Source organism: Sphingomonas pruni NBRC 15498 (assembly GCF_001598455.1).
Taxonomy (GTDB): Bacteria; Pseudomonadota; Alphaproteobacteria; order Sphingomonadales; family Sphingomonadaceae; genus Sphingomonas; species Sphingomonas pruni.
The window spans coordinates 1-56849 of record NZ_BCYZ01000012.1 but is presented as its reverse complement, the minus strand read 5'-3'; the positions used below and the strand labels follow the sequence as shown (position 1 = coordinate 56849).

The 56849-nt window shown below is 63.7% G+C and carries 54 protein-coding genes and 2 tRNA genes (1 of these 56 running past the window's edge); 24 read left to right on the top strand and 32 right to left on the bottom strand.

Features of this window, described 5'->3' with window-relative positions; genetic code table 11:
* The 10 genes from rfaE1 to SPR01S_RS05515 form a co-directional block, all read right to left on the bottom strand.
* A protein-coding gene (gene rfaE1, locus SPR01S_RS05560) for a D-glycero-beta-D-manno-heptose-7-phosphate kinase (protein ID WP_066586099.1) crosses the window boundary here: on the bottom strand, window positions 1–1139 show its 5' portion. 370 nt of this gene lie to the left of the window's left edge; the window shows 1139 of its 1509 coding nt (coding positions 1–1139); its start codon is at window positions 1137–1139; its stop codon lies off the left edge, out of view.
* 43 nt (window positions 1140–1182) lie between these two features.
* On the bottom strand, window positions 1183–2400 hold the full coding sequence (locus SPR01S_RS05555; RefSeq protein ID WP_084250966.1) for an AGE family epimerase/isomerase: 1218 nt from the start codon (window positions 2398–2400) through the stop codon (window positions 1183–1185).
* Between the two features lie 27 nt (window positions 2401–2427).
* Complete coding sequence (locus SPR01S_RS21140; protein ID WP_084250965.1) at window positions 2428–3171, bottom strand: class I SAM-dependent methyltransferase; 744 nt, start codon at window positions 3169–3171, stop codon at window positions 2428–2430.
* A gap of 51 nt (window positions 3172–3222) precedes the next feature.
* Window positions 3223–3879 carry a D-glycero-alpha-D-manno-heptose-1,7-bisphosphate 7-phosphatase gene (locus SPR01S_RS05545; protein ID WP_066586090.1) on the bottom strand — a complete coding sequence of 219 codons (657 nt, stop codon included), beginning with the start codon at window positions 3877–3879 and terminating at the stop codon, window positions 3223–3225.
* Window positions 3876–5618, bottom strand: a complete 1743-nt coding sequence (locus tag SPR01S_RS05540; RefSeq protein WP_066586084.1) for a glycosyltransferase family 9 protein — start codon at window positions 5616–5618, stop codon at window positions 3876–3878. Before SPR01S_RS05540 ends, SPR01S_RS05545 begins: the two co-directional genes overlap by 4 nt.
* A 309-nt stretch (window positions 5619–5927) precedes the next feature.
* Window positions 5928–6002 (bottom strand) — tRNA-Glu (locus SPR01S_RS05535).
* A gap of 72 nt (window positions 6003–6074) precedes the next feature.
* Window positions 6075–7829 carry a single-stranded-DNA-specific exonuclease RecJ gene (gene recJ, locus SPR01S_RS05530; protein WP_066586081.1) on the bottom strand — a complete coding sequence of 585 codons (1755 nt, stop codon included), beginning with the start codon at window positions 7827–7829 and terminating at the stop codon, window positions 6075–6077.
* 463 nt (window positions 7830–8292) lie between these two features.
* Window positions 8293–8976, bottom strand: coding sequence for a prolyl hydroxylase family protein (locus tag SPR01S_RS05525; protein ID WP_066586079.1), 684 nt, complete (start codon window positions 8974–8976; stop codon window positions 8293–8295).
* Between the two features lie 84 nt (window positions 8977–9060).
* Window positions 9061–10062 (bottom strand): RcnB family protein, encoded by a 1002-nt coding sequence (locus SPR01S_RS05520; protein WP_066586076.1) that lies wholly within the window; start codon window positions 10060–10062, stop codon window positions 9061–9063.
* Between the two features lie 110 nt (window positions 10063–10172).
* Complete coding sequence (locus SPR01S_RS05515; protein ID WP_066586073.1) at window positions 10173–10712, bottom strand: (2Fe-2S)-binding protein; 540 nt, start codon at window positions 10710–10712, stop codon at window positions 10173–10175.
* Between the two features lie 77 nt (window positions 10713–10789).
* On the opposite strand from SPR01S_RS05515, the gene SPR01S_RS05510 reads away from it, so the two are divergent.
* From SPR01S_RS05510 to SPR01S_RS22015, 3 genes are all read left to right on the top strand, one after another.
* Window positions 10790–11590 (top strand): DODA-type extradiol aromatic ring-opening family dioxygenase, encoded by an 801-nt coding sequence (locus SPR01S_RS05510; RefSeq protein ID WP_066586070.1) that lies wholly within the window; start codon window positions 10790–10792, stop codon window positions 11588–11590.
* A 107-nt stretch (window positions 11591–11697) separates the two neighbouring features.
* Window positions 11698–13005, top strand: coding sequence for a sugar MFS transporter (locus SPR01S_RS05505; protein ID WP_066586067.1), 1308 nt, complete (start codon window positions 11698–11700; stop codon window positions 13003–13005).
* Window positions 13006–13069: 64 nt separating this feature from the next.
* Window positions 13070–13432 (top strand): protease inhibitor I42 family protein, encoded by a 363-nt coding sequence (locus SPR01S_RS22015; RefSeq protein ID WP_084250964.1) that lies wholly within the window; start codon window positions 13070–13072, stop codon window positions 13430–13432.
* A gap of 17 nt (window positions 13433–13449) precedes the next feature.
* On the opposite strand, the gene SPR01S_RS05495 is transcribed toward SPR01S_RS22015, so the two are convergent.
* Window positions 13450–13641 carry a hypothetical protein gene (locus SPR01S_RS05495; protein WP_174531872.1) on the bottom strand — a complete coding sequence of 64 codons (192 nt, stop codon included), beginning with the start codon at window positions 13639–13641 and terminating at the stop codon, window positions 13450–13452.
* 99 nt (window positions 13642–13740) lie between these two features.
* A complete protein-coding gene (locus SPR01S_RS05490) occupies window positions 13741–14925 on the bottom strand; it encodes an acyl-CoA dehydrogenase (protein ID WP_066586058.1) in 1185 nt (394 codons plus the stop codon).
* Between the two features lie 59 nt (window positions 14926–14984).
* Here SPR01S_RS05490 and SPR01S_RS05485 point away from each other — a divergent pair, with 59 nt between their 5' ends.
* The 5 genes from SPR01S_RS05485 to SPR01S_RS05465 all read left to right on the top strand — a co-directional run bounded on the left by SPR01S_RS05485 (window position 14985) and on the right by SPR01S_RS05465 (window position 21029).
* Window positions 14985–15797: an HpcH/HpaI aldolase/citrate lyase family protein gene (locus SPR01S_RS05485; protein ID WP_066586055.1), complete on the top strand. Its 813-nt coding sequence runs from the start codon at window positions 14985–14987 to the stop codon at window positions 15795–15797.
* Window positions 15794–16669, top strand: a complete 876-nt coding sequence (locus tag SPR01S_RS05480) for an ROK family protein (RefSeq protein WP_066586048.1) — start codon at window positions 15794–15796, stop codon at window positions 16667–16669. The genes SPR01S_RS05485 and SPR01S_RS05480 overlap by 4 nt, the downstream gene beginning before the upstream one ends.
* A gap of 152 nt (window positions 16670–16821) precedes the next feature.
* A complete protein-coding gene (locus SPR01S_RS05475) occupies window positions 16822–18702 on the top strand; it encodes a GGDEF/EAL domain-containing response regulator (RefSeq protein WP_066586223.1) in 1881 nt (626 codons plus the stop codon).
* Window positions 18702–20570, top strand: a complete 1869-nt coding sequence (locus tag SPR01S_RS05470; protein ID WP_066586046.1) for a sensor histidine kinase — start codon at window positions 18702–18704, stop codon at window positions 20568–20570. The genes SPR01S_RS05475 and SPR01S_RS05470 overlap by 1 nt, the downstream gene beginning before the upstream one ends.
* 78 nt (window positions 20571–20648) lie before the next feature.
* Complete coding sequence (locus tag SPR01S_RS05465) at window positions 20649–21029, top strand: hypothetical protein (protein WP_066586044.1); 381 nt, start codon at window positions 20649–20651, stop codon at window positions 21027–21029.
* A gap of 120 nt (window positions 21030–21149) precedes the next feature.
* On the opposite strand, the gene SPR01S_RS22105 is transcribed toward SPR01S_RS05465, so the two are convergent.
* From SPR01S_RS22105 to SPR01S_RS05455, 3 genes are all read right to left on the bottom strand, one after another.
* Window positions 21150–21284, bottom strand: a complete 135-nt coding sequence (locus tag SPR01S_RS22105) for a hypothetical protein (RefSeq protein WP_281178767.1) — start codon at window positions 21282–21284, stop codon at window positions 21150–21152.
* Window positions 21285–21385: 101 nt separating this feature from the next.
* A complete protein-coding gene (locus tag SPR01S_RS05460) occupies window positions 21386–22744 on the bottom strand; it encodes an aminotransferase-like domain-containing protein (RefSeq protein WP_066586041.1) in 1359 nt (452 codons plus the stop codon).
* Window positions 22737–23168: a DUF983 domain-containing protein gene (locus SPR01S_RS05455; RefSeq protein WP_066586038.1), complete on the bottom strand. Its 432-nt coding sequence runs from the start codon at window positions 23166–23168 to the stop codon at window positions 22737–22739. The genes SPR01S_RS05460 and SPR01S_RS05455 overlap by 8 nt, the downstream gene beginning before the upstream one ends.
* A gap of 279 nt (window positions 23169–23447) precedes the next feature.
* Here SPR01S_RS05455 and SPR01S_RS05450 point away from each other — a divergent pair, with 279 nt between their 5' ends.
* Window positions 23448–23918: a hypothetical protein gene (locus SPR01S_RS05450; RefSeq protein WP_066586029.1), complete on the top strand. Its 471-nt coding sequence runs from the start codon at window positions 23448–23450 to the stop codon at window positions 23916–23918.
* 51 nt (window positions 23919–23969) lie between these two features.
* Here the strand turns inward: SPR01S_RS05450 and SPR01S_RS05445 are convergent, their stop codons facing one another.
* The 7 genes from SPR01S_RS05445 to SPR01S_RS05415 form a co-directional block, all read right to left on the bottom strand.
* Entirely contained in the window at window positions 23970–26000 is a 2031-nt protein-coding gene (locus SPR01S_RS05445; RefSeq protein ID WP_174531871.1) for an SPFH domain-containing protein, read from the bottom strand.
* 73 nt (window positions 26001–26073) lie between these two features.
* Window positions 26074–26745 (bottom strand): hypothetical protein, encoded by a 672-nt coding sequence (locus SPR01S_RS05440; RefSeq protein ID WP_066586017.1) that lies wholly within the window; start codon window positions 26743–26745, stop codon window positions 26074–26076.
* An 81-nt stretch (window positions 26746–26826) separates the two neighbouring features.
* On the bottom strand, window positions 26827–27513 hold the full coding sequence (locus SPR01S_RS05435; protein WP_218016710.1) for a PA4824 family protein: 687 nt from the start codon (window positions 27511–27513) through the stop codon (window positions 26827–26829).
* The gene (locus SPR01S_RS05430) at window positions 27510–28808 is read right to left on the bottom strand and encodes an ABC transporter ATP-binding protein (protein WP_066586014.1); all 1299 of its coding nucleotides are present in this window, start codon (window positions 28806–28808) and stop codon (window positions 27510–27512) included. The genes SPR01S_RS05435 and SPR01S_RS05430 overlap by 4 nt, the downstream gene beginning before the upstream one ends.
* 12 nt (window positions 28809–28820) lie before the next feature.
* Window positions 28821–30560 carry an ABC transporter permease gene (locus SPR01S_RS05425; RefSeq protein WP_084250962.1) on the bottom strand — a complete coding sequence of 580 codons (1740 nt, stop codon included), beginning with the start codon at window positions 30558–30560 and terminating at the stop codon, window positions 28821–28823.
* Between the two features lie 306 nt (window positions 30561–30866).
* Window positions 30867–32006 carry an SET domain-containing protein gene (locus tag SPR01S_RS05420; protein ID WP_066586011.1) on the bottom strand — a complete coding sequence of 380 codons (1140 nt, stop codon included), beginning with the start codon at window positions 32004–32006 and terminating at the stop codon, window positions 30867–30869.
* 192 nt (window positions 32007–32198) lie between these two features.
* Entirely contained in the window at window positions 32199–32585 is a 387-nt protein-coding gene (locus tag SPR01S_RS05415) for a winged helix-turn-helix transcriptional regulator (protein WP_245661884.1), read from the bottom strand.
* A 136-nt stretch (window positions 32586–32721) separates the two neighbouring features.
* Between SPR01S_RS05415 and SPR01S_RS05410 the strand changes: the two genes are divergently transcribed.
* Window positions 32722–33276 carry an FMN-dependent NADH-azoreductase gene (locus tag SPR01S_RS05410; protein WP_066586007.1) on the top strand — a complete coding sequence of 185 codons (555 nt, stop codon included), beginning with the start codon at window positions 32722–32724 and terminating at the stop codon, window positions 33274–33276.
* Window positions 33277–33352: 76 nt separating this feature from the next.
* Here SPR01S_RS05410 and SPR01S_RS05405 read toward each other — a convergent pair whose 3' ends face one another.
* From SPR01S_RS05405 to SPR01S_RS05380, 6 genes are all read right to left on the bottom strand, one after another.
* On the bottom strand, window positions 33353–36781 hold the full coding sequence (locus SPR01S_RS05405; protein ID WP_066586004.1) for an autotransporter domain-containing protein: 3429 nt from the start codon (window positions 36779–36781) through the stop codon (window positions 33353–33355).
* A 168-nt stretch (window positions 36782–36949) separates the two neighbouring features.
* Window positions 36950–37186, bottom strand: coding sequence for a hypothetical protein (locus SPR01S_RS05400; protein WP_066586002.1), 237 nt, complete (start codon window positions 37184–37186; stop codon window positions 36950–36952).
* 1 nt (window position 37187) lies between these two features.
* Window positions 37188–37646, bottom strand: a complete 459-nt coding sequence (locus tag SPR01S_RS05395; protein WP_066585998.1) for a hypothetical protein — start codon at window positions 37644–37646, stop codon at window positions 37188–37190.
* Window positions 37646–37972, bottom strand: coding sequence for a hypothetical protein (locus SPR01S_RS05390; RefSeq protein WP_066585991.1), 327 nt, complete (start codon window positions 37970–37972; stop codon window positions 37646–37648). The genes SPR01S_RS05395 and SPR01S_RS05390 overlap by 1 nt, the downstream gene beginning before the upstream one ends.
* Window positions 37969–38445: a hypothetical protein gene (locus SPR01S_RS05385; RefSeq protein WP_066585988.1), complete on the bottom strand. Its 477-nt coding sequence runs from the start codon at window positions 38443–38445 to the stop codon at window positions 37969–37971. Before SPR01S_RS05385 ends, SPR01S_RS05390 begins: the two co-directional genes overlap by 4 nt.
* 251 nt (window positions 38446–38696) lie before the next feature.
* A complete protein-coding gene (locus SPR01S_RS05380) occupies window positions 38697–39365 on the bottom strand; it encodes a hypothetical protein (RefSeq protein WP_169803381.1) in 669 nt (222 codons plus the stop codon).
* Between the two features lie 330 nt (window positions 39366–39695).
* On the opposite strand from SPR01S_RS05380, the gene SPR01S_RS05375 reads away from it, so the two are divergent.
* Both SPR01S_RS05375 and SPR01S_RS05370 read left to right on the top strand, forming a co-directional pair.
* Window positions 39696–40031, top strand: a complete 336-nt coding sequence (locus SPR01S_RS05375; protein WP_066585984.1) for a helix-turn-helix domain-containing protein — start codon at window positions 39696–39698, stop codon at window positions 40029–40031.
* A 216-nt stretch (window positions 40032–40247) separates the two neighbouring features.
* Entirely contained in the window at window positions 40248–40616 is a 369-nt protein-coding gene (locus tag SPR01S_RS05370; protein ID WP_157081968.1) for a hypothetical protein, read from the top strand.
* 102 nt (window positions 40617–40718) lie between these two features.
* Here SPR01S_RS05370 and SPR01S_RS05365 read toward each other — a convergent pair.
* Window positions 40719–40794: transfer RNA gene (locus tag SPR01S_RS05365), tRNA-Ala, on the bottom strand.
* Between the two features lie 252 nt (window positions 40795–41046).
* Here SPR01S_RS05365 and SPR01S_RS05360 point away from each other — a divergent pair.
* Window positions 41047–42045: a DUF2171 domain-containing protein gene (locus SPR01S_RS05360; protein WP_066585979.1), complete on the top strand. Its 999-nt coding sequence runs from the start codon at window positions 41047–41049 to the stop codon at window positions 42043–42045.
* A gap of 5 nt (window positions 42046–42050) precedes the next feature.
* Here SPR01S_RS05360 and SPR01S_RS05355 read toward each other — a convergent pair whose 3' ends face one another.
* On the bottom strand, window positions 42051–43229 hold the full coding sequence (locus tag SPR01S_RS05355) for a citrate synthase (RefSeq protein ID WP_084250961.1): 1179 nt from the start codon (window positions 43227–43229) through the stop codon (window positions 42051–42053).
* Between the two features lie 79 nt (window positions 43230–43308).
* Between SPR01S_RS05355 and SPR01S_RS05350 the strand changes: the two genes are divergently transcribed.
* Window positions 43309–44376, top strand: a complete 1068-nt coding sequence (locus SPR01S_RS05350) for a citrate synthase/methylcitrate synthase (protein WP_066585975.1) — start codon at window positions 43309–43311, stop codon at window positions 44374–44376.
* On the opposite strand, the gene SPR01S_RS05345 is transcribed toward SPR01S_RS05350, so the two are convergent.
* Entirely contained in the window at window positions 44373–45395 is a 1023-nt protein-coding gene (locus tag SPR01S_RS05345) for an oxidoreductase (RefSeq protein ID WP_066585972.1), read from the bottom strand. The two genes, SPR01S_RS05350 and SPR01S_RS05345, sit on opposite strands and share 4 nt — an antisense overlap.
* Window positions 45396–45515: 120 nt before the next feature.
* Entirely contained in the window at window positions 45516–46298 is a 783-nt protein-coding gene (locus SPR01S_RS05340) for a M15 family metallopeptidase (protein ID WP_084250960.1), read from the bottom strand.
* 71 nt (window positions 46299–46369) lie between these two features.
* Here SPR01S_RS05340 and SPR01S_RS05335 point away from each other — a divergent pair, with 71 nt between their 5' ends.
* The 10 genes from SPR01S_RS05335 to SPR01S_RS05290 all read left to right on the top strand — a co-directional run bounded on the left by SPR01S_RS05335 (window position 46370) and on the right by SPR01S_RS05290 (window position 56802).
* Window positions 46370–47023, top strand: a complete 654-nt coding sequence (locus tag SPR01S_RS05335) for an RluA family pseudouridine synthase (protein ID WP_066585969.1) — start codon at window positions 46370–46372, stop codon at window positions 47021–47023.
* Window positions 47016–47435, top strand: coding sequence for an alternative ribosome rescue aminoacyl-tRNA hydrolase ArfB (gene arfB / locus SPR01S_RS05330; RefSeq protein ID WP_066585966.1), 420 nt, complete (start codon window positions 47016–47018; stop codon window positions 47433–47435). Before SPR01S_RS05335 ends, arfB begins: the two co-directional genes overlap by 8 nt.
* A gap of 11 nt (window positions 47436–47446) precedes the next feature.
* Window positions 47447–48124, top strand: coding sequence for a hypothetical protein (locus SPR01S_RS05325; RefSeq protein WP_066585963.1), 678 nt, complete (start codon window positions 47447–47449; stop codon window positions 48122–48124).
* A gap of 82 nt (window positions 48125–48206) precedes the next feature.
* Complete coding sequence (locus tag SPR01S_RS05320; protein WP_066585960.1) at window positions 48207–48692, top strand: free L-methionine (R)-S-oxide reductase MsrC; 486 nt, start codon at window positions 48207–48209, stop codon at window positions 48690–48692.
* Between the two features lie 133 nt (window positions 48693–48825).
* Window positions 48826–49761 (top strand): RcnB family protein, encoded by a 936-nt coding sequence (locus tag SPR01S_RS05315; RefSeq protein WP_084250959.1) that lies wholly within the window; start codon window positions 48826–48828, stop codon window positions 49759–49761.
* 445 nt (window positions 49762–50206) lie between these two features.
* On the top strand, window positions 50207–52465 hold the full coding sequence (locus tag SPR01S_RS05310; protein WP_066585952.1) for a TonB-dependent receptor: 2259 nt from the start codon (window positions 50207–50209) through the stop codon (window positions 52463–52465).
* A 13-nt stretch (window positions 52466–52478) separates the two neighbouring features.
* Complete coding sequence (locus SPR01S_RS05305; RefSeq protein WP_066585949.1) at window positions 52479–53663, top strand: MFS transporter; 1185 nt, start codon at window positions 52479–52481, stop codon at window positions 53661–53663.
* The gene (locus SPR01S_RS05300) at window positions 53660–54346 is read left to right on the top strand and encodes a TetR/AcrR family transcriptional regulator (RefSeq protein ID WP_084250958.1); all 687 of its coding nucleotides are present in this window, start codon (window positions 53660–53662) and stop codon (window positions 54344–54346) included. The genes SPR01S_RS05305 and SPR01S_RS05300 overlap by 4 nt, the downstream gene beginning before the upstream one ends.
* Window positions 54347–54370: 24 nt before the next feature.
* Window positions 54371–55651 carry a D-arabinono-1,4-lactone oxidase gene (locus tag SPR01S_RS05295; RefSeq protein WP_066585948.1) on the top strand — a complete coding sequence of 427 codons (1281 nt, stop codon included), beginning with the start codon at window positions 54371–54373 and terminating at the stop codon, window positions 55649–55651.
* Between the two features lie 5 nt (window positions 55652–55656).
* A complete protein-coding gene (locus SPR01S_RS05290) occupies window positions 55657–56802 on the top strand; it encodes a DSD1 family PLP-dependent enzyme (protein ID WP_066585945.1) in 1146 nt (381 codons plus the stop codon).
* The last annotated feature ends 47 nt before the right edge of the window (window positions 56803–56849 follow it).

Here is a 56849-nt window from a genome sequence, read left to right as displayed (position 1 = left end):
CGGTCGCAACAGGCGCGGGCTTGGCGGAGAATCTGGACGTGGCCGGCATGGACGATATCGAAGCAACCGTTGGTAAAGCCGACGCGGAGGCCTTCACGCTTCCATGCCTGTACCATCTGGGCGGCGTCCTCCGCAGTGCAGATCGCGCTGGGAGCAGACCGCGTACGATCCAGTTCCCCGACCGCATGGGCGAGTTCAGCGCTGGATAGCGTCGCTGTACCCAGCTTGCGAACCACTGTTCCGGCGCCCGCGTTAGCCACGAGGGCGGCATCTTCCATTGTCAGCCCGCTCGCGATCCCGGCACAGAATATTGCCAATGCCGTATCGCCGGCGCCGGACACATCGAATACCTCGGTTGCCGTGGCATGCAGATGGCTCATTTCATGGCCGGGGCGGAACAGGGCCATTCCATCTTCGGAAAGGGTGAGCAGTATGGCGCCGCCAGTCACTTCCATCGCCAGCGCGGCGGCGGTCGCGCTGCTGGTAAGATCTCGGCAGGGTAGGCCGCTAAAGGCGGCAAGCTCGCTGCGGTTCGGCTTAATGACGCTAGCCCCGGCATAGATCGCGAAGTCGCGCCGCTTTGGGTCAACAATTACCGGCTTGCCCAGTTCGCGGCATCGCGAGATCGCATGACGCAACACACGATCGGTGAGCAAGCCTTTTGCGTAATCCGAAAGCGCCACCACGTCGTAGTCGCCGATGGCGCGATCGAAATTGGCGACTACCCGGTCCTCGATCGCTTCGGGCAATTGGGAGAAGTCTTCCTCATCGCAGCGCAACAATTGCTGGCTGCCGCTGATAAAACGGGTTTTAAGCGTCGTTGGCCGGGCTGGGTCAGACACGAGGAGGGTGGAATCGCAAGCTTTGTCGAAGATCATTTCGGAGCAAAGGCGCCCCGCTTCATCGGTGCCAATCACTGCGATCAGTCCCGCCTGGCCTCCCAGGGAGGCGATGTTCGCCAGCACATTGCCGGCCCCTCCCAGCATCTTCTGTTCTCGGTTGACGTGAAGCACCGGCACCGGCGCTTCGGGCGAAATGCGCGAGACCGACCCATAGCGAAAACGGTCGAGCATGAGATCGCCGACTACAAGAACGCGCGCGTTCGTTAGTAGCGCTGGGTCAGGAAAAAAGCTGTTCACGAAAGCTCCGCGTCAGATAGTTTTATTAGGCTTCGTCCGCGGCTTACCATGGCTTGCCGCTGAAGGGACCGTGGCCGTTGACATGACGCAGCACCTCGGAAAACCCGAACATGATATGATACAGGGTCGATGCGGGAATATGATCGCACTTGGGCTGTAGGGAGGGCGATGCCAAATAGTCAATCCACAGCCCTGGAGGCAGGGTGGAAGCGGGGCCGGTGCATCGCGGGGTTAAGAAATGGTCAAAAATCCGCGTCAAATTGTCCGCAATTGCCATATCGTCGAACCCGGGACCTTGCCCGTGGCGCTCGCGCATAGCGACCTGGGCTTTTAGATATTCAGTGTTCGGCCAGATCCTAAGGTCACCAGCAAGCACTAGTCCGGCGGGATCCACGGCGTCTACGATCAGGCCGGTAACGGGATCGTGCCCATGAGCTTGGGCGAACGTGTACAGAAGATCGGCGATAGCGAACGCTTCGGGGCACCGGGCGAGATCGCCATAGCGGCACAAAAGCCAGACCCATTCATAATGGTGGCCGGGTTCGATCCGGATCGTGCCAGAATTGTCACCGGCGCGCCAATCTTCGTCAAAGAACTCCGGCAGCGTGCCGGTCACCGGGTCGAACAGAGTGTTCGAAGCAAGGTCGAACAATTCGTCGGCGAGCTGGCGCGCTGCCTCACTCCCCGTGAAGGAGGCTAGAAAGATTGCGGCCTCGAAGAGATGCATGTGCGGGTTTTGCTGGTGCTGACCGCAATCGTCTTGACGGGCGAGATAGCCTCGCCCCGAAGGAGAGCGCATCGTTTCGCGAAGATGCGCCAACGCGGTATCGGCCATTTCGACAGCCTCGGCGTCGCCGGAAAGCTTGTACCACCAAGCGAGTGCGAATAGGCCAAAGGCGATGTCATAAAGGTCGGAAGTCGGATCGAGTAAAGTGCCGTCACTGCCGAGGCGAGAGGCAAATTGCCGATCCTGCCGCAGGCACCTGCTTTTGAGGAATGCGGCGCCACGCTCAGCCACTTCGCGGGCGCCTCCCACATCGCCCAGGGCGGCATGGGTGAAAACATAGAGCTGCCGGCCGGTGACGCGCACGCGCTTGAAACCCGGATCAATTGGTGTCCCTACCCAATCGAACCGTTCGGCGAAACCGCCGCATTGTTCATCGCACGCCAAATCCAGCAGCGCGGGAAGGGCAAATTCAGCCCATTCTCGCGTACGCTTTAGGCATTCCGGCAAGCTTAATTTCGGCGATATCGCCTTCATTCTTTGACTCACGCCGCTGTCGCCGCCTTAGTCCATGAAAAGCCAAGCCTGGACGCCGGCGTAGTCATTCCACAGCCGGCGGCCAACTCCGCCCATGTCATTAAAAACATGAGTTAGGCCATCGGCACTATAGAGCGAGATGTGCCCGTTGTTGGGCCCGAGATACCACCACTCGCGATCGAGGCCGTTTGGATCCCACTGGGCCGTCTGAAAGGCAAAAACTCCCCTGGGTTTCAGGTGCGCCCGAACGATGTTAAAAATTTTACGAGGGTCGGGCAGATGCTCGATGACTTCACAGGATGTGATGATATCGAATTTGCGGTCACCAAGATCGGGTAGATACCATTCCTTGCCAACCTTTGGGGGAATGATATCTGTCCCCCACACGTTGAGGTTAAGTGATTTGCGCCCCATCTCGACAAATCCGCCGATGCCGCAGCCGAAATCAAGTATTTCGGCCTTGTCGAGACGAATGTTTAGTAATTCATTCGACAGGGCGACAAGGCGAAAAGTCTCGGTAACACGTCCATACCAGTCGGGATCTTGGTTTTCCCAGTATGTTTCATCGTATATCGTCGAATGATCTTGATTATCAATGGCATCTGTAAATAAAAAACTGCAATTGTCGCATTGATAATACCAGCAATCGTCTGGTTCGTTCGGTATAGGATGACCAGTTTTCTTGCTATAGGGAAGACCAAATTGAACGGTTGCCTTAGATCCGCATAGTTTGCACGTAGTGTTATCGCGTTTAATTGGAAGTTGAAGCATGGTCTTTTCTTCCTGAAGAAAATAAATTCGGATAATTTTCCAAGTTTTTTCTTATCGGGGATTGTAAAGTTTAAGGCGGCAATGTTCCCGGTCGGCAATATCCCTCGTAACGGGATTAGCGAAAGGGAAAAGGTTGAGGAGAGCATCCGCGAACCGCACGGTCAGGCGTCCTTTAGCCCACGCTTCCACAGCTGCTCTTTCCTCCGCACCATGTCCCGTCCTAACATGAAAGAGAGCGCCAACTCTCGCCTCCGCTCCGGCGATCATATCGGCCAGCGTGTCCCCGGTCATGATCGACTCAGCCAGGATGAGCCCATGATCTCGCGCGGCCGCAAGCAACATGCCCGGCTCCGGTTTGCGCCATGGGTGGTTGGGATGGAAAGGGCAGGCGTAGGTGGCGTCAACGAGGTTCGAGCCCAAGCCTTCGATTACCGCCGATTCCACCGCTCGATATTGATCGGGCGAAACCAGGCCGCGCGCGAAACCGGACTGGTTGGTAACGATAATCACAGCATAACCGTTATCCCGAAAAGCCGCGATCGTCTCGCGCGCGCCCAGAATAAGCGAAACCTCGGCGGGGTCCGCAAGATACGGCACGTTTTCTATAACCGTGCCGTCGCGATCCAAGAACAGCGCCGGCTTCCCGGTGAGATCGCGTTGAGTGTGGCGAGTGGTCCAGCCGCGTTCAGGCAGATCGGTGGCGCTCATGCCTCGATCATCTCGGCAACGGCGGCAAGCACCTCGTCAGTTCGGATAGCCGCGACGCAAGGGCTGATGGAACGAAGGCCCGAAACGCTGCAAGCGAGATCCTCGTTGCGCCAGCAAGGAGCGCATCCGAAGCTTTCTTGATGCCATAGTATTTTCACTCGCTTGTGATGACGGGTAAAGGTGCGGCCATCGGTCGGACCGAATAGCGCTACCACCGGTACATCGAACGCGGCCGCGGCATGCAAGAAAGCACTATCGACGCTAACCATCGCCGCGACTCTGGAAACGAGTGCCAATGAGCGCCCGAGAGGCAGGCCGGCGGTAGTCGTTATGCCTTCCGCTTGTGGCAGGCCATTTGCGACGTGATGGAAGATCAGGACGTCGTAATCTTTAGCGATTGCGCGGATGATATTGGCTATCTCGGGATGGTCTTTATAGCTGTCGCGGGAGAAAGGCTGAACGCCGACCAGTGGTCGCTTGGCGCCGCTTTCCCTGCCGATGCCGTGTTGCTTCAGGAAATCGTCGCAAAATTCCTCTTCTTGAGTGGAGAGGAAGTGATTGATGTGCCACCCCTGCCTCTGAAGTCGCTTCAGGTCCACGCGCATCGCCTGAGCGAAGATTTCCACCCGCCCTTTCCTGATTTCTGGCCTAGTCCGGCTCTCGTAGCGGCTGGCCGGGCACTGGCTGAGATTGAAGAAATGACGATACGTGGAAATATCGATCGGCGGGCCGTCGATGTCGATTAAGTTGACATGGGGATTGTGCTCGAAGATCGGAAAGAACTTCCGAGGAATGGCGAAATCCACCGCTTGCCCGTAACGGGTCGCGTTGGCTTCGAGCCCCGGCTCCATCATCAGCAGATCGCCGATCCCCCCCATTGCTCGTGTAACCAGCACCCGGCCCTGTTTGTTGCGCGTCAAGGAGAACGGGTCGCCGGTCTTGCCGCTGCTTTTTAGCGAGCGGTAGCAAAGGCCCAGAACCAATAGGCAGCACAGGGCGCGGATCTTGATCGATACGAAGCTGAGCGGCTGACGGCGCCCGCGCAGGCAGTCCAGATAGGCTTGCGAAGCCCGGCGGATCAGAGCGGAACGCAGCGGCGCTGTCGGTTCGTTGCGTCCCATCGCGACGAATGGCGCCATCCGGATGCCGGCCCGGCGCGGCGACAGGCGACGGACATTGGCGGCGAGCCAGCGTCCCAAAGCGATGAAGGACATGTTGGTGTCCGCCAATGTGCCCTGCAGCAAATGGGCTTGCGCGTACAATTCGATGAGCTGGAGGAAATGCCCAGGATTGTCTTCCAACGCATAGGGCCGTCGTGCATGGTGGGAAACAAGCTCGAGCACGCCCTTCGCGTCGCCCATGAACAGGCGGATGCGAGCGCGCAACAGTCGCGCGCCCATCGCTTCGCCGGGATAGATGCGCTGGCAGTAATCGTGGAATTCGCCGATCAATTCCTCGAACCGCCCGGTCAATTTCTGATCATGCGTACGAAAATGGGGCCGGCTGGTTTCGAAGATGCCGGAAAGGACGCTCGTGATTCGTCCGCAATCGGCGGGACGAACGATAGGATAGCCGGCGACCGTCAGCCCCTGGCTCTTCAGCGACGCGACAAGACGTTCGGCCTGCCGGAAATCGGCAAAGGCTGCCTCATCCAGGAACTCCGAGAAGAACTCGCCCAGCAGGTTTTGATCCGGCGGGATAGGCCGAGTATCCGCCTTCTCGGCGGCAAGCTGGTTCATGGGAATTGCGAGCCATTATAAAATGATAGCGGTCCAGTCTCTATTGGCAGCAGATTCACCCTGAGGCAAGGCTGTGCGCCAACTGAGTTCAACGCCCGTCGCTACCCAAAACGGTCACGTTTCAGTGGGGCACGTCACCGACGGCATGTCTCACAAACCTGCGGATCCCCCAGATGTTAGCCGAAGGCCGAAAAGCGTCTCGGAAACGCGCGAACCATGCATGCCCTATGCAAAGGTGCGAACACCCGCGGTTTGGATTGGAGCAGCTTTAGATTTTATTGCGTAGGATGAATGCGATAAATGCTTCGCTGGTGACCCCTACGGGAATCGAACCCGTGTTTCAGCCGTGAAAGGGCCGCGTCCTAACCGCTAGACGAAGGGGCCGAGCGTGTCGGCGCGGATGAGCGGTTAGGGAAAGCGAGGCGTTCGGTCAAGCGTTGTGCGCGTTTGCCGTGATCAATCCGCCCAAGCGGCGTCATCGAGATGCAATTCGGCCGCGGGACGCGATCCCCAATCGTCGATCTTGGGTCGGCCGGCGAGCCATAATTTGCGATCCCGCGGCGCCTGTAACAGCGTCTGGCCGAGCAACGTATCGGCCGAGCGGAACGCCATGGCCTTGAGGCTACGGCCATCGTCGCCGGCGACGATGGCACGGACATGGCCATTGCCGACGACATCGACGCGGACGATTCGGAACGGCCCCGCCGCAACGCGCGGCGCCGGCCAGCCCATACCATAAGGGCCACCCGCCTCCATCGTCTCGCACAGGCCCGGAGTCACCCCGCCCGGCGCGAGCAGGGCGTCGACCAGCAAGGCGCGATCTTCGCGCGCATTGGCAACCGCCACAGCAAGGCGCTCTTCCAGGAATGCGGCGAATTCGGGAATACGATCGACGTCGATCGTCAGCCCGGCCGCCATGGCATGACCGCCGCCAGCGACGAGAACACCCATCTCCTTCGCGGCCAGGACCACCGCGCCGAGATCTACACCGGTAATCGACCGGCCAGATCCCTTACCCGTGCCGCTATCATCGATGGCGATGACGATCGCCGGAATGCCAAGCTTCTCCTTGAGCCGCCCAGCGACAATGCCGATCACGCCGGGATGCCAGCCCCGGCCGGCGACCACCGCGACGGCGCTGCCATGGGGCAGCAGCTCCGCTTGTTCCTGAACCATGGCCTCGATCGCGCGACGCTCTTCATTGAGCCGGTCGAGTTCGGCGGCGATGCTGCGCGCTTCGTTCACGTCCTCGGTAGTGAGCAGCCGCACGCCGAGATCGGCGCGGCCGACGCGGCCACCCGCGTTGATCCTCGGCCCCAGCGCGAAGCCCAGGTCGCTGCAGGTCGGCGCGCGCGTCAGCCGCGATGCCTCGACCAACGCGGCGAGGCCGACATTGCCACGCTGCGCCATCACCTTCAGCCCTTGCGCAACGAACGCGCGATTGAGGCCCTTCAGCTGCGCGACATCGGCAACCGTGCCGAGCGCGACCAGATCGAGCAGATCGAGCAATTTGGGCTCGGCCCGGTCAGCGAAATAGCCGCGGCTGCGTAACTCGCGCAGCAACGCCGCGCCGAGCAGAAAGGCTACGCCGACTGCCGCGAGGTGGCCGTGGGCGGCACCGTCGCCCTCATCGAGCCGGTTGGGGTTCACCAAAGCATGTGCGTGGGGAAGGGCGGCGGCGCATTTGTGATGATCGACGACGACGACGTCGACCCCGGCATTGCGTGCCATGTCGAGTGCGTCGAACGCCTGGGCGCCGCAATCGACGGTGACGATCAAGGTCGCGCCGCCGCTGGCGATCCGCACCAATGCCTCGCCTGACGGGCCGTATCCCTCCATTAGCCGGTCCGGGATATAAGCTGCCGGCGTTAGGCCCAGGTCGCGCAGCAACCGGATCATCAGCGCCGCCGAGGTCGCGCCATCGACATCGTAATCGCCGAATATCGTGACCTGTTCGTTCGCCTGGACGGCGTCTGCCAGACGGCGAGCGGCCTTGTCCATGTCGTTGAAGATCGAGGGGTCCGGCATGAAACCGCGAATGCTCGGCGACCGATTGGCCTCGATCGCGTCGCGCCCGACGCCGCGGGCGAGCAGCAATTGCGTAACCAGGTCGTCGGGCTGGAACCCCGGATCGCGTGCGTCGGCCGCCAAAGCTCGCCAGCGCCACGCCTGGCCAAGAAAGGAACGGGTGATGCCGGCGACGTTGTCCATCGCCCGCGGTTTAGCTGCGCAGAGTCTGATGCGCTAGGCGGCTTGCCGCGTGCTTGGTTGCAATGCGTCAGGGTTGGGTGATGTGCGAGTCGTCCCGGTGGCGGTCCAGCTTCCAACCCGACAGGGTCCATACCATTGGTCGGCCGCAACCGGCGCATTCGCCGATGTACCGGCCGTCCGCAGGCCGGGAACTAGCCGGGTCGCGACGGTGCATCCCGACGGCGCACCCCAATAATTGCCACGACATTCCGCGTACACCTTGTCCCGCACGATCCGCTCAACGAGCCCGAACCGGCCGAGTTCCCGCGCTGCAGCAAAATCCTTCCGCCTCGTGACACAAACAGGGCAGTTGGTCGTGGAAAGAGTTCGGCGTCAGGCCATTGTGCCTCTTATCCACGCTCGCGTCATGCTCCAGCGCACGGATCGACGACTACAACCGAGGGCGCGCGTCCGCGCGTCTGCCTTAATAAACGGCCCAATCGTTCTCGCGGAACCATTTGGTGATGATGTACTTGACGCCCTTCACCACCGGCATGCCTTCGTGCAACGTCAGCGTATTGGGGCTGCCGTCGGGGTTCATGTTGTTCCAGGCGAGCAACAGGCCGCGGCGTGGCGCGACGCGCAGGCCGGCTTGCGGGAACCAGGTCGCGCCGCCTTCCTCGACATCGTTCAGATAGATCATCGCGGTCCAGGTGCGCTGGCCGCCGGTTCGCTTCATTTCGGCCCAATATTTCTGATTTTCGTGGAAGAAATCGTGATGGGCGCGGAAATGCTGGCCGGGCGCATAACGCTGCCCCTGCATCGTCTCGCCTTTCGCCGGCGGAATGCCGAGCAGATTGGCGATCGAGGTGTCGATTGGCGCGACATCGGGCGAGTAGCGGTCCATGTCGCAGCTTTCGCTGGTGCGGAATCCGTAATCCTCTCGATCGGCCAGCAAGGTCGACGGACGGCGGTTGCCGTCGATCATCCTGATCAGCATGTCGCACTGCGCAGGCGTCAGGAAGTTCATGTAATAATAAGCTTGCGCCGCGCCGACCATCGCCGCCTGGACGTTGGGATTGGCGTCCAACCGCGCCGCCACTTCGCTACCGACGCGGGCGCGCTCCTTGGATGTGCCGCCCGAGGGGTTCTTCTTCCTGCCGAACATGGCGCGGTTTCTTCTCGCCTCGGGCGAAAAAGGCAAGGGCCCGGGAATAAATCCCCGAGCCCTCGTCCCCACGTGACGACCGTCTTACCAAAAGATGTCGTAAACCGTGTCGACCACTTCGCCCGTGTAGATGTCCACGAGCAGGGCATCGTTGTAATAGCGCACCCAGCGATACGGCCCGTATACTTCCGGCAGACGGTAGTCGTACGGATCGTCGATCCAATAGCTCTGATTGAACAGGATCGAGTCGAGGATCACGCCGACCGAGAAGCGGCGATAGCCGTAGCTCCAGCCATAAGGCGCGTAGTAGCGCGGCAGGCGATAGGCGTTGCGGTTGGACGACCGGTAATGCTGCCAATCGTAGCGATTGTTGCCACGCCAGCCGCGATTCCAGTTGCCGCCGCGATCGCGGTCATTGCCTCGCCAACGGTTGTCGCCGTCGCGCCAGTTGTTGCCGTTCCAGTTGCGGTTGTCGCCGCGATTGCCCTGCCAGTTGCGATCGGGGCGGTTGTCCCCACCGCGCCAGTTGTGATCGCGATCGCGATTGTCGTTACCGTCGCGTCCGCGCCAGCCACGATTGTCGTCATTGCCACCGCGGTTGCGCCAGTCGCGATTGCCGTCGCGCTGCCCATTGAGCTGCGGTGCCGGAGCCGGCACGGGGGCCGCAGTTAAACCGTCGCCGCGATTCCCGCGGAAACCGCGCCAGCCGCCATTGTCGCCGCCGCGCCAATTGCGCTCGCCGCCGCCGGCGTTCGGCACGGTCGCCCCGCCATTGCCGCCGCGAAAGCCGCGCCAGCCACCATTGTTGGCGCCGCCATTGTTGGCGCCGTTCCAACGCGGTGCGGGCGCAGGCGCTGGGGCGGGCGCAGGTGCCGGACTCGGCGCGGGCGAGGCATTGCCGCCATTGCCGCGCCAACCGCCATTGCCGCCGTTATTGCCACGCCAGCCGCCGCGATCTCCGCGCTGACCCGAATTCGCGTTCTGGTCGCCGCCACGGCCGCGCCAGTTGTCGCGATCCGCCGCCGAGGCGATCGCGGGCGTCATCGACACCGCCGCCATCAGCGCGAAAATGATAGACTTACGCATTCGATTTTCTCCACTCGCCGGCGCACGAGCCGACCCTACGATAGCGCGGTTCTAGGCGAGTCGCACTGACGGGTTTCTGAATTGGGCTGACAGCCAATTGAAAGGAATCGCTAGGGCTGAGGAGTCAGCGCGGGCACCACCCTGGCCGCATCTTTGGGGTCGATGCCGGGACGAGGGCCGGTCGCGACGGTGTCGTCGCCGCGCTGGATGCGCCCCGCGCGCTGGATGGCCTCGACCAGCCGGGGATAGACGCCGCAGCGACAGATATTGGCGATGCTCTGGCGGATCTGCTCTTCCGACGGGCGCGGATTGTTCCGGAGCAAGACCGAGGCGGCCATGATCATCCCAGGGATGCAGAAACCGCACTGGCTGACATTCTCTGCCAGGAAGGCCACCTGAATCGGATGGCTGCGGTCATGCGACAGCCCTTCGATCGTCGTGACGACGCTGCCTTCGATCGATCCGATCGGCACCAGGCATGATTTCTTCGCTGCGCCATCGACATCGACGATGCACGCCCCGCAATGGCCAGTGCCACAACCATATTTGGTCCCGGTCAGGTTGGACGCGTCGCGCAATGCCCACAGCAGCGGCGTTGCGGGGTCCATGCGGTATTCGACCGGCTGATTGTTGACGGTGAATTTGGTCACGCACGAAATGTAGGCGGAAACGCGCCGTTTCCGCCAGCGACATTGTTGGGTGGCAAGGCCGGGGCGATATTCCTTCCATGACCTTACCCACTTTGTTCATTCCGCACGGCGGCGGTCCCTGCTTCTTCATGGATCCCGATGGCGGCCCGTCGGACCCGATGTGGCAGCCGATGGAGCATTATCTCGCCGGTTTGATCGACAGCCTGCCCGAACGGCCCCGCGCGATCCTGCTGGTATCGGGCCATTGGGAAGAGAATGAGATCACCGTCCATACCGGCGTGCGGCCCGAGTTGTTGTTCGACTATTACGGCTTTCCCGAGCACACCTATCATCTAGGCTGGGATGCGCCTGGCGCGCCTGAAATTGCCCGGCGCGCTGCGTCGCTGTTGCGCGGCGCCGGGTTCGCCACGCGCGAGGAAAATGCGCGCGGCTGGGATCACGGCGTGTTCATTCCGATGAAGGTCGCGGTGCCGGAGGCGAACATTCCACTCGCGCAGATGTCGCTGCGCGCCGATCTCGATCCCGCCGACCATATCGCGATCGGGCGCGCGCTGGCGCCATTACGTGACGAGGGCGTATTGATTGTCGGCTCGGGCATGAGCTTTCATAATTTGCGGGTTCGGGGTTCCGCGGCGATCGCGCCGTCGACCGAATGGGACACTGCGCTGACCGACGCCGTGGCCGACCCTGATCCGGTGCGTCGTGCCGAACGCGTCGCCGCCTGGCGGAAATTGCCGCACGCGCAATTCGCCCATCCTCGCGAGGAGCATCTGTTGCCGCTGATGGTGGCGCTGGGGGCGGGCGGAGATGCCGCCGCCACGCGCGATCACGCGAGCAACGTGCTCGGTTGGGCGGTGTCGGGCTACCGATTCGGCTGATAACCCTCCCGGTAATACGTATTCGCAGATTGCCGCGGCCGCCAAGCTGCGCCATCAAGGCACTCGAAACCGGTTCCAATTCGGTGACCCAGCGGAGAGTGCTTTCAATGGCAATAAATACGGGCGCCGCAGCGGCAAACCCGGGCGGAACGGGCGACACGCATCAAGGGATAAATGCGCCCGGCCTGCAGGTGTTCGTCTTCGCGCTGTTCTTCATTTTCGGCGGCATCACCAGCCTGAACGATGTCATCATCCCGAAGCTGAAAGAGCTGTTCACGCTCAACTACACGCAGGCGATGCTCGTGCAGTTCTGCTTCTTCACGGCCTATGCCTTGATCGGCATTCCGGGCGCGATGCTGGTCAAGCGTATCGGCTACATGCGCGGCGCGGCTGCCGGGTTGCTGACGATGATGGTTGGCTGCCTATTGTTCATTCCGGCGTCCAACACCGCCACTTATGGCCTCTTCCTGTTTGCCCTGTTCGTGCTCGCGACGGGCGTCGTGCTCGTCCAGATCGTCGCGAACCCGCTGATCACTTTGCTCGGCAAGCCGGAAACGGCGTCGAGCCGGCTGACCTTCGCTCAGGCGTTCAATTCGCTGGGAACGACGATCTTTCCGATCGTGGGCGCGATCCTGATTCTCGGAAGCCTTACCAAGGTCAGCGCGGCAGACCTCTCTGGCCCGGCGCTCGATGCTTATCGTACCGCCGAAAGCCAGGCGATCGTTCATGGCTATCTTGGCTTGGCGGTCGCGTTGGCGATCGTGGCGGCGGTCGTGTGGATGTTCCGAAACAAGTTGAAGGGCGAAGCTCATCAGGCGGGCAACGGATTTGCCGGGATCGATCTGCTCGGACGCCCGCGTTTCGCGTTCGGTGCATTGTGCATTTTTCTCTACGTCGGGGCAGAGGTTTCGATCGGTTCGCTGATCGTCAACTACCTCAAGCAGTCCAGCGTAATGGGCTTGTCCACCGAATCGGCGGGCAAGTTGATCTTCGTCTATTGGCTGTGCGCAATGATCGGCCGCTTCATCGGCGCGGCGGTGTTGCAGTTCGTCAACCCGGGCAAGGTCCTCGCCGGCGTGGCGGTGGGCGCGATCGTGCTGATCCTCATATCGACGCAGACGACCGGTACGACGTCGGGCTACAGCTTATTGCTGATCGGCCTGATGAACTCGATCATGTTTCCGACCATCTTCACGCTCGCCTGCGAAAAGCTGGGGGCTCGCGCGGCCGACGGATCGGGGATCATCAATGTCGCCATCTTCGGCGGTGCGGTGTTGCCGGTCGCAACCGGTTTTCTCGCCGACACGACCGGCAGCCTCGCGCTGGCGCTGGTCCTCCCGGCGGTCTGCTATGCGATCATCATGGCGTTCGGCATCTATGCGCGTAACCCCGCGCAGGATTATGCCGACGCCTGATCACCTTGCCGTGCTTCGCCGGAACGGAGCACGGCAGACGTGAAAGAGCGCCGATGCGGACAGGATTGTTCATGGCGATCGCGACCTCGACGATCGCACCGTCAGCCATCGCCGCGCCGGCCGACATCCACTGGCTGGCGCGAACAGCGGCAAGGCTACGACGCTGCGCCGTGGCCAACCCGCCAGGGTCGACCTGCAGACCAATGCCAGCACGGGATATATGTGGAAGGTTGACGCCGATCGCGGGATCAGCGTCACGCTGGTCGCAACGGTAGCCACGCGACCGGGTATGGTCGGCGCGCCGTCGTTCGCGACCTATCGCATCGTCGGCAACAGGCTGGGCATGTACCGGATCGTGTTCCGCTACATGCGTCCTTGGGAAGGACGGGCGGTCCGGACTTTGACTCACCTCGTCCGGGTCGTTTGACTCTCGTCCGCTAATGCTCAGGCCGGCTTGGCGCCCGGCGTTCCGCATTTCACGAAATGGCCCTTGGCATTGCGGCACTTTCCGGTGGCCGCGGGCTTGGGCTTGGGACAGGCGATGAAATGGCCCTTGGCGTTTCGGCAACGGTTGGCGGCCGTGGCCGGTGTCGCGAGCATCGCGACGGCAGCAAGGGCGAAAGCAATCCGAACCATTACACTCTCCATCAGCATCAACGGCCCAGCGAGACTGCGCCCGACGCGGCCGTTTAGCAAGCGTTCCTCCCCGCAACCGCCGTGCGCGCGACGCGCATCCTAGAAAGCGGCGATTCCGGTGATCGCCCGGCCGAGAATGAGCGCATGGACGTCGTGCGCGCCTTCATAGGTGTTGACCGTTTCCAGGTTCATCAGGTGGCGCATGACCTGATATTCACCCGAAATGCCGTTGCCGCCGTGCATGTCACGGCTCATCCGCGCGATATCCAGCGCCTTGCCCACATTGTTGCGCTTGACGATCGAGATCATCTCCGGCGCGAACCGGCCCTCGTCCATCAGTCGGCCGACCCGCAGCGATGCCTGTAGGCCGAGCGCGATCTCCGTCTCCATGTCGGCGAGCTTCTTCTGGAACAGCTGGTTGGCGGCGAGCGGCTTGTCGAACTGCTTGCGATCGAGCCCGTATTGCCGCGCCGCGTGCATGCAGAATTCGGCGGCGCCGAGCGATCCCCAGCTGATCCCGTAGCGTGCGCGGTTGAGACAGCCGAACGGCCCTTTCAGTCCCTGCACCTCCGGCAGCAGCGCATCCTCGCCGACCTCAACCTCGTCCATCATCACCATGCCGGTGATCGACGCGCGCAAGCTCAATTTCCCTTCGATCTTGGGCGCGCTGAGGCCTTTCATGCCCTTTTCGAGGACGAAGCCGCGAATGCCGCCGCCATGCGCGTCGGACTTCGCCCAGATCACGAACACATCGGCGATCGGGGCGTTTGAGATCCAGGTCTTGGCGCCTGACAGCGAATAGCCGTTGGCGGTCTTGGTCGCGCGGGTCGTCATGCCGCCCGGGTCCGAGCCGGCATCGGGTTCGGTCAGGCCGAAACACCCGATCCATTCGCCGCTGGCGAGCTTGGGCAGATATTTGCGCTTCTGCTCTTCCGAGCCGTAAGCATAGATCGGGTACATGACGAGGCTCGACTGGACCGACATCATCGACCGGTAGCCGGAATCGATCCGCTCGACCTCGCGCGCGACTAGCCCATAGGACACGTAATTCGCGCCGACCCCGCCAAATTCTTCCGGGATCGTCGGCCCGAGCAGCCCCAGCGCACCCATCTCGCGGAAGATCTCCGGGTCGCTCGTTTCGTTGGCGAACGCGTCGATGATCCGTGGGGCGAGTTTGTCCTGGGCATAAGCGCGCGCGGTGTCGCGGATCATCCGCTCGTCCTCGCTCAACTGATCGTCGAGCAGGAATGGGTCCGCCCAGTCGAAATGCGCCATGCCAGCCATGAGAATCTCCTTGTTGCGTCCGCATTGTCCCGCCCGGCGGCTTGAGGCAAGGGGGTGGCATGAGCTTTCGTCCCCGCCGCAGCGCGCTGTTCCTGCCCGCGAGCAATCCCCGCGCGATCGAAAAGGCGAGAGGGCTCGCCGCCGATGTGGTGATCCTGGACTTGGAAGATGCCGTCGCGCCGGAAGCGAAAATCACGGCGCGCGGGGCGGCGATAGCGGCGGCTGGCCAAGGGTTTGGACCCCGCGAAACGGTGATCCGGGTGAACGGCGTCGACACCGAATGGGGAGCCGCGGACTTGGCGGCGGTGCGGGGGAGGGGGGCGACCGTCTTGGTGCCCAAGATTCGCAATGCAGGCGACGTCCGAAAATGCCGCGATCATCTCGGTTCCGAGACGCCGCTCTGGGCGATGATCGAGACGTGCGAGGCGCTCGGCCGGCTGCAGGATATCGCCGAGGCGGACGTGCAGGGATTCGTGCTTGGCGTAAACGATCTGGCGCTCGAACTCGGCGCGCGGCCGGGAACGGATCGTGCCTGGTTGGCACCGGTGCAGGCCATGGTGTTGGCGGCGGCGCGGTCGCGCGGGCTGGTCGCGCTCGATGGCGTCTGCAATGACTTTTCGGACGATGCGCGGCTCGAGGCCGAATGCGCGGCGGCCGCCGCAATGGGCTATGACGGCAAGTCGCTGATCCATCCCCGCCAGATCCAAATCTGCAACGCCGCATTCGAACCCGACGCCGCGACGGTCGAATGGGCGACCCGCGTGCGCGACGCATTCGCCAACAGCGATGGCGGAGTGATCCAGGTCGACGGCAAGATGGTGGAAGCGCTCCACCTCGTTCAGGCGGAGCGAATTTTGGGAATGATGTCGTGAGGATAGCTGGGGTCGAACTTGGCGGAACCAAGTGCGTGTGCGTGCTGTCGCAGGATGGGGCGACGATTGTCGAGGCACGACGGGTCGACACGACGGATCCCGAAACGACCATGGCGGCGATCGAGGAAGCGCTCGACCAATGGCGCGGGTTCGACGCGATCGGCATCGCGAGCTTCGGGCCGATCGGGATCGACCCCGGCGCCGCTACGTATGGCCATATCACCGCGACGACCAAGCCGGGTTGGGAGCACACCGACGTCGCGGGGCGATTGCAACACCGCTACGGCGTGCCGACAGCTTTTCATACCGACGTGGTCGGGGCCGGCTTGGCCGAAGGGCAGTGGGGCGCGGCCAAGGGGCTGAGCGATCACGCCTATATTACAGTCGGCACTGGTGTGGGTGTCGGGCTGATCGGTCGGAACAAGCCTATAGTCGGGCTAACCCATCAGGAATTGGGCCATGTCCGCCCGGTGCGGTTGGCGGGTGACGATTGGCCCGGCATCTGCTCGTTCCATGGCGATTGCGTCGAGGGATTGGCGTCGGGCCCAGCGATCAAGGCACGCGCGGGCGTTGCCGCCAACGAGATCGCCGAACATTCGCCGATCTGGCCCCAGGTTGCCCATCCAATCGCGCAACTTTGCCATACGCTGGTGCTGACCGGCATTCCGCGCCGGATCGTCTTTGGCGGCGGCGTGGCGCTGGGTGTGCCCTGGCTGCTGCCGATGGTGCGCAGGATGCTGGATGAAAGCTTGGGTAGTTATGGAGATCGCTCGCTGCTCGGCGATCTCGACGCCTATATCGTCGCGGCTGCGCTCGGTGCCGAAGCGGGGCCGCTCGGCGCGATCCTGCTGGGGCAGCACGCGCTCGGCTAGGGATTGATCCGGAAGGGCTGAATAAGGACGCTCAGGCAGCGAGAACCGCCACCTGCTAAAGATCGTTTACGGCACCTTAACCCCATCCGCTTACGTTTCCGCAATGACATTGGGGCGTCGTGTGCGTCCCGCCAAGCGAGGAACAGCGCGCGGTGCGAATTCTGATCGTCGACGACGAACCGGCAATGCATGAGTCCTACCGGCACTGCTTCGCGCCGGTGGCGACCAATCATGATGCGCTCAGCGACATGGCCGTAGAGCTGTTCGGCGACGCGCACGTGCCGGTCGCGGAACCAGCCAGCGCACCGTTCGACACCGTCCATTGCAGTCAGGGTCTGGACGCGGTTGCCGCGGTCGAGGATGCGATCGCCGACGGCGCGCCGTTTGCGGTTGCTTTTATCGACGTCCGAATGCCGCCGGGGATCGACGGCAAGGAAACCGCGACGCGCATTCGCGCGCTCGATCCCAACATAAATCTCGTCATCGTCACCGGCTTCTCCGACTTCTCGCCGATCGAGATCTCAAAGGCGGCCGGGCCGGCGGACAAGATCTTCTACATCGCCAAGCCGTTCGAGACCGCCGAGGTCGTCCAGACCGCGACCGCGCTCACCCACCGCTGGCAGGCAGATCGCGAACTTGCCGCGGCGATGGCGAAGCTCGAGGAACAGGCGGTCGAACTCGCAGCCAACGAGTCGAAGGCGCTGCACATGGCGACGCACGACTCGCTGACCGAGGCTCCCAATCGATTAGCATTTCTGAAAGCGCTGACCGACAAGTCGCGAGGCGGCGGGATGTTCGCGGCGGCGATGATCGATCTCGACCGATTCAAGATCGTCAACGACACGCTGGGGCACCTCGCAGGGGACGAACTGATCCGCGCGATTTACGCGATCCTGCAGCAATCGGCCCCATCCGGCGCGACCGTCGCGCGGCTGGGCGGCGACGAGTTCGGCATCTTGTTCGACACAATCGGCGAACAGGCGGCGGTCATGGCTTGCGATCATATCATCGCCGCCTGCACCTCCAGCTTTCGCATAATCGGCCATTCGGTCCAGGCGTCCGCTTCGATCGGTCTCGCCATTGCCGAAATCGACGACAATCGCGACCCTATCGACGTGATGCGCAAGGCCGACCTCGCGCTCAACGACGCCAAGAAATCGGGCCGCGGCGTGGTCCGCGCCTACAATGAGAGCATGGACGAAAGCGTCCGTTTCCGCCGCCGCATCGAAGGTGGGCTCGGCCAGGCGATCGAACGTGGCGAATTGAGCCTCGCTTATCAGCCGATCGTCGCGGGACACGATACGGAAGTGGTCGGGTTCGAAGCGCTGCTGCGCTGGAACACCGCCGAATTCGGGCCGATCAGCCCGGCCTTGTTCATCCCGATTGCCGAAGAATCGAACCTGATCCACGAACTGGGCGACTGGGTGCTCGACGAGGCGTTGAAAGTGCTCGAGCAATGGCCCGGGCAATATGTCTCGATCAATTTCAGCCCGCGCCAATTCCGTCGCCTGAACTTCGTTGGCCATGTCGTCGAACGCGTCATGCGCGCGGGGATCGCGCCGGCCCGCGTCCAGATCGAGATCACTGAAACGGCGATCTTCGACAATGCCGAACGCGCCGCCGAGACGCTCTACAAATTGCGCCAGATGGGCTTCCGCATCGCGCTCGACGATTTCGGAACGGGCTATTCGTCGCTCTACAATATCCGCAAGTTCGCGCTCGACTGCCTGAAGATCGACAAGAGTTTCATCGATGGCATGGGGCGTGAGCGTGAATCCGCCGCGATTGTCCAGTCGATCGTCCACCTCGGCCGCGCGCTGGGGTTGGGCGTAGTGGCCGAAGGGGTCGAGACCGACGCGCAGGTCCAGGCGTTGCGCCTTGCCGGAGCGAGCCATTTGCAGGGCTATTATTTCTCACGACCGGTTTCGGCCGACATCGCACGCGAGATCGCGCACGAGCGCTATATTGGCGGCGAGGACGATCTCGAAGGCGACGAATTCGCGATCCGGGCAGGCGACGGGACCAACGGCTGATGGCTTGGTCGCGCGCCACGCGCGGGCGCCGATTGTCGTTCGCGTCGCTCGGCGGCAAGCTGCTCTTGATCCTCGCATCGGTTGGGCTCATCGGCTCGATCGCGCTGACGGTGCTGCTTGCTCTGGTCATCACCCCCAGCTTCAACGCACTCGAACGCCAGGCGATGGACGGACACGTCCAGCGAACGCGCGCCGCGCTCACCGATTTCGCGAGCAAGGTCGAAAGCTCGGTACGCGATTATGGCGACTGGAATTCCAGCTACGATTATATCGTCAAGCCGACGCGCGCGTTCGAGCAGGAAAGCTTTTCGCCGCTGGCGATGGCCAATCTCGACGTCGACGCCATGGCCTATCTGCGCCCCGATCGCAGCCTGGTGATCGCGCGCTGGATCGATCCGCGCACCGGGCGGGAGAATGACGCACTACGCGACGCGATGGTCGTGGCGATCCGCCAGGCACCGCTCGACGGCGCGATGAAGGGCAGCAATTCGGGCCATTTCTATATCCGCCTCGGCAAGGTCGTGGCGGCGATTGGCGTCGCCAAGGTCAGAAAGAGCGACGGTACCGGCGTGCCGCGCGGTTATGTCGTCATGGCACGCCGGATCACGTCGGAGCAGTTGGCAAAATTACTGCAGGTGCCGGCGCGTCTGGATCTCGACGGCGCCGGTGGTGACCTCGTCACGACCAGTTCGACGACGATGCAGATCGCGGTGCCGGTGACGGGAGCAGAAGGCAGGCCGGTGGCCGTCGCCAGCTTCGTGGTGCCGCGTGACGTTTCGCAACTCGGCCGCCACATGCTTTGGCTCGCGGTACTGGGATCGACCATTTTGCTCGCGCTCGTGCTCGCGGTGCTGAGCCGGGTGTTCTCGCATCTCGTGCTCAAACCATTGGGCCTGGTCGAGGGGCATATGCAGCGCGTTCGCAACTCCGGCTCATTGACCCTATTGCCCGAGGATGTCGGTCGCCGCGATGAGATCGCCTCGCTCGGCCGCAGCTTCAACGCGATGCTGGTCCAGCTCAAGGAACTACGCGAACAGGTCGAGGCGCAGGGTTTCGAGCTCGGGCGATCCGAAAGTGCGGTTGCGGTGATGCACAATGTGCGGAACGCGCTGAATCCGGTGTCGACCATCTTGTCGACCGGGATCGGCCAAGGCGCGCCTGTCGACCGCGCCCTGATCGAACGCGCCCTGGCCGAGCTGGCCGCCGCGGATGTCGCACCCGAGCGGCGGGAAAAGCTGGTTTCGTTCGTTGCCGCTGCTCTCGATGCCGAGGACCGGCAGCGTGAGGACCGGAGCAGGCAGCTCGAAATCGGCCGCGACGCGATGCGTCAGGTGCTGGAGATCATCGGGGCGCAACAACGACTGGCGCATGAGCGGCCGCCGCTCGAAGAATGCGATGCGACACAGATCATCGCGCAGAATGCGACGATCGCGCGGCACTCCGGGAAGGGTGCCTCAATTGCGTTCAACTTCCCCGCGAAGAAATATCCGGTGATGGCCAATCGCGTGCTGCTGAGCCAGGTCGTCGGGAACCTGTTTTCCAACGCCGCCGAGGCTATCTCTGCCGCAGGCGGGTCGGGCAGTATCAACGTGACGATCGCCGAGACGAGTGACGGCCGTGTGGAAATCGCGATCCACGATACGGGCGAGGGGTTCGATCCGGGCGGTACGCCACAATTGTTCCAGCGCGGCTTTTCGACGCGACGGCACAAATCGGGCGGGTTTGGACTTCATTGGTGCGCCAATTCGGTGGCCGCGATGGAAGGCTCGTTGAGTCTCGAAAGCGATGGCGTCGGCCGCGGCGCGACCGCGCGATTGGTGCTGCGCGCGCCGGCACGTGAAGCAACGAAAGCCGATCTCGCCGCCTGACAGCGCTTATTGTCGAGTCGAAGAAAGCGCGGCTCGCTTGTCGCCCTCATGCGTTTGGAAGCGTGAGAGGAGCAGACGATGACGGACGATCACAAGCGAGTGGTGCAACCACCAGCCCATACAGCCATCGAGAGCACGCCAATCGACGTGCAGCGCGGGGAGATCGGAAACGGTCCGGGCTATTCCGGCCAGGAATATGACGCGAATGATTTCGCCGCCGATCGAGCGTCGAAGCAGAGCGCCGAAGTGCCGACGCATTCCACCGAATTAGCCGACGATCGTTTTCCATCGGAAAATGGTCGCCGCGCGTCTTTCGATGAGCGAACCGGAGAGGTGCACGGAAGCGGTGTGGGCGCCGGCGGTGGCAATCCGGGAGAAGATTTCGCCAGCGATCCTGCAGCCGGTGACGGTTACCCGCAGACCGGCCACGGACCAGCGGAGAAACCCAGCGGGTCCTGATGCCTGCAACGCCCGCCGGTGGCGGCGGGCGTTAGCGTTACAGTCAGTTTCGCAGGGAAGAACCTCAGCCTGCCAAGGCGGCGCCGAAGACGTCTGGACGTCTCACCATGCGATCCAGCCTCAGAGTGGCGACACGTGGAAGTATTTCAGCAAGCCGAGGACGAGCAACAGGAGGGCAATCGCCACGATTACATTGGCGACGTTGAAACTGCTGCGTTCGACCACGGTACGATCGTCGGTACGAATATCTGCCATCTGAACCTCCTACTGGCGCAATAGAACGCGATCGTAACGCCCGCGGTTCCGTTGCCGCGGAGATCTGACTTAATCACTGCCTGCCAAGAGCACGCTCGCCGTCAGACCAGCGGGCGTTGCCGGCGCGTACCGAAATGGCCACGTATCAGATGGAGGGCCCGGGTCAGGCGTGGCGTATCGATCATGCCACCAAGCGATATCCGCACCGCTTGGTCCGTGCCCGGCGCGACGCGAAAACGGTCGCCGGCAACGACCGATAGGCCACTCGGCCGCATTGCGTCGGCGAGTTCGGCGCCGTCGAGCCCAGTGGGTAGCGGAAGCCAGAGATGATAGCCCTGAGCATGCGCCCGATAGGGCAAACCTTCCAGGATATCGGCTGCGATAGCCTGACGCCGCATCGCTTCGTTCCGCATCGCCTCGACCAGCCGATCGTAACGGCCGTCGTCGAGCCAGATCCGCACCATCGCCGCATTGAGCGGCGGGGCCATGATTGCGGTTTCGTGGACATCGGCGGCAAGGCGGAGCGCGCCGCCGATGTCGGGCGCGCGAACATAAGCGATGCGCAGTGCCGGAGAGATGGTTTTGGAAACGCTCGCCACGTACCACGTTCGCTCCGGCGCGAGTGCGGCGATCGGCGCCGCGGGTGCGGCGCATAGCGCGCCATATACATCGTCCTCGATCACTATGAGGTCGTTCGCTCGCGCCGCCTGGGCGATCGATTGGCGCGTTGTCGCATCGAGCGTCACCGCCGTCGGATTGTCGTTGGTCGGCACCACATACAATGCGCGGATCGGTTGGGAGCGGCAGGCCGCCGCCAAGACGTCTCCGTCGATTTTCGGCAAGGGGACCAGCCGCAATCCCAGCCGTGCGGCCAGCACCTTGAAGCCCGAATAGACGAACTGTCCGCACGCCACGGCATCGCCAGGGCAGAGGATGCTGTTCATGATCGCATGCAGCGCGCTCTGCGCGCCGGGAGTAACGACGATTTGATCGTCCGATGCGTCGACGCCGGCCTGGGCGATCAGCCGCGCCCCTGCTGCGCGGTCCGCCGCGCTTCCTCCGGTCGGCTGGTATTGCATCCGCAACCCTGACCCGTCGGCGAGCAATTGCGCGATGGTATCGCGCATGGCGCGGCCCAGCATATCGCCGGGCAATTCGGGCGGCATATTCATGCCCGTATCGACCCGTGCGGCATCCTCGATCTGAGCGGGTGAAGCGCCGCGCACGAAGCTGCCGGCGCGACCATGCGCTTCGATCAGGCCGCGCTGCCGCGCGGTTTCATAGGCTCTGGTGACCGTGGTGAGGTCGACCCCAAGCCGCGCCGCCAGATCACGCTGTGGCGGCAAGCGATCCCCGCCGCTCAAATCGCCGCGCTCGATCGCTGACCCCAACGCGTCGGCGATCACCTGATATTTGGGCGCGCGAGTCTTGGTCAGGTCGGGCAGCCAGCCGTCAGTCATCGAAATTGCTGCCCCTGGTGCGGCCGTGCAGCTGGTTCCAGAGGCGCTCGGTACCCGCTTCCTGTGACCGGTTTACATATTGCGATGCGACCAGCCAGCCTTTGATCGGCCGTAACGGCAACAGGCACCCCGCGACCATGATCGGCACCGACGTTACCAGATGGACCCATATCGGCGGATTGTATGCGACCTGAATCCATACAACGATGAAGATCAGCGGGAGGGCGATCAGGCACAGCGAGAAGAAGGCGGGGCCATCGTCAGGCGCCGCGAACCGGTAGTCCAATCCGCAACATTCGCATGTATCTGTGACCTTCAACCATGATTTGAACATATGCCCCTTGCCGCATCGTGGGCAGAGACCCTTCCAACCCGTTTCGACGATCCAGCGGAACTTGTCGTTGCTATTCTGTACGGGCGGCATTCGGCTGTCTCGATGTTATGTATGGATGAAGATCCATACATAGTGCAGCTTTGCTGCCAGCGCGAGAGCTTTCGAACTGCAAAACGCCGACATGCAGCTGCACTCCCTGCACCGGGTGACTGAGGTTCCGTAAGCCGCTTTCACGGTTGGTCGCGTTTAGGTCGCGATATCGGACGAACTGCGCGCCGGTGTCTTGCCGCTGCAACAGGCCGAGCGTATCGCTTCGTCAGCGAACCGAAAGAGCGGCGCGATCGAAAGGGGTGTCTGGAAGGAATCCCTATGCGTTTCGCGTTTTCGCCTGCCGCCATCTGGACCATTATCGACAGCGCCAGGCATTGGCGGATCGCGCGGGATGCCGGCGATCCGGTTCAGCCGAGTCTGTACGAACGGCTTGAACGCTTTGGCGCCGGTCTGCTCGCGCCGGTCTTCGATAGCGTGATGACCTTGTTCGAAGGGGGATTCCGGCGGCGTTTCCGTGCCGGCAGCCCGTTGGATATCGGATTCTCGCGCGACGAACATCATTTGGTCGCGCTGCTGGAAGGAGCCGATACCGATGCAATCGAGCGGTTCGAGCCCAGTCTCGCGAGCGCGATGCGGGTAGCGCTCCATTCCGCTCGCATAATGTTGCTGTCGATCATCGGCGAGGTGGCCGGGGTTCTATCCGCACCGGCCTCGGCCCCGTTTTTCTTTCCGGCGACGACTACACAGCGTCAGCCGTTGTCCGACGGCATTCCCGTCTACTTCAGGTAATGATCAGACGCTCGCGGCCGGGGTGCACCCGACCGCGAGCCGTCTCGATCATTATTCCGCCGCAACCTCGGCGTCTTCGTCGATGACCCCCGCCGGGCCACGATCATTCGCCGCGGGCGTCGCCAGCATCGAAATGCCCTTCTCCGACAACAGCATCCCGATCAGCGCCTGGAGCGCGCCGCCGCCGGCGCCCGCACCGGTGTCGCCGCCCGTGTTGATCTGCACCCTCGGCACGACGTCTACACCCGACGTCTCCAGCGCCTGGGCCAGCCGCTCGATTACCTGACGCGTCAGCTGGAACTGCGCGCCGCCCGAGGCAGCGGCCTGTTTCTCGATCGTCTCGGCGGTGGCGAGACCCGTCTTCGTGATACGGTCGGCTTCCGCGCCCGCGAGCGCGACGACCTTCGCTGCCTCGCCTTCACCGACGATCCGGATGCGATCGGCTTCGGCCTTGGCGAGCGTCCGGGTCTGCTCGGCTTCCTGCGCGGCGCGTTTCACCGCGGCCTTGCCCTGGTTCTCCTGCACCGTGATCGACAATTCGGACTCGGTGATCGCGGTCTGCTGGTGGGCACGCGCCTGCGCCTCACGCAGGTCCTTCTCGCCCTCGGCCGCGACGCGCTGTTTGGCATAGGTGGTGACCTGTTCCTCCGCGACCTGGCGCTCGCGCAGCTGTTGCAGGACCTTTTCGATCTGGTCGTTGCCCGCGGCGGCGCGCGGCGTGCCGATCAGCACTTCCTGCAACTCGAGATTATAGGCGGTGAACTTCGCCCGCATCTGATCGCCCGCCTGTTCCTGAATGTCCGAGCGTTCCTGGAGCAACTGGATAAGCGTCTTCTTCTGCGCGACGTTCTTGAAATAGGCCGAGACCATCGGATCGAGCGTTTGCTCGACCAGTTTCTTGATATCGCCAAACCGCTGCACGACCAGTGGCGCCTTGCGATAGTCGATATGCACCACGACCGAGAGCGGCAGGGTGGGTTCGAACGCGTCCTTGGTTATTAGCGACACCTCGGACAGATTCTCGTCGAACTTGTGCTGGCCGGTCATCTCCTGATCCCATTTCAGGATGAAGTTGGTCGTGGGTACGACCAGGATCTTCCCGGCATAGGTGTTGAACGCATATTTGCCCGGCAATAGCGGCTCACTCCACACACCGCGCGTACCGCGATCGACCAATTCGCCGTGGCGATAATCGTCGCCCGAGGTATCGGCACCGCTGTCACCGGTATAGCTGATCACGACGCCGACATGGCCGACCTCGATCACTGTCTTGGCGACCATCTCGACCGTCGCGAACAGGCGGTTGATGAAATAGCTGCCCTCGACCAGCACCTGAAGTTGCCGGCCGCGCCGGCCACCCGCCGCGATGAACTTCTCCGGGTCCTGGAAGCTGTTGTGGAACGTTGCGATGTCGTCCTGGTCGGTGCCGACTTCCGGCGCGATGATCTGGTCGGCGGTCAGCGCCGGGCCATCATGCACCGTAACGATGCCGATCATGTCGGAAGCGTCCTTGATCACGACCGATTCGAAACCCGATCGTTCCTCGATCACGCGCTGCATGTTGCTGAACAGATCGAAGTCGTTCGCCTCGAGCATCAGGCCGTAGAGATGTTCGCGCGTGATGATGACGAACTGCGCCAGATTGATGGCGTACGTGCCTTCGCGCAGGATCGCGCGCTGCGGACCCTTCTGCCCGCCATCTTCCAGGAAGCGGCGTACGTCGAGGAAATCGGCGGTGCGCAAATTGCTGGCCAGCGTCTGCGTCGGCCCCAGCGGAGCGCCGTCGCGCGCGAACACATAGCCGATCTGGCCCTGGGGGATGGTCACCAGAGGCTGCGAATGGACGCGATACTGGAACGGCATGAAGAAGTGATAACCGCCGCGCAGGACGATCGGCTGATAGCCGGCCTCGCCGTTGAGCGCGATCAGGCCGGAGGTGACGGAGCCGTTGCGACTCCACAATTTCTCGACGATCGCGACGCGGTTGTTGCGCACGTAGCGAACGCAGCGAGAGAGGACGAACAGACAAGCGACGACGAGGGCCACGACGGCCGAAGCGCCGAGCACATACATATTTGTCATCTGTGGTGGGTGTCCTTGGGACCTAAAGAAGAGCGCACGATCACGCTCGCTCTCTATTTAATGCGGTCCAAGTCTAGCTGCCAGCGAAATCGGAAGAGCCATACCGATTTTCGACGTAGCGCGCCACCGCGCGCGCGTCACCATGGTCGAGTCGACCGCGGTCGGCGACCAGCTCGCCTAAAGCGTCATCGATCCGACGCAACGACCCGGTCGCAAGGTCGATGATGTCGGAGCGCGACTTGGTCGAAGCGGTCGCGTTGGCGGCGGTCATCGCGCAGACAACTTGGTGCAGGTCTTCGGACAGCGTCTGGAAACGGGAATCGTCATGATCCCATCTTTGCGCACTGATCGAGTCGATCAGGCGACGGAGTTCACCGCCGGGAAGCGAGCGGGCAGCGGCGAGAGCGCGCGTGACGCGGATGCGCGATTCCGCGGAGGCGAAACCGGGGTCACGCGCTCGCCGCCGGTGGCGGCGGATCGCCAGCGCCGGCTCGATTGCCGCCATCCCGATCGTTCCAGCCAGGGCCAGCGCGGCATAACCGGCCAGAAACCAGCCGCTATAACCGAGCGCTAGCCGCAAGAGATCGCCGGCCGAGGCGCCCGCCGGTGCGTTGAACAGCGTCACCACAGCGACCGTAACGAGATAGGCGGGCACCGCGAAATGCAGGAACGCACCTCCAACGATCCGCCACGCGCGGATCGGCGGTTTAGCGGCAGAGGCTGAGTGGACCGGCAGGCTGCTCATGGCGACGTTTTGGCGCTCCCTCACGCCCGCGATCAACGGCGCGGATGTGGGGAGGGATTGGTGCCGCGCAAGGGGTCAATGCTAGTGATGGATCGTCAGGCCCAGCGAGACTGCACGGGGAGCGATGCCGTCAACATATCGGCCATAGACCAGGTCGAAATCGATCCGACCGCCTTTCGGATTCCAGCGCAAGCCGGCTTGACCGCCCGCATGGCCGTGATCGCGGACGAAGCTTTCGGCCATCAGCGTCAGTGTCGACGTGGCCTGATATTCGACCTGGCCACCGGCGATCGCCGCATGCCCATCGGCGCGAGTCCATTGCCACCCTATGTTGAGGTTGAAGCGCAGCCGTCCCGCTGGGATCGTCACCGGCGCGATCAACGATGCACTCGCCAGCCGGCCCCGCGCGACATCGATCCCCGCCGATCCCGACAGCGCGAGACCCAGCCCGCGCTTCTCGTCGCGAAGATTCCATTTGGGCGCGATGCCGATCTGGGTCTCGCGCGTATTGCCGTCCCAGGCTGTTGAGACGAACCCGCCAAGCTCGACATTGGACCATTGCCGGCGGGTACAGGCTGGCGCGACCGTGGCGACGCCGTCGTCGCGGCGGATGATCGTCACCCAGCTTTCGACATGGCAGGTGCCCGGGGTTTCCACCGCCGAATCGTCGACGACATGCTCAACCCCAGACGCGCGAGCGGGTGCGGCGGCGAGCATCAAGCTCGTCGCCACGCCGGCGGCCGCAGCCGCCGCCAGGCGCGGGATCACGCCGGATCTTCCAGGCTGAAACTGTCCTGATCCTCGTCGAAGGCGAAGATTTCGGCATAGCGGCCCCATTGCGTCACCGTCCGCAACGTGGCGTCGGCATAGTCCGGGGACATGTGATCCTCCAGTTCGTCGCGAAACCGGCTGCCGGTCGCCCGGTGCGACGCGCGTTCGTCGAGGATGCGGCGGATATGCTGCGCGAGCGGCACATGCGCGATCAGGGCATGGCCGAATATCGCCTTGCGCTGGTCGACATCGGCTCCGGCATAGCGGCGTGCCTGGGGCGTAAGAACCAGGTCCGCGCCGCGCAATTCGGCGAAGCGGAGGAGCTGAAGCGTTTCGGCGATTGGAAACAATTCGTCGATTTCGAGGCCCAGGCTATCGCCAAGTTCGGCCAAAGCCGCTTTGCCGTCGAACGGCTGTGCGTCGACTTCCTCGATCAGCCCGGCGATGCTGTTGGTTGATACGTGCGGCAATGCCATCGAGATACCGGTGCCGGGGAACAGCCCGTCGCGGGCGGGCGTCCCCGCGGGACGGGCGGTCATCCGCGCATAGATCGCGTCGACCATCGCGCGGAAATCTGGATCGAGCCGGTCGCGCGGTTGCGGCAGCTTGACCTCGATTTCCGCGGCGACCCGCCCGGGATTGGAGGAGAAGACCAGGATGCGGTCGCACATCAGCACCGCCTCCTCGATATTGTGCGTCACGAGCAGCATCGACTTGATCGGCATCCGTCCTTCCGACCACAGGTCGAGCAGGTCCGTCCGGAGCGTTTCTGCGGTCAGCACGTCGAGCGCCGAAAAGGGCTCGTCGAGCAGCAACAAGGCGGGATCGACGACGATCGCGCGTGCCAGTCCCACACGCTGACGCATGCCGCCCGATAATTCCTTGGGATAGGCGTTCTCGAACCCGTCGAGCCCGATAAGGTCGATGGCCGCCAGCGCCCGGGCACGGCGCTCGGCCGGGGCGACACGGCGTGCCTCCAGCCCCAATTCAACATTCTGCTGGACGGTCAGCCACGGGAACAGGGCGAAGGTCTGGAACACCATCGCGACGTCGGGATTGGCGTCCTCGCGCGCCGCGAATCGCACGTCGCCCTGATCGGGATGAAGAAGGCCCGCGATTGAACGCAGCAGAGTCGACTTGCCCGACCCCGAGCGGCCGAGCAGGCCGACGATCTCGCCTTCATGCAAAGCGATCGACACGTCGTCGATAACGGGTTGTGTACGTTTCGGCCCATAATGATGGGTAAGGTGCTCGACCGAGACGAGCGGGCGGCGCGTGAAGATGCTGGCCATGGTCCGATCCTTTCAGGCGAGGCGAAGGCGGCGCTCGGCGAACCGGTACATCGGCCGCCAGACTAGATGATTGAAGGCGAGGACGAAGGCCGACATCGTGGCGATGCCGAGCGCAACCCGGGGATAGTTGCCGGCGGCGGTCGCCTTCGCGATCCATGCGCCAAGTCCCGGCGCCTCAAGTCGTTCGTGTCCCCAGACCACGACCTCGGCGACGATGCTGGCGTTCCACGATCCGCCAGAGGCGGTCAGCGCGCCGGTAACGAAATAGGGGAACACGGCCGGCAACGCGACCTGGCGCCACCATTGCCATCCGCGCACGCCGAACATGCCGGCCGCTTCGCGCAGATCGGTCGGTATCGCGCTGGCGCCGGCGATGACGTTGAACAGGATGTACCATTGCGTCCCCAGGATCATCAGCGGCGACAACCAGATGGCGGGGTTGAGGTGGAAGCGGACGATCAGGATCACCGCGAAGGGAAACAGGATATTCGCCGGAAAGGCCGACAGGAACTGGGCGACCGGCTGGAGGCGTTCGGCCCAGGCGGGGCGCAGACCGATCCACACGCCGATCGGCACCCAGATCACGCTCGCGACCGCGATCAGCACTACGACGCGGAGCAAGGTCAGCAGGGCGAGTCCGAATACCGCCGCCGCATCCCGCCACGTCAAGGTGGCGGCGACGTAATCGGCAAGCGTCCAGATTCCGTAGCCGAGCGCTGCGACCACCAACGCGCGCCAAAGCCACTCGCCGCGCGGACGAGCCGGGGCGGAAGCGGGGCGCGTACGGCCGCCCAAGTCGAGTGCGAGCAGCAATCGGCCGAGCGCGGTTACCGGGGCGAAGATCAGCGGCAACATCTGGGTCGCGCGGAACAAGTCATACGCCCAGCTCTTCGGGCGATCCGATCCCGCGGTCTGTTCGAAGCGGAAGCGATCGGCCCAGGCGACCACCGGGCGGAAGACGAGCTGATCGTAGAGCAGGATGACGATCGCCATCGCGCCGACGGCCATCCAGATCGCCGCAAAATCCTGTCGCTCGATCGCGATCGCCAACCACGATCCGAGTCCCGGCAAGGCGACGGTTGTATTGCCGACGGTAATCGCTTCGGAAGCGACGACGAAAAACCACCCGCCCGACATCGACATCATCGCGTTCCATACCAGGGCCGGCGTCGCAAACGGCAGGTCGAGCCGCAGGAACCGCCGCACCGGCGATAGCGCGAAACCGTGGCTGACCTCGTCCAGGTCCGAAGGGACGGTGCGCAGCGACTGATAGAAGCTGAACGCCATGTTCCACGCCTGGCTGGTGAAGATCGCGAAGATCGAGGCGAGTTCGGCGCCCATCACCTGGCCGGGGAACAATCCCATGAAAAAGGTCACGGTGAAGGTCAGGAAGCCGAGGATCGGCACCGATTGCAGGATGTCGAGCATCGGGACGATGATCTGCGCGGCGCGGCGACTGCGCGCCGCGAGCGTTGCAAAGACGAAGGTGAAGCCGAGCGAGGCGAACAGCGCCGCGAACATGCGCAAGGTGGTGCGCAGCGCGTACCAGGGCAGATTGGCGGGATCGAGCGTGATCGGATGCTGCGCCAGTTCGGTGATCGGACCGACCGTGCCGCCGATTCCCTTGAGCGCAGCGGCTGCGATTGCCGCGAGCAGGATGAACGCGATCAGGTCGGCGCGATTGGGCGCGAGACCGATCCACAACCGCGGGGACGCGCGCAGCACGCGCGTCCGGAAGGTGGTTTCCGACATTGATGATTTCCTCGTCCGCGAGAGCGCCGTTGCGCGTCGGACGAGGCCAGTCGTTCAGGCCCCGATCAACGCGCTGGACGCGCCCAACTTCGACTGTCGTCGTCTGGCATTTGGGGTTGAGACCTTTTGTTGCGGCGCGACATGAGTCGCGTCCGGCGGCCGGATGCTCCCGGATCGGGTGCGTGTCAACCGTCCTGGTAGCATTCCCTGCGGAACCGCTGATAGTTGGTGCGGCGGTCGCGATTTTGCCGTGAAGCGCGATCTTTTCCACCGTCGGCTCAGGGGCCTGCCGATGACCGGATTTCGTCAGGCGGCGCGTTGTCCGTCGCGGAAATCATCCTTGCGCCGGAGATAGGGCGCGACCAGATTGCGTGCTCGGAACCATTCCTGGCGCTCGGGGCTCAGTGTCGAGAAATTGCCGATCACGCGCCGGCAATCGGGCGCCCTGCACTGGCAGATCATGTGCCAATTCGATTCGGCCAGCGTGGTCGAATAATCCCAGCAGATCTCCTCGCCCGGCGCGATGTCGCGGATCGCGACCAGCACCACGCCCTGGTCGGTGAAGCGCAGCCCCGCATTGGGAGCGCAACTATGATTGACCAGATCGTCGATCCGTCCGGATGGTCCCATATAATGATCGGGCGTGACCTGGACGTACCGGTCCGATTGTCCGCGCATCAGGCTGGGAATGCGGTCGGCGCGGAAGCGGCGCCCGGTGAACGACATCAGCCGGTCGCCCTCGACGAACGGCGCGGCGGCGAATACCGCCTTGCCCAGATGGTTCTCGCTCACCGCGAACAGGTTTGTGGGCGTGCGGATGGCATCGAGCACGTAGAAGCGGCCGTTGCGGAAGCCCAGCGAGCGCAAGGGATTGATCGTCGCCAGCCCGACCATGAACCAGATGCTGGCGTGGCAGATCAGTTCGACCAGGATATAGGCATATTCGCCGACCGGACTCCCCGGCGTGCGCGCGGCGACCATCAGCGTCGCGAGGTCGCCGAGCGTCCAGAGCCCCCAAGCCGGCGACCGTTCACGCCCGCGATCGGCGACGACGCTGGCCCAGGTCGGCCAGAAGCTGACGGGCACGGCGGCCACCACCAGCATATGCGCCCAGAAAGCGTCGCGGAACATCGCCCAGATCGCCAGGGCGGTAAGGCTTGTCGCGATGCAGAACATTTCGGTGCGCGTCGGTACCGTCCAGGCGGACCTGCGCCACAAGGCAATCGTGATCGCGACGCAAGCTATGGTCGCGAACAGGAATACCCAGCGCTGCAGTCCCTCGGGGTTTACCGCAGCATAAGTCGACGCCTCGACCGCGGTCGCTGCCGACCAGATCAACCAGGATGCGCGGTTGGGCTCGACCAGATCCCGCTTCAGGCCCGTCAGATAGGCCGCATAGCCCGCGAAACTCGCGGCCAATGCCAACAGGAACAGGATCTGGACCATTCACCCCCGCTCGGCATGTCCGTCATGCGCAACAGGTTATTTACCATGTTGTCAGGAATCCGTCTATTCGAAACCCAAGGAGTCAGCGCGAGTCGTTAGGACCCCGGTGTTCGATTCCGTTGCTAGGGGACGGGCGAAGCCGCAGGGTATTAACCGCCGACCAAGCCCGATATCGGCCGGCCCGACACAATCTCAATACGGATTGAGCTTGCCGTCGTCGCGCGCATCCGCAGCCAGATCGAAGCGCTGTTGCGCGGCCTGGATCACCGTCAGATGGTCGACCGCCCAGCGCGCGAGTTCGCCGACCGGCTGCTGCAGGGATTGGCCGAGTTCGGTCAGTTCATAATCGACCCGGGGTGGAATGCTGGGGGTGACGGTTCGCGTGACCAGACCGTCCCGCTCCAAACCGCGCACCGTCAGTGTCAGCATGCGCTGCGAGATACCCTCGACCGAACGCCGCAATTCGCTGAACCGCTTCGGTCCATCGGCCAGCGCGTTGATCGTCAGCATACTCCATTTGTCGCCGACACGCTGGAGCACGCCGGTCACGCCGCGGCATTGTGGTCCATGGGGATTCACTATCGGACCCTTCGGTTACATCGTTGATACCGGGGCACATAATTGATCCTCATCGCCAAAAATGTGCCTTCTTGTGACGCGAATGATGGCGGTTATCTAGTGTGCCTCAGTAACTAATCAATACCAGCGAGGCACCATGATCATCCTTCATGTCGACAGCAGCATCACCGCGGAAAACAGCGTCACGCGTTCGATCGGAGAGGCGGCGATCGCCAGGTTGAGGACGCTCCACCCCGATGCCGAAGTCCGGCGTCGCGACCTCGCCTTGGATCCGCTTGGGCATGTGACCCTGGGCGATCTCGGCGACACGTCGTTCGCCGAGGAATTCCTGTCCGCCGACGTCATCGTGATCGGGGCGCCGATGTACAATTTCAGCATTCCCTCCAACCTGAAGGCTTGGATGGACCGCCTAGCGATCGCCGGCACCACCTTCCGCTACAGCGAGAAGGGTGCGGAAGGATTGGCCGATGGACGCAAGCTGATCATCGCGTCGGCGCGTGGCGGCTTTTACGGGTCGGACACCGGGCAGGCCTGGCTCGACCATCAGGAAACCTATCTTCGTGGTTTCTTCGGGTTCCTGGGCGTGACCGACATCGCTTTCGTCCGTGCCGAGGGGATTGCGATGGGCCCTGACGCGCGGGCCAAGGCGCTCGAGGATGCCAAGACGCAAGCGACCGCGATCGCGGCGTGACCTCGGACGACGGACACAAAAAAAGCCGCCTTCCCCGAAGGGAAGGCGGCTCGGTTATTCCAGCGATTGAACGAGATCAGAAGCGGAAGGTGATGCTTCCGCGATAGCTCTGGTTCTTCACGTCGCTGCGATCGATCGTCGTGTCGGCGCCGACCGAGAGCGTGACGTTCTTCATGTCGATGGCAAGCCCGCCAGAGGCTTCCCACCAATCCTTGTCGCGGCCCGCCAAAGCGAACTGCGCGGCGGGCCCGACGCCGCCGACGAAATTCGCGCCGAACGACGCCGGCTGATTGTCGAAGTCATGAACGTAATAGCCGGTCAGATAGGGCCGCACCTTGCCCTTGCCTCCGCCCAGCGTCAGGCCCAGGCGGCCTTGGGTCGAGTGCACCCCTTCGCGATCGATGCGCAACGCCATCGGGCCTCCGCTCTCGGCGGTGTCGGAAAAGCCGATATCGCCGTAACGGATTGCGGCGCGCGGCCCGAGCTTGAGCCCGCCCAGGTTCGCCGTCCACGACACGCCCACTTCGCCGCTGACGGCCAACGCCTGATCATCCGAGCGTAGCGTGTAAGGCGTCCCGACCAGGCTGGCCGATCGCACCATATGCGTATCGAACAGGCCGGCAGAAAACACGCCGTCTAGCCCGAAACCGTTCTTCAGGCCGAGCTTGCCGTACAGCGTGCCCTGATAGAGTTCGCCCTTGGCGGTCGCGCCGGTCGTCGTCGCGCCCTGCGTGTTGGTGTAGGACAAGGCGAAGCCGATCGTAGCGGTCGAACTCACCTGCTTTTCGACACCGGCCGCACCGTACCAGCCGTCGAAAGTATCACGCCCGCCGGCGGGGATCGCAGTCGCCATCGGCGCGCTGTTGCCGTTCAGATAGCCGCCGGCGAAGAACACGCTGACGTCGTCGGGCACCTTGCCGGTCGAAATGTTGGTGGCCTGAGCTCCGCCGGCGACGCCCGGCTCGTACGATCCCATCGGACCGACATTGTTCAAATTGGCGGTGACGCTGAGCGGCTGACCGATGATCGCCACCGTGCCTCCCAGGTCGTCATTGCCGAGTGCCTGGAGCCGATCGCGATAGAAGCGCGCCATATTGTCGGTGGCGGCGGTGCCGAGCGCAGCCTTGAGCGTTTCCGTCCGCGGCGCCCAGCTTTCGAGCGTGGATCGGATCGTCGCCGCATTCTGCAGATCGAGTGGCCCATACAGCCCCGCCAATGCAGCGTAGCTGCCGGAACGATCGCCATCGAGCAGCTTGGCATAGGCCCCCTGTACAGGCGAGCTGGCCGCGACGACGTCGGCATATTTGCCGGCGACGATCTTCACCTTCACGTCATTGGCCGAATAGAGGAATTTCGGCGTCAGGATCGCGCTGAGCGCGGTCGTGCTGAAGGTGCCGGTCAACTGGTTCTGCGCGGTCAGGATCTGATAGGTGTCGCCGTCGCGGATCATATAGCCGGATGCCGGTGCGAACAGCACCGCGCCGCCGATCGACGCCAGCCCGTCCACCGCAACCCCCGGCGCGCTGAACTGGTTGGCGACCACCGCCAGCTTGTCCGACGCCCCGTTGGCGCCGAGGTCGATCAGCAGGACGTTGCCCGATGACAGCACCAGATTGCCGCCGACCGTCAACGTGCCGATCGTACCGACCGTACCCGGCGCGATCATGCCGGTCACGCTGGTCAGATACGGCGTGTTGATCCGGCCCCGGCCGTCCAGCGCGCCGGAGAACAACAGGTAATCGCCGACCGAGTTCATCGTCCCATCGACCGTGATCCGGCCATTGGTCTGGGTGATGTCGATCAGGCTGGTCAGCGATCCGCCATTGGCGATGTTCAGGCGCGCGCCCGATCCTGCAACGGTCAAGCGATCGACCGCGACATGGGTGTCGAGCGTGGTCGTGCCAGCGGCGCCCAGCGTCACGTCGAAATAGGCGGCGCGGGTGTGCGTCGCCGCGTCCGGATCGCGGTCGTTCGGCACGAAGTTGGTCGCGCCGGGCAGTCCGTTATCCAGCGTCGGATCGGGAATCGGGCTGGTGCCCGGCTGTCCGCCCGCCGGCGTGAACTGATATTCGGTCCCGTTATAGGTCTCGACGCCGGTGGTCGTGTTGTAGCAATCGCTGTTGGAACCCTGCTGGATGCAGATCTCGCCAAACTTGCCCGATGTGCCGTTGACGCCGTCGCCCAGCGTCGAGGGGACGCCGTTGACCAGATTGCCATCGACGATCGTCATGTAATTGGGGTCGATATTGGTGACCCAATGCGTCGGGTCGGTCCAGTTCGCGTCACCGGCTTTCGACCCGACATAATGGTAATTGTTGTTCGCCGCGATCCAGTCCCAATAGAGATAGAGCGGCTGATAGAAGGCCGACGTCCCATAGCTGGCTGAAGGCTGGCTGTTGAAATAGCGGCTGCCGCCCGACAGCACGCCGATCACCAGCTTCTTCGAAAAGGTGTCATCCAGGATCAGCGGCCCGCCCGAATCGCCGGGCGCGGTGATGCCTTCCTTGGGCAAGGCATTGTCGCGGAACAGGTTGAAATCATAGATGCTCGCGTTCAGCGCGCCGCGGCGCGGATCGTCGAAGTCGAGCTGATAGAGGTTCTGGGGCAGGCCGTCATTGACCCCGAACAAGAACCCGTCGACATCGTCGAGCGAGCCCAGCAGGCCGATGTAATTTTCGGCTACGCGGCGGCGGAAATCGACTCCGCGCGTGTCGCCGGTATTGCCGGTGCCGCTATCGCCATAGCCGGTGATCGTGACGTGATAGCCGGTGCCCTTGGCCGCATCGATCGATGCCGGCGCCGGCAGCTGCGACAGCAGGATGGCCCAGGTCGGAACGTTCGCCGCCGGCGTATCGAGCGTCGCTATCGCGATGTCGCCCTGCAGGAAGTTGTTGCCGATACCAAGCGAGGTCGACGCCGGATTATAGGTCACCTGATTGACGTTATAGAGATAGTTGGCGACGTCGGTCTGATACCCGCCGTACAACCAGTTGCCGAACGCGGAATTGCCGGGGGCATTGTTATTGGCGCGGAATCCGAAGGCGATCGGCCGGCCGCCATTGTCGGCACCATAGCCCCACGGATCCTGAAAACTATTCCCGTCCGGGCTTTCGTTGACGCAATGCGCGGCGAAGATGACCGTGCGCGGATTGATCAGGGTGCCGGTGCACAGGCCGATAAAGCCGTTCTGCTGATCGATGATCATCTCGCCGACGCCGGTCACGTCATTGGCGTCGAGCGCGCCATTGGGCGGCGTCGACGAATTGGGATTGCCGGGCTGCGAAATCACGATCTGCGGCTCGCGGATCGACGTCTCGGGCGGTGCTACCGACGTCGCGTCCTGCGGCGAATAATAATTGCCGGTCGGCGCGTTGGCGCCCGGATTGGCGATCGCGCCGGCGGTCTGGGCGTGGGCGCTCGCTGCAACGACGAGCGAGCCCAGCGCGGCGGACGTATTCAAGACGAAGCGAAGACGCGCGTTACGGCGCGCGGAACGGTGCGACATGTTTATCCCCTTTTTTGGTCCTGTTTCCCGCAGGACGAATAGAAGAATCGCTAACGCGTGCCGCGATTGGGTCAACCGGAATTGGCCAGCAATTCGGACATATTGAGCGCTAGGCACATGATCCGGCGCGATTGTTCGCCGGTTGTGTCCGCTCTGCTACAATCTCGATCAGTGCCGCGGCGCCGTGCTGCTTGGACAGCCGCCAGGCGCAGTCCCCGTCTCGAAGATCGCCTTGACGCACCGGTCATAGGCGTTGCGCGCGCCTTGCCGATTGTTGAGCCGCGCCACCGCGCCGATCGCTTCGGCCAGCAGGTCCAACTGCTCGCCATATTCGCCCTTGTCGATCAGGATCAACTCGCCCGATTTCTTGCCGGTCAGGGTCGGCAGGCGTTCGGTCCTGGTCATTTCAACGCTCGGCATCGGCAATATCGGCCGATCTGTTCGCATCGTCGACGACAGCGTTGAGGGATGCGCGCACCCCGGCAGTGTCGAAAACAGCGGGAGGAGCAACAACGCTGGCCCCGGTACCGGGCGTCGAATCGATCGCATTATGGATCTCCGTGATTTTGGAACGGACGAGGGCAGTGCTCTGGTCGTCGGCCGCCGCGACACGCTTGCCGATCGCATCGACGGTCGCCTGGGCGTGGCGTTCGTCGGCGCGCGCGGTAGCGACGGCCTTGGCGTGCGCCTGTTCGGCCTGCACGGCGACCTTCGCCCCGCCGGCCGTTTTGCCCGTGCGATAGATCAGCCCGACCATCGTGCAGGCAGCCGCGAGCGCGACCAGGACCGGCACCGCCCAGCCGAGCAGGCGAGCGGCCCAGCCAGGCCATTTCCAGCCGAGCGCGAGGGAAATGAGGAACCCCATCAGCCGCCTCCCTTGCCGCAGGATCGGCAATCGACATTGCCGATCCGGTTCCGTAACCAGGCGTGCAGGAACGCGATCATCTCGGCCTGGCGGGGAAAGGGCAGGAATGGCATCACCGTCGGAGCATCGCTCGCTGCCTTGCGCGGGTCATAGGTCACTGCCCAATGCGCGATCCAACTGATCGGACTCTCGCGATACCGCTCGGCCAGCCCGGCGCGCAGCCCGGCATCCGCCTTCAGCCGCCGCAACCGGTGCTGCCGCGCCATCAGCTCGGCGACATAGTCCGGCGGCCAAGTGGGGCGAGGCGGCGTCGAAATCGCCGTCACCCCAATTCCTCCCGATAGCGCTCAGCCGCCTCACGTGCCGACATATCGCGCGTAATCGTCTCCGCAGCGCGCTTGCCGATCTCGCGCGGCTCGGGAGCGGAGCCCTCGCGCCGCCCCGCGCGCGTCTTTTCCCACCACAGCATCGCCGTCGTGTTCCCGCCCATCGCGGTCTCGAACAAGGTCAGCGCGATCCGCGCATTGGCGATCTCGACACCGGCGTCCAGTTCGGCACGGCATCGCCGCTTCAATGTCGTCGCGCTCAATCCCATGATCCGCGCGATGACCGCATAGGGCGTTCCGATCTCGGCAAAGCGCCGCACATCCGCCCGCATCGCGTCGGTGATCTCGATCGTCGCCCGCGGGCTCGCGCGCGAAACGTTGGTAGGGTGGGACGGGGTAGGGGTGGTGAGCGCAACGGGAACAGCAGCGCCCTTGGCCGATGTCCCCGTGGTCGCCCGCTTCCGTCCTGCCATCCGAACTCCACCGATCGCAATCCGGCCGGTGCGTCGCGACAACCTTTTGCGGCAACGTTCGGACGTTGCCGCTTGAGTGTCCTAACCCGTGGAATGTCTGCGAGAAAATTGCGCGACGCCGTTTCGGTCGAACGCAAATTTGGATGATTGCTACATACACGTTTTTTCGTGGCAGTCAAGAAGTTTTCACGGTTTGTTCTATTTTTCTCGATCGATCGCGAGTGGCGTCGGCGCACCGTGTACCGCTGCCATCACAGCAACTCTCCCGCGCCCAGCCGTGCGTACACTGCCTCGACATCCTCGCGATCGACATCCCGTCGCGCTGCCGCCGCCATCTCGGGCCACATCCGCAACGCGGTGATCAACCGCTTGCGCGCCGTCCGCCATTGCATTCCATGCGCACGCGCCAGTTGCACGAACGACCGGTCGCTCAGGACCATGTCGAGAACCATCGCCGTCGGCCGGGGAATCGCCTCGCACCACGCGCGATAGGCGACCTCCAACCGTACGCTTTTCAGGGACTCGACCAACTGGTCCCGCCCCGAATTGGCAAAGTCGACGCGCGTTTCCAATGACGCCGACCGTATCGATCCGGCGCGCCGGATGCGTTCCGCCACGCCGGCGATCTCTTCGGCCGCCGCGCGCTCGTCCGCGCTGATCTTGCCCAGCCGTTCCATTCGATGCAGCGGCGACTGTCTCCTCCGCTCAGGCAGCGCGTTCGCCTTTTCGTGCGTCTCGGGCGTGCCTTCATTCTTGTGTCGCCACCGCTTGATCATTGCCTCGTGCCGCCTTTCGGCGTCCTCGCGTTGGTGCAGCGCCGCGGCCAGACGATCGGCGGCGTCGGGTCGCGTGTCGCGTTGAGGAAGGGCCGCCAGGCGGCGCTCGGCGCTCGCACGGATCATCGCGAGCCGGTCGTCCACCTGTCGGATCTTCGGATTGATCTCCGCCAACGTCTTTCTCCTGATAATTTCGATGTCTGATTTGGCTGGCGCGATCGTTCAGCCTTTTCGCGCGTCAGCCTCGGGCCGAGTCTGACGAGGCGAAGGGACGATGCCGCCGTAGATGAGATCGGGATGGTCGCAGAACGGGCGCCCACATTCTGCGCACCTCGTTTCCGGTTCATCCTGGGATCCGCTGGTGCGTTGGGGACATGCAGAGCTGGTCATAGGCGAATTATTGGACATATTGTCCAACATTTCAACAATCGGTTGCTGCCTTGCGTTCGGGCGCGGCCATGGTACAATCTGTCCATGATCGATCCGATAACGCCCGAGGAATTCGACGCTCTCTACATCGCCAGGGTGAAGGCGCTTCGGCAGCTGAGAGGAATGACGGCCGGGCAGATGTCGACCCTGCTCGGCGTGCCGGCCGAACGATATCGCAAATACGAATCGCGCACGCCGATGCCGCATGCGTTGATGGAGCAATTCGCCTTGATAACGGGAGTGTCGGTGGAATTTCTTCTCACTGGACGGCGCGTGGCTGGGAAGGGACCATATCCCGACGTGCCCGGTCCGCACATGATCGAAAAATGGCGTACCGGCCAATTGGAGAGTGAAGGCAAAAGTTCGCGAAGACGCGGCTGATTTTGGCCAGATCGTCCTGCGGATGATTGTGTCAATCGGCGGAGTGATTGCCGCTGGCAATATTGAATGGTTGGACAATATGTCCCATATATGCTGCTCGCCATTCTTCCTGCGTGGGAGCAATCATTGCCGCCTGCCGCTGTTCAGCCCTTGCCCGAGCTCCATCCCGAGAGCGTGCGTCTTCTCGCTGTCGACTGTTGGAGCGGGGACCCGGCGGTGGCCGCGCTGATCGACGCCGCGCGCGCTCTGATCCCGGTCGCGGAGACGCTTCGTGATCTGTGTACCCGCCGACCTTCGATCGACCGGCTGATCGCCGACGAAATCGGAGCGCTCGTTTGGGAAACGATCGAAACGGGGCGGGTCAACGTCTGGCAGCGAGAACCGCGCGCCAGTGGCGTCATCGGCGCGATCTGGATCGAGTTGGAAAGCTTGCGCGCGCGCTGGATCGCCGCCCGGTTGCAGTCCGAGGAGCTTTCGCCGGCGGCGCAGAACATCGGACAGTGGTACGATCGATTGCAAGCGCTCGAAGAGGAAGCGCCGACGGTAGCGGCGGTGTGGAGCAACGGTCCGACACGTCCCTGCTGAAAAGCAGGCCGGGCCAGTTTCGCTTTATCCTCTTGCCGCTGACCCTCGGCCGATCACAGCCTAGCTATGCCGACGCAGCGTGTCCGATCTGGCGTGGGCGGCTGGTGGAGCTGAGGGGAATCGAACCCCTGACCTCTGCAGTGCGATTGCAGCGCTCTCCCATCTGAGCTACAGCCCCGCCCACGCCGCAAGGGCGCTTCCGCCCTTGGGAGCGCGAGCCTCTAGCGACCATTTTCCGGCTTTGCAACACGCGGTCTGCCGCGTCGGCTAAACAGGTCGCGCCCAGCTGACGGACAACCTCGCTAACCTGCGTCAAGCGGTCGCTGAATTGCGGAACTGGCGGCCTTTGCGCCCCGTTTAAGCGGACAGGCGGGCGCGGTTCCCCCCTTTGCCGCGCTCGCCGTCCAACCCCGATGAGAGGACCCGCCAGATGGCATATGAACGCTACCCCCGCGGCAATTCACTGCAAGGCGATTATTACGCGCCCGGCGACGACAATTACGGTCGCGATTATGGCTCGGGCCAGGATCGCACCTATACGAGCGCCCGCGAATATGAGGCCGCAGGTATGATCGGCCCGCGCCGTGGGCCGGATTTCGATCGCGACGATTATGACCGCGGCTATTACGGTCGCGGCCGTAGCTCGACTTTCGCCAATCGCGGATATGATTATGGCTCGTGCGCACGCTATCGTGGCAGCTACGCGCCCGATCGCAATCGCTTCGCCGATGTCGGTGACCGCCGCGACGAGGATCGCGATTACGAGCGCGCCGAGATGTATCGCGGTCGGCGCAGCGCCGCTCGCGGATATGACCGCGATCCGCGCGACTATAGCTATGATGACCGCAACTTCTTCGCCCGCGCCGGTGACGAGGTGCGGTCATGGTTCGGCGACGAGGAGGCCGAGCGCCGGCGCGAAGCGGATCAGCGCTACGACCAGCGTTATGGCGGTCAAAGCGACTATCGTGGCGACCACGACTATCACAGCTGGCGCGCCGGTCAGATCGCCGCGCTCGATCGCGATTACGACGAATATCGCCGCGAGAACCAGCAGCGGTTTTCCAACGAATTCGGTAGCTGGCGCAACGAACGGCAGACCCAGCGGTCGAGCCTGCAGCGCGTGACCGAACATATGGATGTGGTCGGCTCGGACGGCGAACATATCGGCACGGTCGACAAGGTCCGCGGCGATCGCATCCTTCTCACCAAGAGCGATCCCGATGCCGGCGGCCGCCATCACTCGATCCCATCGCGCTGGATCGACCGGGTCGATGACAAGGTAATCGTGCGAAAGACCGCCGAAGAGGCCAAGGCGCACTGGCGTGACGAAGAGCGAAGCGCGTTCTTCGGCGGCGACAGCGCCGGCCGGGATCAGGACGAGGACAGCGACGGCCGCATCCTCAACCGTAGCTTCTCGGGCACCTACTGACGAAATCATGGGGCCCGGACGACGGCGTCCGGGCCCCACCTTTCGTTGCCCTGGCGATCGGTCCCGAGATCGTCGGCCGCTAATCCTTGATACAGGGCTCGTGGCCGAATCACCGCGCCGCTGGCCGACTGCTCGATAGCATGCGCCGCCCAACCGACTCCGCGCGCTATGGCGAACAGCCGGAACGGTGCGTCTGCGGGCAGGCCAAGGGCGACCGAGATCGCGAGCAAGGCGAAATCTATGTTGGGCAATGTCTCGGTCGCGTCCATCACCACGTCGCGAAGCTCGATCAGCGCCGGGTCGAGCGCGACCAGCGGCAACAATGCAGCGGCACGCGGATCGCCGTGTGGATAGAGCGGATGGCCAAATCCCGGCAGGCCATGCCCGGCCGCCAGCCAGCGCGCGACCGCTGCGTCGACGCCATTCGCCCGGGCTTCGGCAGTGAGCGCGGCAAGTGCGGCGCCGGCGCCGCCATGTTTCGGCCCTGACAGCGTCGACAGGCCGGCCATTACACACGCCGCCATCGGTGATCCCGTCGACGCCGCGACGCGCGCGGCAAAGGTGGAGGGATTGAGTTCATGGTCCGCGAGCAACACCAGCACGCGCCGAACAAGATCGGCGCCCGCTGTATCGAGCCGCCAGCCGCGTGCCAGGCGTTCGTGTATCGGTCCGTCTCCAGCCGCACCGAACGCGCCGGCGATCGCCGCGACAGCGACCGACGCTTCCTGTGCAAGCTTGGCGGGCGCTCGTCCAATCATCGGCTTGGCGCCGGCGATCAGCGCCGCTAGCGCACGGAAGGGATCGCCATCGCCAACAGCTGTGGGGAACGCCGCTACCGGCCGTTCCCACAACAATGCGGCTATTTCTTCCAAAGTGGCGTGATCAGCCAGATCCACCGCCCGGCGCCCGCGAAAGATCAGCTGCCCATGCGCGACGGTCGAAATCCGCGTCGGGATAACAGGTTCACCCCAGGCCATCGCCGATGCCGCGATCGACGCCGTCCGCCGTCCCCGCGCGCGCCGGTTGGTCAGCGCCAGAATGTCGTCGCCACGATATTCGCTCCGTCGCGGATCGGCCGCATCGGCGCGCCGCTCGATCAGCCTGCGGCTGACATAGGCATAGAGCGTCTGCGGTCGCACGTTGAGCGTAGCCAATGCCTCCTCGCGAGACAGCCATTCCTGCATGATTGATTCACTTGATCAAGATTGATTGACGGCTGCGACACGACCATGTGCGCCGCGTCACGTCAAGGGAGTTGGGTCGATGAGTAGCGGTCTGGAAGATGTCGTCGCGGCGGAAACCGTGCTCTCCGATGTCGATGGCGAGGCGGGGCGGTTGATCATTCGCGGTCATCCGTTGGAAGCGCTCGCCGGACATTGGACGTTCGAACAAACCGTGCATCTGTTGTTCGGCGGTTTCTTTGACGACCTGCCCGACCCGGAGCGCTTGGCCGCGACGCTGGGGCAAGCGCGCGTCGAAGCGTTCGACCGCGCGCGCCCATTGTTGCCCCTGCTGGCGGACCTTCCCGTCTATGACGCGATGCGCACGGCGATCGCACCGATGCCGGACGGCGTAACGCTCGACGACGCGCTACGCTTGATCGCCGCGCCGGCGGTGCTGATTCCCGCTTTGCTTCGCCAATCCGCCGGGCAGGATCCGATCGCCCCGGATCCGTCCTGCGGGCACGCCGACGACGTCGTGCGGATGCTCGGCCGCGATAAAGGCGGGGCGGCGCTCGACGCCTATCTGGTGACGGTCAGCGACCACGGTCTCAACGCATCGACCTTTGCGGCGCGCGTCGTCGCGTCGACCCAGGCGGGGCTGACATCGGCAGTTCTGGCGGGGTTGGGCGCGCTGAAGGGCCCGCTCCATGGCGGCGCGCCTGGCCCGGTGATCGAAATGCTCGACGGCATCGCCGCGGAAGGCGACGCGCACGCCTGGATCGATCGTACGCTCAATCATGGCGACCGCCTGATGGGCTTTGGCCACCGTATCTACCGCGTCCGCGACCCGCGCGCCGATGCCTTGAAGGCTGCCCTCCACACGCTCGACCGTGTCGGCGGGCGGCTGGAATTCGCGGAACAGGTCGAACGCGTCGCGCTCGTCGCCTTGCGTCAGCGCAAGCAAAGCCGGGTCATCGAAACCAATGTCGAATTCTACACCGCATTGCTGCTCGAGGCGGTGGGCTTTCCGAAAGAGAGCTTCACCGGGGTGTTCGCGATGGGCCGCGTCGCCGGCTGGATCGCCCACGCCCGCGAGCAAGCGCTGACCGGCCGCCTGATCCGACCGAAGTCGGTCTATCTTGAGGAGGGAAGGGCGCGAGCGGCTTAGAGCGCAATCTCGGAGCGGCTGGCGGCGCTGCGCAGCCCCGCGTCGAGCACTTCCATCACGGCGATCGCTTGGCTCGCCGGAACCGGGTTCGCGCCGTTGCCGCGAATGGCATCGGCCAGCGTCTGCCAAAAGACCCGGTAATCGCCACGCTCGTTGGGCACAGGGTAAGTATCGCCGGTATCGCCGATCGTCAGCACGCCTTGGATCGGATCGGTACCCCAATCCTCGCTTCCCGGCGCGCGCCCGGCGAGCGTCGCGGCTTCCTGCGGGTCACTGCCATGCTTGATCCAACTTGCGCGCGTCCCATGCACCGCGAACCTCAGGCCGTGTTGCGCCGCGAGCTTGGTAGCATGCAGAATGACGCGATGGCGCTCATAGCGCAGTACTGCGTGGAAATAATCAGGCGACGGCGCGCCCCCGCGCAACGTCGCCAGATCCAGGCTCACTCCCACTGGCTGCCCGAACAACAGCACCGCCTGGTCGACCAGATGCGGCCCCAGGTCGAGCCAAGCACCACCTTCGCGCGCCTCCTTCCACAGGCCCGTCGGGGTTGGACGCCACCGGTCGAAATGGCTTTCGAACTGGACGATCTCACCCAGCGAACCGTCCGCGATCAGCCGCCGCAGCGTGCCGAAATCGGCATCCCAGCGGCGGTTCTGGAATATCGTCACCAATTTTCCCGAGGTCTCGCCCGCTTCCGCGACGCGGCGAGCATCGGCCAGGCTCGTGGCGAACGGTTTGTCGATCAGTGCATGCTTGCCGGCCTCCAGCGCCGCAATCGCGTGCGCGGCATGGAGCGGGTCGGGGCTGGCGACGACGACGAGATCGATGCCGGGTTCGGCCAACAGCGTCGCGACGTCAGGAACGACAAGCATGCCTGGCAGATCGGCATGAACCTTGGCCGGATCGCGCGTGACGACCGCGCGTAAGGTCATGCCAGGCGTGGCACGGATATAGGGGGCATGAAACGCCCGGCCCGCCAGGCCATAGCCGATCAAGCCGACACCGATTTCCTGCATTACCGTGCCCGATCTTTCGCCAATGATCGGCCTATGCTCCGTCGACAAGACTGGCACAAGTTACCGGAGCGATCGTGTTCCGTCTCCGACACCGCGCAGTAATTGCCGTCGACCCTGGTCCTATTTCGGCCAGGTTTCCGCCGGTGCCGGCGCCCCGACTGACGAGGGCGACGCATGGATCGCCTCTTGCCATTCAGGCGACAGATCGGGGATGCCGGGTGACGCCGGAAAGCGCGTACGCGCCGTCGCGAACAAGGTTCGAGCGACCGCAGCACCTGGCGCGGTCGCGCTGATGCCCACCCAACGCCAGTGCCACGGCTCCCACGTCACGCCTTGCGCGTTGCCCGGTGGGAACGACAATTCGAACCCGAATTCGGTTGCATGCTGCAACAGCCATTTGCCCGGCGGCGAATTGGCGATGCAATCGCTGACATCGCCGCAACCCGGTGCCAGCGGCCGGACCGCGAAATCGAGCGCATAGCCCGTGGCATGCTCGCTATAGCCGGGCGGCGCCGAGCTTTTTGCGCGCTCCGCGGCGTCCTTGCATCTTTTGCCCGGCCCGATCTGGCTACAGAAGATCTGGCGTTGGCGTGCGGTCGTGCGGAAACAGGATATGCCGTGCAGCCTGCCTTTCACCCCCGGCACCTGATCGGCGGCGGCGAGCAACTCGCTCACCGCCGCTGCGGCATCACGATGAAGTTGGCAGGATCGCCCCATCCCGAAATTGCCGGGAATCGTGACCATGTCGGCGGGATTGCCATCGGGATAGGGAATATGCCCCAGGACCCGGCCGTCGGGCAGCGGCTCGACGGTCTGGCCGTTGCACAAGGTGACCGGGGTCAGCGCGAGAGCCGTGGCAGGAGCGAACACAGCAAAGGCAACCAGCAGCCACCGCAACGGCATCAACACGCTCCTGGGGAAACAAAGCACGCACCCACTGGCACGGGCGCGGCTTGAGTGGCAAGGGGTAGACCATGCTGGCGGATAAGGTGTTGTTCCTCGACGGTGAGGCGATGGTGATCGACAAGCCTGCGGGCCTGCCGGTCGATCCGCCGCGCCGTGGCGGGATCAGTCTGAAGAACCATCTCGACAGCCTGACGTTCGGGTTCCAACGCTGGCCGATGGCGGTGCATCGGCTCGACCAGGATACGTCGGGCTGCCTGCTCCTCTCGCGCAACCCCAAGGCTCACGCCCGCCTGCAACAAGCCTTCGAGGCAAACCGCGTGGAGAAGCGTTATCTTGCCGTGCTTGAAGGCGTGCCGGATGCAACGGAAGGCGTGATCGACCTTCCGCTCGCGAAGGTCTCGTCTCGCGAAGAGGGGTGGCGGATGACGGGTTCGCCCGATGGCAAAGCCGCGCGCACTGCCTGGCGCGTGCTCCGCACTGCCGGCGGACGCGCCCTGGTCGAGTTCCGTCCGGCGACCGGCCGAACCCATCAGATTCGCGTCCACGCGCTCGAGGGGCTGGGCATCCCGGTGGTCGGCGACGCGGTCTATGGCCGCGCCGACAAGGCCGGGATGCTGCTCCACGCCGCTGAATTGGTCGTCCCTCGTGACGGCAGGCCGGCGATCCATGCCGTCGCTCCGATCCCCGAACGGTTCGCGGCTGCGGGCTTCGGTCATGAGTGACGGAGACGGCTGGGTCGACCGAGTCGATACGGCCATTGTCGAAGAACGCTTCCTCGCCGCGACCGGGCCGGGCGGGCAGAACGTCAACAAGGTCGCGACCGCGGTTCAGCTTCGGGTCAATGTCTTTGCGCTCGGCCTCCAGCCTTATGCCTATGAGAGGCTCAAGGAATTGGCCGGCAGCCGGATGACGGCGGGCGGCGAATTGCTGGTCACCGCACGGCGTTTCAGGACGCAGGAAGCCAACCGCCAGGATGCGCGCGAGCGGCTTGCCGACCTGATCCGCTCTGCGCACGTCCGCCAGGCCAGACGCGTGAAGACCAAGCCGTCGCGCGCGGCCAAGGCGCGGCGGGTCGACGAGAAGAAAGGTCGCAGCACAGTGAAGGCTGGACGCGGCAAGGTCCGCATCGACTGAGGGAATAGAGGATGGCCAAGCCAAGCCCGAGCCTGCGCCGTTACACCAGCCTGCCGGTGGCGATCGACATGCTGATGAACGAGCGGATCACGCTCGTCAGCCCGTCGGCCTGGGTCGACGCCAATGACCGCAAGGCGATGGCGGTTTATCAGGAGCATCTCGGCCACGGTTTCGTCGGCGCCGTTTGCCTGACCGAGGCGCCCGAAACCTTCCACCATTGGCAGGTGTTCGCCGGGGGATCGGCGGGTGTCTGCGTTCATTTTGACAAGGCGCGGTTCTGCGCGATGTTCGACGGTCGCCCCAATTGCCTGATCGGGCCGGTCGACTATGTCCGCATCGCCGATATCGCGACGATCGACGCCAGTGACATCCATCGCCTGCCGTTCATGAAGCGCGCCGGTTTCCGCGACGAAGCCGAATTTCGCGCCATCGCGGTCGGTGGGGACGAGGACGACGTGATCCACATCCCGCTAGACCGGGCCGCCATCAGCCGTATCACCTTCAGCCCCACCATTCCGCCGGTGCTGGTCGACACCACGCGACGCCTGCTCCATCAGCTCCCCGGCTGGGAAAAGCTCCACATCGTGCAATCCCGCCTGACGGACAGCGTTTCGTGGCAGCGTGCGTTGGAGAAATATCCGCTGCGGCATGCCGGCGGAACGGGACGAGCGAAGAAAAAATCCGACTAGGATCTGCCCCATCGCTCGCATTGCGAGCTGGCGGTAAATCTACCCCTCCCGCAGGGGTTCCGCGATCGCTACATCGCGTCTCATGTACGCCTTCGACATCGCCGCCGGCTCAAAGCCCGACCTCTATCGCGACCTGCTCGCCGCTTGTGACGCGGTCACGGCGGGCGAACCCGACGGGGTCGCCAACATGGCCAACGTCGCCTCTCTGCTCTGGCAATATCTGCCCGACCTGAATTGGGCGGGTTTCTACCGCAATGTCGGCGACGAGCTCGTGCTGGGACCGTTCCAGGGCAAAGCGGCATGCATCCGCATTCCGTTCGGCAAGGGCGTCTGCGGTGCCGCGGCGGCGACGCGCGAGACTCAGTTGGTCGCCGACGTCCATGCATTTCCCGGCCATATCGCTTGCGATGCCGCGAGCCGTGCCGAGTTGGTCGTGCCGATCGTCTCAGGCAATCGCGTCGTCGCGGTGATCGATCTCGACAGTCCCGAACCCTCCCGTTTCGATGAAGAGGATGCTGCCGGAATCGAACAGATCGCCCGATTGTTGATGGATAGGGTTAACAGCTGAATCCTGATCCAGATCGGGACAAACATAACGCTGGCGAAAAACTGGCGGAAAACCGGGGTTTTTGGTAGTCATTCCCAAGATTGATCGCGCCGGCTTGGTTAATGGCCGCGCCGAGTAACAGGGAGTGTTAACCATGCGAACCCTAGTGATTGCCGCGGCTGCGGCCACTTTGGCCTTTGGCGGCGGCGCCGCCGACGCCCAGCGACTCGGCAACAATGGCGCTCCCGCCGGCGGCTGGAGGGGCGGCCAACCCGCGCCGCAGGGCCAGCCGATGCCTCGCCCCAATCCCGGCCAATGGCAGGGACCTCGTCCGGGCAATCCGGGCAGCTGGAATGGCAATGGCCCGCGTCCCGGCAACCCGGGGAACTGGAACAACGGGGGCCAATGGCGCGGCGGCTGGAGCGGTCATCGCAGCCGTTGGGGCAATCGCGTCGGCGGCTATTGGTGGGCCGGCGTCCAGGCTCCCGGCGGCTGGAACGGCTATTCGCGCATCAAGCGCGGCAAGCGCATCCCGAATTATTGGCTGGCGTCCAATTTCATTATCGGTGACTGGCAGCTCTATGGGCTGATGACGCCGCCCGCCGGCTATTATTGGACGCGCTATTATAACGACGCGCTGCTCGTCGACCGGTATGGCGTGGTCTATGATGGCGCCTATGACATCGATTGGGACCGTTATGACGACGGTTACGCCTATGACGACAGCTATGGCTACGGCTCCGGACCGAACTTTGGCGGCCCGGCTCCGGCTTATGGCGCCGACTATGCCGCGCCGGGCTATGGCGGCAACAGCAGCTATTACGAGGAGCGCACGGACTATCGTGCCGTGCCGCCGCCCCCGCCTGCTCCGGCCATCGCCTATCGCGGCGGCTATGCCGGCACCTATTTTACGCCGCCAGGCACCACGACCACGATCGTGATCCCGGGCGCGGCCACCACGACGACGACCACCGAATATATCACCGAGACGTACCGTCCGGTGGCCCGCAAGGTCTACCGCGCGCCGGTGAAGAAGAAGTGGCGGCCCAGGGTGCGGTGCACCTGCACCTGCACCTACGTCTGCCGCTGATCTGAGCGTTCGTTGGGGGGACGCTGCCCGTCGTCGCGATCGCGACGGCGGGCAGTTCCGTTCCCGTCTGCCTCCAGTTGAAGCGGAAAATATTGCCAGGGCGCTGATCGCTGCTCCAACTGGACGATGCGCGCGACGTTATACGCCAACGCGCTGGCCTGATTTTTAAGTCACTCCGCGCCCGGGCCGAAGCCAGTTCGTAAGATGCGGCGTCCGGCCGCGGCTTCTGCTCGCGGCACCGGTTAAGTCGAGTCGCAAAAGCGTCATTTCACGAGCTTTTTTGGCGCGTCGGCAGCAATTTAGGTCGCGCTCTGCTTGTTTGCGACCCTTAACAACCATCCGTAACATTGCGTATTGCAAGGCGAATTTAGCGTGATCGCATCCGCCTTGCAGTTACGATAGTTCCTGCTACCGTTAGGCGTCCTCACTCGAAAAAGGAGTGGTTATGCGTCGAGCAGTCGCGGTTGGTGTTTCGCTGGTGGCCCTTGCATGGGCTGGATCCGCTTCGGCGCAGGACGCGCCGCAGAGTAACCCTCCGGCAACGGCGGTCGTCCCGCCCGACGATAATGCGCCGCGGGTCGGCGACATCATCGTCACGGCGCAGAAGCGCTCCGAAAATCTGCAGGACGTGCCGGTTGCGGTCAGCGCGGTGACCGGCAAGACGCTCGAGAACAAGCGCATCCTCGACCTAGTCGACCTGTCGAACGCGACTCCGGGTCTGCAGATCAAGTCGGACGATAACGGTGCCAATCCGCGCATCTTCATCCGCGGCGTGGGCGTCAACGACTTCAATCCGGCAACCGCCAGCGCAGTCGGAATCTATGCCGATGGCGTCTATGTCGTGTCGCCGCTGGCCCAGCGTTTCGCCTTTTTCGACCTGCAGCAGGCCGAGGTGCTGCGCGGGCCGCAGGGCACGCTCTATGGCCGAAACACTACCGGCGGTGCGCTCAACATTTCCAGCCGCAAACCCGGCGATACGATCGAAGCGGACTTCCTCGCTGAATATGGCCGGTTCAACTCGGTCAATCTGCAAGGCGGGGTCAGCTTGCCGCTGGTCAAGGACCTGCTGTCGGTGCGCGTCGCCGGCATCTACCAGCGCGACGACGGCTATTCAATCAACCGGCTGACCGGCAATCGCGGCAACGACGCCAATCGCTGGGCGGTGCGCGGCAGCGTGCATTTCACGCCGTCGAGCGCGATCACCGACGACCTTGCGGTCACCGTGGGCAAGTCGCGCGGCGGATCGATCTGGGCGTATAACCGTACATTGTTCCCGGTCAGCCCGGATGTCGCGGGCCCCGATGGTCTTTGTGCGCCGGCTTATTACGGCACCGCGAACTGCACCAACGCGGTCGGCTATGCCAATGCCAGCAAAAACCTCTACCAGGGCGACTACAGCTTCGAGGGCAAGGACAAGGTCAACCTGTTCACAGTTGCCAACACGCTGACGATCAACCTCGGCTCGGCCGACATCGTCTCGGTCACCGGCTACCAGCATGCCGACCGCAATGATCAGGAGGAAACCGACGCCAACCCGCTGCCGGTGATCACTGCCAGCTATATCGCGCGGCAGAACACGTTCAGCCAGGAACTGCGCCTGCAATCGAGCGGCAAGCCAGCGCTGCGCTACGTTTTTGGCCTCTATTACGCACACGATTATCTCAGCAACAATTCTGCTTACGACGTGCTGTCGTTCCTACCCCCCGATCCGGTGCAGGGTATCGGCCATTTCATTTGGCCGCTGACGCAAAAGACCGACAGCTATGCCGCGTTCGGGCAGCTCGACTACGACCTGACCCCACGCCTGACGGTAACGGCCGGCCTGCGCTATTCGGCCGACCATAAGGATTTCCATTATTTCAGCGGGGAAACGCTCACTCCCTACCCGTATTTCACCTTCGACGGTTCCAAGACGTTCGACTCGGTCTCGGGCAAGTTCGGCCTGCAATATCGCTTCACACCCGATGTGAATGCCTATGCGAGCTATAGTCGCGGGACGAAGAGCGGCGGTTTCTTTAGTGGCCAGACCGATCAGATCGCCAATATCGGCCCGTATAAGGACGAGACGGTCAATGCCTATGAAGCCGGCCTGAAGACCGAATTGCTCAACCACACCCTGCGCGCCAACCTTGCCGCCTTCTATTACGATTATCAGAACCTCCAGGTTTATACGACCGTGATCGACCATCTGATCACGCGTCAGCTGTTCACTAACGCCTCGGCCGCGCGCATGTACGGTGGCGAGCTGGAACTGGAGGCGACGCCGACCAAGGGCCTGACGCTGTCGATGAACGCGGCTTTTCTCAACGCGACCTATCGTAACTTCGTGTCGGCCGACGCAAACGCCGACTATTCCGGCAACACCCTGCCGTCGGCGCCCAAGATCAGCGTCCAGACCGCGGTCGACTATACCCAGCCCGTATCGTTCGGCGCGATCGTCGCGAATGTCAGCGCGAGCTATCGCAGCAAGGTCTTCTTCGACACCGCCAACACGGCGCGATTGAGCGATCAGGCTAGGGTCTATGTCGACGGGCGGCTGGGCGTGCAACTCGTTCGCAACAAGCTAGAGATCGGCGTCTGGGGGAAAAACATCTTCGGAGAAACCAACATCTCCGACATCACGCCGATCGCGAGCCTGGGCTTCGACGTCGTGAGCGTGGGGCCGCCGCGCACCTATGGCCTCTACCTCCGCGCACATTATTGAGCGGCGGGCGAGAGTGACCGGGATCACGACCGAGAGCGAATATGGCTGGATCGGCCCGCGCCCTGGCGCGGTGCAGATCGCAGCAATCCTGTTCGCGGGCGTCGCCGGAATCCTGTTCGCAGGTGTGGGGCCGCTGCTGCTCGGTGGTCTCGAGGCATCAGGGCGGATCAGCCCCGCCCAGCTGGGGCAGGCCGGAACCGCCGAATTGCTGGCGATGGGCGTCGCCGCCGGACTGACCGGACCGCTCTACGGCATCAGGAACCTGCGGCTGCTGACGATCCTGTGTGGGCTGGCGATGGCCGGGCTCAACGCGCTGTCGATCGTCGCCGACGGCTGGACAGTGGTCCTCGTCCGCGGCCTCAACGGCATCCCGAGCGGTGCGCTGATCTGGCTGATGACGGCGATGATCGTGCGTTCGGCGCGCCCGGACCGCTGGGCCGCGATCTATCTCACCGTACAGACGCTGGCGCAGGCAGTGATCGTCGCCGCGCTGGGCGCCCTGGTCGAAGGGGCGGCCGGCGTAGGAGCGGGGTTCGCGGTGCTTGCCGCGATCGGCGTCGCGACCGGGCTCGCCGGATTGCTGGTGCCCAACAGCCTGGCGGTGTTGCCGGTCGATCCTGACCAGCCGACCGGACGGCTGAGCACGCGCGGGCTGGTCGCGCTCGCGGCCGCCTTCGCGTTCAATGCCGGCATCCTGGCGGTGTGGATCTATGTCGAGCCCCTGTCGCGTCAGTCGGGACATCCCGCGGGCACGGCAGGGCTGGCAATGGCGCTGTCGCTCGGTGCGCAAGTCGTAGGCGGGTTGCTCGCTACCTTCGCTGCGGGGCGTATTCCGACCGCGCTCACTCTCGTCGTTTCACTGCTCGGCATGGGTGCCGCGATGGTCGTCTTCGCCTATCTGCCCGGCGTCACCGTTTTCCTGACCGTATCGGCGATGTTCGGCTTCCTGTGGATGTTCGCTTCGCCTTTCTTCACGCCTCTCGTGATCGATGCCGACCCGACACGGCGCGCGGCGATGTTCGGGTCGGGCGCGGCCCTGCTGGGCTGCAGTGCGGGACCGTTCCTGGCGTCGCTGTTGGTGGGTGAGGCGGATGTGCGGCAAAGCCTCGTCCTCGGCATCGGCCTGCTCGCGACATCTTTGGTGATCGTCATGCTGCTGTACTTTGTGCGGGCCAAAAGCCACTCCTTCGCCGCATGACGACAGCCTCTTCGCCTTCCCACCCGCCCGCAAGGCAGGCCGGCAAACGCCGCCGCCGAGCGATTCCACTCGCGACCAAGCATCGCCCTATACAGGCGCGCGGTCAGGACACGTTCGAACTGATCCTCGACGTCGCCGGCGAATTGCTGCGCGAGATCGGGTTCGAACAGCTGACCACCAACCTGATCTGTCAACGGGCCGGCCTGACTCCGCCGGCGCTCTATCGCTATTTCCCGAACAAATATGCGGTGCTGAAAGAACTCGGCGACCGGCTGATGCGCGCGCAGGACGACGAAGTGCTGATATGGGCCGCCGAGGGCGGTCTGACCGGCGCGACGTTCGAAGAACGACTCGCCAAGAGCATTGCGATCCAGGAGCGAATGGTCGCGGTCCATCGCGAATTCCCCGGCGGCATCGCCATCGGCCGGGCGTTGCGCGCCGTGCCGTTGCTCAACGATCTGCGCATCCGCTCGCGCGACATGGTCGCGGCCGCGTTCGCCGATACGTTGCGGGGCCAATATCCAAATACCGACGAGCGCCGGATCCAGGTCGCTTGCCGCCTGATCGTCGAACTCGGTTACTCGGCCAGCGAGATGGTGGTCGAGGAACCCGATCGCGACGCCGACATCATCAACCGCGAAGTGTGCGTCATGTTCGCACGCTATCTCGAGCATTTCGACTGACCGCTGCCGATGGAGAGAGCAGGCATGGAGTGGCACAATTGGTCGGGCAGCGTCGCCGCTCGTCCGCAGCGTATCGAGCGTCCGAAGACCCGCGCCGAGCTGGCGGGCCTGATCCAGGCCGCCGGCAAAGTGCGCGTCACTGGCGCCGGCCATTCCTTCATGCCGCTGTGTGAGACCTCGGGCACTTTGCTCAGCATGGGCGATTACGAAGGCGGGATTGACATCGCGCCTGACCGCCGCACGGCCTGGGTCCCCGCCGGCTGGGGGCTCGATCGGCTGACCGAGGCCCTGTGGGCCGAGGGGCTGTCGCTGATCAATCAGGGGGACATCAACCCGCAATCGCTGGCCGGCGCCACTGCCACCGGCACGCACGGCACCGGGGCGGAACTCGGCAGCCTCTCGACCCAGGCCTGTGGCTTTGAATTGATGCTGGCCGACGGCAGCCTGGTCGAGTGCGGCCCCGACCAGAATCCCGACCTCTATCAGGCGCAGCGACTGTCGCTCGGTCTGTTCGGGGTCGCCACGCGAATCCGCATCAACGTCTTGCCGGCATATTATCTCGAGGAACGGATCGAGCGCCGCCCGCTCGCCGAAATGGCCGAGCGCTGGGAAGAATTCGGCGCCGCCACCCGCCATTTCGAGTTCTTCGTCTTCCCTTATGCCGATTACGTGATCTTCAAGACGCTCCATCCGGTCGAGGGCAGCGGCGACCTCAAGCACTCGACCGATATCGACGAATCGATCTTCCGCAATATCTGCGAAATCGGACGCCGCGTACCTAAGCTTATCCCTACGCTGCAGCGCTTCATGATGAAGATGAGCGCCAAGCCGACCCAGCGGACCGGACCCGCCTGGCGCGTCTTTCCGTCCGACCGCACGATCCGGTTCGAGGAAATGGAATATGAAATGCCGCGTGCGGCCGGCCTGCCGACCTTGATGGAGGCGATCGCCTATATCCGTCGCCGCAAGCTCCCGGTCGCTTTCCCGTTCGAATTCCGCCTGACCGCGGGCGACGATATCTGGATGAGCCCGTTCCACATCGGCCCGGCAGCCTCCATCTCGTTCCACCAATATGCCAGGATGCCCTGGCGTGATCTATTCGCGGAAATGGAGCCGGTGTTGCGCAGCTCGGGCGGCCGCCCGCATTGGGCCAAGCGCCACACCATGACCGCTGACGATGTCGCTCGCCTCTATCCGCGCACCGGTGACTTCCTGCGCGTCCGCGAAGCCGTCGATCCGGGCCAGAAGTTCGTCAATGACGACCTTGCCCGCCTGTTCGGCCTGACCCCTCCCGCCCGGAGCTGACCCACGTGAACGATTTGGAACTGCATGTCCATTTGATCGGCCGCCAAGGGTCGCGCCGCGACCTCAACACACCGGTGCTTGTGCTCGATCTCGACCGGTTGGACGGCAATATCACGCGGATGGCGACGTTTGCCGCCACTCACGGACTCAAGCTTCGCCCGCACGCCAAGACGCACAAGAGCGTCGACATCGCCAGGCGCCAGATCGCGGCAGGTGCGATTGGACTGTGTTGCGCCAAGATCGGCGAAGCCGAAGCGCTGGCTGATGGTGGTATCACCGGGCTGCATATCACGTCGCCGGTCGTGCCGGCGCCCGCGGTCGATCGGCTCGCGGCGCTCAACCTGCGGTCGGCGAATCTGATGACGGTGGTCGACAATCCCGACAACGCGCGCGCCATCGCGCAAGCGGTCGAGCGGGCAGGCGAGGCCAAGTTATCGGTGATCATCGACGTCGATCCCGGTATCCACCGCACCGGTGTCGCGTCACCGGAGGCCGCCGTCGAACTGTTCGAGGTCATCCGCTCGCTCCCGGCTTTGGTCTATCGCGGCGTGCAATTCTATTGCGGCTCGCACCAGCACATCCATGCCTTCGCCGAGCGCGAGGCAGCCATGCGTGAGCGCGCCGACTATCTCCGCACGATCATCATAGCCCTGGCCGAGGCCGGCGGCGCGCCGGAGATCGTCACCGGAGGCGGCACCGGGACGCACCGTATCGATGTTGGCCTCGGCATCTTCACCGAGCTCCAGGTCGGCTCCTATATCTTCATGGACGACGAATATCGCGCCTGCGATCTGACCGGCGAGGAGGGCGCGGCGATCCCGTTCGAGACCTCGCTGATGATCGACACCAGCGTAATCAGCGCCAACACGCCCGGCCTTTTCACGCTCGACGCCGGGATCAAGTCGATGGCGACTGATGCGCCGCTCCCCTCCGTGGAGACCGGGGCAGCCGATGGCGCGCGCTTCTTCCTCATGGGCGACGAACATGGTGCCCTGTTGACCTTGCCGGACTCGCTCGCGCTCGGCGATCGCGTCTCGCTCCGCACGCCGCATTGCGACCCCACGGTCAACCTCTACGACAATTACCATGTCGTGCGCGGCCAGACGCTCGACGCGATCTGGCCGGTATCGGGAAGGGGGCGCTCGCGCTGACTAATGGTCGGGCCTGTGCCTGTACAAGCTTTGGCTTGCTTTATTCA

What these genes read in the sequence shown, in the direction of transcription:
- SPR01S_RS05525 (WP_066586079.1), bottom strand. Translation starts at nt 8,976, where the DNA reads ATGTTCGGCAGGAAGAAGAACCCCTCGGGCGGCACATCCAAGGAGCGC.
- SPR01S_RS05425 (WP_084250962.1), bottom strand. Translation starts at nt 30,560, where the DNA reads ATGTCGGAAACCACCTTCCGGACGCGCGTGCTGCGCGCGTCCCCGCGG.
- SPR01S_RS05350 (WP_066585975.1), top strand. Translation starts at nt 43,309, where the DNA reads ATGAGTAGCGGTCTGGAAGATGTCGTCGCGGCGGAAACCGTGCTCTCC.
- SPR01S_RS05510 (WP_066586070.1), top strand. Translation starts at nt 10,790, where the DNA reads ATGACCTTACCCACTTTGTTCATTCCGCACGGCGGCGGTCCCTGCTTC.
- recJ (WP_066586081.1), bottom strand. Translation starts at nt 7,829, where the DNA reads ATGGACAACGTCGCCGGCATCACCCGTTCCTTTCTTGGCCAGGCGTGG.
- SPR01S_RS05320 (WP_066585960.1), top strand. Translation starts at nt 48,207, where the DNA reads ATGTACGCCTTCGACATCGCCGCCGGCTCAAAGCCCGACCTCTATCGC.
- SPR01S_RS05445 (WP_174531871.1), bottom strand. Translation starts at nt 26,000, where the DNA reads ATGACAAATATGTATGTGCTCGGCGCTTCGGCCGTCGTGGCCCTCGTC.
- SPR01S_RS05345 (WP_066585972.1), bottom strand. Translation starts at nt 45,395, where the DNA reads ATGCAGGAAATCGGTGTCGGCTTGATCGGCTATGGCCTGGCGGGCCGG.
- SPR01S_RS05340 (WP_084250960.1), bottom strand. Translation starts at nt 46,298, where the DNA reads ATGCCGTTGCGGTGGCTGCTGGTTGCCTTTGCTGTGTTCGCTCCTGCC.
- SPR01S_RS21140 (WP_084250965.1), bottom strand. Translation starts at nt 3,171, where the DNA reads ATGCTTCAACTTCCAATTAAACGCGATAACACTACGTGCAAACTATGC.
- SPR01S_RS05450 (WP_066586029.1), top strand. Translation starts at nt 23,448, where the DNA reads ATGCGTTTCGCGTTTTCGCCTGCCGCCATCTGGACCATTATCGACAGC.
- SPR01S_RS05460 (WP_066586041.1), bottom strand. Translation starts at nt 22,744, where the DNA reads ATGACTGACGGCTGGCTGCCCGACCTGACCAAGACTCGCGCGCCCAAA.
- SPR01S_RS05315 (WP_084250959.1), top strand. Translation starts at nt 48,826, where the DNA reads ATGCGAACCCTAGTGATTGCCGCGGCTGCGGCCACTTTGGCCTTTGGC.
- SPR01S_RS05360 (WP_066585979.1), top strand. Translation starts at nt 41,047, where the DNA reads ATGGCATATGAACGCTACCCCCGCGGCAATTCACTGCAAGGCGATTAT.
- SPR01S_RS05545 (WP_066586090.1), bottom strand. Translation starts at nt 3,879, where the DNA reads ATGAGCGCCACCGATCTGCCTGAACGCGGCTGGACCACTCGCCACACT.
- SPR01S_RS05295 (WP_066585948.1), top strand. Translation starts at nt 54,371, where the DNA reads ATGGAGTGGCACAATTGGTCGGGCAGCGTCGCCGCTCGTCCGCAGCGT.
- SPR01S_RS05470 (WP_066586046.1), top strand. Translation starts at nt 18,702, where the DNA reads ATGGCTTGGTCGCGCGCCACGCGCGGGCGCCGATTGTCGTTCGCGTCG.
- SPR01S_RS05405 (WP_066586004.1), bottom strand. Translation starts at nt 36,781, where the DNA reads ATGTCGCACCGTTCCGCGCGCCGTAACGCGCGTCTTCGCTTCGTCTTG.
- SPR01S_RS05375 (WP_066585984.1), top strand. Translation starts at nt 39,696, where the DNA reads ATGATCGATCCGATAACGCCCGAGGAATTCGACGCTCTCTACATCGCC.
- SPR01S_RS05400 (WP_066586002.1), bottom strand. Translation starts at nt 37,186, where the DNA reads ATGACCAGGACCGAACGCCTGCCGACCCTGACCGGCAAGAAATCGGGC.
- SPR01S_RS05355 (WP_084250961.1), bottom strand. Translation starts at nt 43,229, where the DNA reads ATGCAGGAATGGCTGTCTCGCGAGGAGGCATTGGCTACGCTCAACGTG.
- SPR01S_RS05410 (WP_066586007.1), top strand. Translation starts at nt 32,722, where the DNA reads ATGATCATCCTTCATGTCGACAGCAGCATCACCGCGGAAAACAGCGTC.
- SPR01S_RS05505 (WP_066586067.1), top strand. Translation starts at nt 11,698, where the DNA reads ATGGCAATAAATACGGGCGCCGCAGCGGCAAACCCGGGCGGAACGGGC.
- arfB (WP_066585966.1), top strand. Translation starts at nt 47,016, where the DNA reads ATGAGTGACGGAGACGGCTGGGTCGACCGAGTCGATACGGCCATTGTC.
- SPR01S_RS05395 (WP_066585998.1), bottom strand. Translation starts at nt 37,646, where the DNA reads ATGGGGTTCCTCATTTCCCTCGCGCTCGGCTGGAAATGGCCTGGCTGG.
- SPR01S_RS05300 (WP_084250958.1), top strand. Translation starts at nt 53,660, where the DNA reads ATGACGACAGCCTCTTCGCCTTCCCACCCGCCCGCAAGGCAGGCCGGC.
- SPR01S_RS05335 (WP_066585969.1), top strand. Translation starts at nt 46,370, where the DNA reads ATGCTGGCGGATAAGGTGTTGTTCCTCGACGGTGAGGCGATGGTGATC.
- SPR01S_RS05520 (WP_066586076.1), bottom strand. Translation starts at nt 10,062, where the DNA reads ATGCGTAAGTCTATCATTTTCGCGCTGATGGCGGCGGTGTCGATGACG.
- SPR01S_RS05325 (WP_066585963.1), top strand. Translation starts at nt 47,447, where the DNA reads ATGGCCAAGCCAAGCCCGAGCCTGCGCCGTTACACCAGCCTGCCGGTG.
- SPR01S_RS05540 (WP_066586084.1), bottom strand. Translation starts at nt 5,618, where the DNA reads ATGAACCAGCTTGCCGCCGAGAAGGCGGATACTCGGCCTATCCCGCCG.
- SPR01S_RS05455 (WP_066586038.1), bottom strand. Translation starts at nt 23,168, where the DNA reads ATGCCGCCCGTACAGAATAGCAACGACAAGTTCCGCTGGATCGTCGAA.
- SPR01S_RS05485 (WP_066586055.1), top strand. Translation starts at nt 14,985, where the DNA reads ATGAGCTTTCGTCCCCGCCGCAGCGCGCTGTTCCTGCCCGCGAGCAAT.
- SPR01S_RS05440 (WP_066586017.1), bottom strand. Translation starts at nt 26,745, where the DNA reads ATGAGCAGCCTGCCGGTCCACTCAGCCTCTGCCGCTAAACCGCCGATC.
- SPR01S_RS22105 (WP_281178767.1), bottom strand. Translation starts at nt 21,284, where the DNA reads ATGGCAGATATTCGTACCGACGATCGTACCGTGGTCGAACGCAGCAGT.
- SPR01S_RS05420 (WP_066586011.1), bottom strand. Translation starts at nt 32,006, where the DNA reads ATGGTCCAGATCCTGTTCCTGTTGGCATTGGCCGCGAGTTTCGCGGGC.
- SPR01S_RS05385 (WP_066585988.1), bottom strand. Translation starts at nt 38,445, where the DNA reads ATGGCAGGACGGAAGCGGGCGACCACGGGGACATCGGCCAAGGGCGCT.
- SPR01S_RS05465 (WP_066586044.1), top strand. Translation starts at nt 20,649, where the DNA reads ATGACGGACGATCACAAGCGAGTGGTGCAACCACCAGCCCATACAGCC.
- SPR01S_RS05555 (WP_084250966.1), bottom strand. Translation starts at nt 2,400, where the DNA reads ATGAAGGCGATATCGCCGAAATTAAGCTTGCCGGAATGCCTAAAGCGT.
- SPR01S_RS05495 (WP_174531872.1), bottom strand. Translation starts at nt 13,641, where the DNA reads ATGGTTCGGATTGCTTTCGCCCTTGCTGCCGTCGCGATGCTCGCGACA.
- SPR01S_RS05430 (WP_066586014.1), bottom strand. Translation starts at nt 28,808, where the DNA reads ATGGCCAGCATCTTCACGCGCCGCCCGCTCGTCTCGGTCGAGCACCTT.
- SPR01S_RS05490 (WP_066586058.1), bottom strand. Translation starts at nt 14,925, where the DNA reads ATGGCTGGCATGGCGCATTTCGACTGGGCGGACCCATTCCTGCTCGAC.
- SPR01S_RS05310 (WP_066585952.1), top strand. Translation starts at nt 50,207, where the DNA reads ATGCGTCGAGCAGTCGCGGTTGGTGTTTCGCTGGTGGCCCTTGCATGG.